Source organism: Spirosoma endbachense, assembly GCF_010233585.1.
Taxonomy (GTDB): domain Bacteria; phylum Bacteroidota; class Bacteroidia; order Cytophagales; family Spirosomataceae; genus Spirosoma; species Spirosoma endbachense.
Genome location: NZ_CP045997.1, coordinates 4,266,128 through 4,323,798, shown reverse-complemented (window position 1 = coordinate 4,323,798; position 57,671 = coordinate 4,266,128). Strand labels below are relative to the sequence as shown.

The 57,671-nt window shown below is 45.1% G+C and carries 48 protein-coding genes and 1 CRISPR repeat array (2 of these 49 running past the window's edge); of the genes, 24 read left to right on the top strand and 24 right to left on the bottom strand.

Annotated elements, in window-relative coordinates:
• Together GJR95_RS17380 and GJR95_RS17375 are read left to right on the top strand one after the other, a co-directional pair.
• Positions 1-958, top strand: partial view of a CocE/NonD family hydrolase gene (locus GJR95_RS17380; RefSeq protein WP_317167080.1) — the 3' end only. 1,214 nt of this gene lie to the left of the window's left edge; 958 of the gene's 2,172 nt are visible here — the last part of the coding sequence; its start codon lies off the left edge, out of view; its stop codon occupies positions 956-958.
• A gap of 259 nt (positions 959-1,217) precedes the next feature.
• Positions 1,218-1,631, top strand: coding sequence for a PH domain-containing protein (locus GJR95_RS17375; RefSeq protein WP_162387070.1), 414 nt, complete (start codon positions 1,218-1,220; stop codon positions 1,629-1,631).
• Positions 1,632-1,835: 204 nt separating this feature from the next.
• Here the strand turns inward: GJR95_RS17375 and GJR95_RS17370 are convergent, their stop codons facing one another.
• Complete coding sequence (locus GJR95_RS17370) at positions 1,836-2,843, bottom strand: trypsin-like peptidase domain-containing protein (RefSeq protein ID WP_162387069.1); 1,008 nt, start codon at positions 2,841-2,843, stop codon at positions 1,836-1,838.
• A gap of 567 nt (positions 2,844-3,410) precedes the next feature.
• Here GJR95_RS17370 and GJR95_RS17365 point away from each other — a divergent pair.
• Positions 3,411-3,755, top strand: coding sequence for a carboxymuconolactone decarboxylase family protein (locus GJR95_RS17365; RefSeq protein WP_162387068.1), 345 nt, complete (start codon positions 3,411-3,413; stop codon positions 3,753-3,755).
• A 131-nt stretch (positions 3,756-3,886) separates the two neighbouring features.
• On the opposite strand, the gene GJR95_RS17360 is transcribed toward GJR95_RS17365, so the two are convergent.
• From GJR95_RS17360 to GJR95_RS17290, 15 genes are all read right to left on the bottom strand, one after another.
• Complete coding sequence (locus tag GJR95_RS17360; protein WP_162387067.1) at positions 3,887-4,888, bottom strand: aldo/keto reductase; 1,002 nt, start codon at positions 4,886-4,888, stop codon at positions 3,887-3,889.
• A gap of 6 nt (positions 4,889-4,894) precedes the next feature.
• On the bottom strand, positions 4,895-5,743 hold the full coding sequence (locus GJR95_RS17355) for a carboxymuconolactone decarboxylase family protein (protein ID WP_162387066.1): 849 nt from the start codon (positions 5,741-5,743) through the stop codon (positions 4,895-4,897).
• 42 nt (positions 5,744-5,785) lie between these two features.
• Positions 5,786-6,706 carry a helix-turn-helix domain-containing protein gene (locus GJR95_RS17350; RefSeq protein ID WP_162387065.1) on the bottom strand — a complete coding sequence of 307 codons (921 nt, stop codon included), beginning with the start codon at positions 6,704-6,706 and terminating at the stop codon, positions 5,786-5,788.
• Positions 6,707-7,630: an MBL fold metallo-hydrolase gene (locus GJR95_RS17345; RefSeq protein ID WP_198424853.1), complete on the bottom strand. Its 924-nt coding sequence runs from the start codon at positions 7,628-7,630 to the stop codon at positions 6,707-6,709.
• A 401-nt stretch (positions 7,631-8,031) separates the two neighbouring features.
• Positions 8,032-8,874, bottom strand: coding sequence for an SDR family oxidoreductase (locus tag GJR95_RS17340; protein WP_162387064.1), 843 nt, complete (start codon positions 8,872-8,874; stop codon positions 8,032-8,034).
• Positions 8,875-8,892: 18 nt separating this feature from the next.
• Positions 8,893-9,771, bottom strand: a complete 879-nt coding sequence (locus GJR95_RS17335) for an aldo/keto reductase (protein ID WP_232541284.1) — start codon at positions 9,769-9,771, stop codon at positions 8,893-8,895.
• Positions 9,693-10,070 carry a hypothetical protein gene (locus GJR95_RS42155; RefSeq protein ID WP_232541226.1) on the bottom strand — a complete coding sequence of 126 codons (378 nt, stop codon included), beginning with the start codon at positions 10,068-10,070 and terminating at the stop codon, positions 9,693-9,695. Before GJR95_RS42155 ends, GJR95_RS17335 begins: the two co-directional genes overlap by 79 nt.
• 80 nt (positions 10,071-10,150) lie before the next feature.
• A complete protein-coding gene (locus GJR95_RS17330; RefSeq protein WP_162387063.1) occupies positions 10,151-11,023 on the bottom strand; it encodes a helix-turn-helix domain-containing protein in 873 nt (290 codons plus the stop codon).
• A gap of 471 nt (positions 11,024-11,494) precedes the next feature.
• Positions 11,495-14,739: direct repeats of the CRISPR family, unit length 30 nt; unit sequence ATTTCAATTCCACTCAGGTACGATTAGAAG.
• A 217-nt stretch (positions 14,740-14,956) separates the two neighbouring features.
• A complete protein-coding gene (gene cas2 / locus GJR95_RS17320) occupies positions 14,957-15,220 on the bottom strand; it encodes a CRISPR-associated endonuclease Cas2 (RefSeq protein WP_162387062.1) in 264 nt (87 codons plus the stop codon).
• A gap of 12 nt (positions 15,221-15,232) precedes the next feature.
• Positions 15,233-16,246, bottom strand: a complete 1,014-nt coding sequence (gene cas1b / locus GJR95_RS17315) for a type I-B CRISPR-associated endonuclease Cas1b (protein ID WP_162387061.1) — start codon at positions 16,244-16,246, stop codon at positions 15,233-15,235.
• A 65-nt stretch (positions 16,247-16,311) separates the two neighbouring features.
• On the bottom strand, positions 16,312-16,827 hold the full coding sequence (gene cas4 / locus GJR95_RS17310; RefSeq protein ID WP_162387060.1) for a CRISPR-associated protein Cas4: 516 nt from the start codon (positions 16,825-16,827) through the stop codon (positions 16,312-16,314).
• A gap of 182 nt (positions 16,828-17,009) precedes the next feature.
• Positions 17,010-19,802, bottom strand: a complete 2,793-nt coding sequence (gene cas3, locus GJR95_RS17305; protein WP_162387059.1) for a CRISPR-associated helicase Cas3' — start codon at positions 19,800-19,802, stop codon at positions 17,010-17,012.
• Between the two features lie 3 nt (positions 19,803-19,805).
• Entirely contained in the window at positions 19,806-20,606 is an 801-nt protein-coding gene (gene cas5b, locus GJR95_RS17300) for a type I-B CRISPR-associated protein Cas5b (protein ID WP_162387058.1), read from the bottom strand.
• Between the two features lie 7 nt (positions 20,607-20,613).
• Positions 20,614-21,564, bottom strand: a complete 951-nt coding sequence (locus GJR95_RS17295) for a type I CRISPR-associated protein Cas7 (protein WP_162387057.1) — start codon at positions 21,562-21,564, stop codon at positions 20,614-20,616.
• Between the two features lie 34 nt (positions 21,565-21,598).
• Positions 21,599-23,464 (bottom strand): hypothetical protein, encoded by a 1,866-nt coding sequence (locus GJR95_RS17290; protein WP_162387056.1) that lies wholly within the window; start codon positions 23,462-23,464, stop codon positions 21,599-21,601.
• A gap of 497 nt (positions 23,465-23,961) precedes the next feature.
• On the opposite strand from GJR95_RS17290, the gene GJR95_RS17285 reads away from it, so the two are divergent.
• Positions 23,962-24,129: a hypothetical protein gene (locus GJR95_RS17285; RefSeq protein WP_162387055.1), complete on the top strand. Its 168-nt coding sequence runs from the start codon at positions 23,962-23,964 to the stop codon at positions 24,127-24,129.
• A 147-nt stretch (positions 24,130-24,276) separates the two neighbouring features.
• On the opposite strand, the gene GJR95_RS17280 is transcribed toward GJR95_RS17285, so the two are convergent.
• Entirely contained in the window at positions 24,277-25,155 is an 879-nt protein-coding gene (locus GJR95_RS17280; protein ID WP_162387054.1) for a CRISPR-associated endoribonuclease Cas6, read from the bottom strand.
• Between the two features lie 143 nt (positions 25,156-25,298).
• Between GJR95_RS17280 and GJR95_RS17275 the strand changes: the two genes are divergently transcribed.
• Positions 25,299-26,276: a helix-turn-helix transcriptional regulator gene (locus tag GJR95_RS17275; protein WP_162387053.1), complete on the top strand. Its 978-nt coding sequence runs from the start codon at positions 25,299-25,301 to the stop codon at positions 26,274-26,276.
• Positions 26,277-26,400: 124 nt separating this feature from the next.
• Here GJR95_RS17275 and GJR95_RS17270 read toward each other — a convergent pair whose 3' ends face one another.
• Positions 26,401-28,971 (bottom strand): tetratricopeptide repeat-containing sensor histidine kinase, encoded by a 2,571-nt coding sequence (locus GJR95_RS17270; RefSeq protein ID WP_162387052.1) that lies wholly within the window; start codon positions 28,969-28,971, stop codon positions 26,401-26,403.
• A 532-nt stretch (positions 28,972-29,503) separates the two neighbouring features.
• Here GJR95_RS17270 and GJR95_RS17265 point away from each other — a divergent pair.
• On the top strand, positions 29,504-29,851 hold the full coding sequence (locus tag GJR95_RS17265; RefSeq protein WP_162387051.1) for a YciI family protein: 348 nt from the start codon (positions 29,504-29,506) through the stop codon (positions 29,849-29,851).
• Positions 29,852-29,920: 69 nt separating this feature from the next.
• Here GJR95_RS17265 and GJR95_RS17260 read toward each other — a convergent pair whose 3' ends face one another.
• Positions 29,921-32,242 (bottom strand): histidine kinase dimerization/phosphoacceptor domain -containing protein, encoded by a 2,322-nt coding sequence (locus GJR95_RS17260; protein WP_162387050.1) that lies wholly within the window; start codon positions 32,240-32,242, stop codon positions 29,921-29,923.
• 434 nt (positions 32,243-32,676) lie between these two features.
• Between GJR95_RS17260 and GJR95_RS17255 the strand changes: the two genes are divergently transcribed.
• Positions 32,677-33,261 (top strand): DsbA family protein, encoded by a 585-nt coding sequence (locus GJR95_RS17255; protein WP_162387049.1) that lies wholly within the window; start codon positions 32,677-32,679, stop codon positions 33,259-33,261.
• A 26-nt stretch (positions 33,262-33,287) separates the two neighbouring features.
• Here GJR95_RS17255 and GJR95_RS17250 read toward each other — a convergent pair whose 3' ends face one another.
• Positions 33,288-35,336 (bottom strand): sigma 54-interacting transcriptional regulator, encoded by a 2,049-nt coding sequence (locus GJR95_RS17250; protein ID WP_198424852.1) that lies wholly within the window; start codon positions 35,334-35,336, stop codon positions 33,288-33,290.
• A gap of 898 nt (positions 35,337-36,234) precedes the next feature.
• Here GJR95_RS17250 and GJR95_RS17245 point away from each other — a divergent pair.
• From GJR95_RS17245 to GJR95_RS17175, 15 genes are all read left to right on the top strand, one after another.
• Positions 36,235-37,242, top strand: a complete 1,008-nt coding sequence (locus tag GJR95_RS17245) for an alpha/beta hydrolase (protein ID WP_162387048.1) — start codon at positions 36,235-36,237, stop codon at positions 37,240-37,242.
• A gap of 115 nt (positions 37,243-37,357) precedes the next feature.
• Complete coding sequence (locus tag GJR95_RS17240; protein WP_232541225.1) at positions 37,358-38,080, top strand: alpha/beta hydrolase; 723 nt, start codon at positions 37,358-37,360, stop codon at positions 38,078-38,080.
• 217 nt (positions 38,081-38,297) lie between these two features.
• The gene (locus tag GJR95_RS17235; RefSeq protein WP_162387046.1) at positions 38,298-39,305 is read left to right on the top strand and encodes a hypothetical protein; all 1,008 of its coding nucleotides are present in this window, start codon (positions 38,298-38,300) and stop codon (positions 39,303-39,305) included.
• Positions 39,306-39,866: 561 nt separating this feature from the next.
• A complete protein-coding gene (locus tag GJR95_RS17230) occupies positions 39,867-40,073 on the top strand; it encodes a hypothetical protein (RefSeq protein ID WP_162387045.1) in 207 nt (68 codons plus the stop codon).
• Positions 40,074-40,107: 34 nt separating this feature from the next.
• Positions 40,108-41,403: an NAD(P)/FAD-dependent oxidoreductase gene (locus GJR95_RS17225; RefSeq protein ID WP_162387044.1), complete on the top strand. Its 1,296-nt coding sequence runs from the start codon at positions 40,108-40,110 to the stop codon at positions 41,401-41,403.
• A gap of 92 nt (positions 41,404-41,495) precedes the next feature.
• The gene (locus tag GJR95_RS17220; protein ID WP_162387043.1) at positions 41,496-41,687 is read left to right on the top strand and encodes a hypothetical protein; all 192 of its coding nucleotides are present in this window, start codon (positions 41,496-41,498) and stop codon (positions 41,685-41,687) included.
• A gap of 601 nt (positions 41,688-42,288) precedes the next feature.
• Positions 42,289-42,741 carry a carboxymuconolactone decarboxylase family protein gene (locus GJR95_RS17215; protein WP_162387042.1) on the top strand — a complete coding sequence of 151 codons (453 nt, stop codon included), beginning with the start codon at positions 42,289-42,291 and terminating at the stop codon, positions 42,739-42,741.
• Positions 42,742-43,335: 594 nt separating this feature from the next.
• Complete coding sequence (locus tag GJR95_RS17210; protein WP_162387041.1) at positions 43,336-44,091, top strand: SDR family oxidoreductase; 756 nt, start codon at positions 43,336-43,338, stop codon at positions 44,089-44,091.
• Positions 44,092-44,381: 290 nt separating this feature from the next.
• A complete protein-coding gene (locus GJR95_RS17205; protein WP_162387040.1) occupies positions 44,382-45,440 on the top strand; it encodes an alpha/beta fold hydrolase in 1,059 nt (352 codons plus the stop codon).
• Between the two features lie 95 nt (positions 45,441-45,535).
• Complete coding sequence (locus tag GJR95_RS17200; RefSeq protein ID WP_162387039.1) at positions 45,536-46,543, top strand: bestrophin family protein; 1,008 nt, start codon at positions 45,536-45,538, stop codon at positions 46,541-46,543.
• A 58-nt stretch (positions 46,544-46,601) separates the two neighbouring features.
• Entirely contained in the window at positions 46,602-47,609 is a 1,008-nt protein-coding gene (locus tag GJR95_RS17195; RefSeq protein ID WP_162387038.1) for a hypothetical protein, read from the top strand.
• Between the two features lie 158 nt (positions 47,610-47,767).
• Positions 47,768-48,541 carry an exodeoxyribonuclease III gene (xth, locus tag GJR95_RS17190; protein WP_162387037.1) on the top strand — a complete coding sequence of 258 codons (774 nt, stop codon included), beginning with the start codon at positions 47,768-47,770 and terminating at the stop codon, positions 48,539-48,541.
• A gap of 66 nt (positions 48,542-48,607) precedes the next feature.
• Positions 48,608-51,304: a sigma-54-dependent Fis family transcriptional regulator gene (locus GJR95_RS17185; protein WP_162387036.1), complete on the top strand. Its 2,697-nt coding sequence runs from the start codon at positions 48,608-48,610 to the stop codon at positions 51,302-51,304.
• Between the two features lie 520 nt (positions 51,305-51,824).
• Positions 51,825-52,163 carry a YciI family protein gene (locus GJR95_RS17180; RefSeq protein WP_162387035.1) on the top strand — a complete coding sequence of 113 codons (339 nt, stop codon included), beginning with the start codon at positions 51,825-51,827 and terminating at the stop codon, positions 52,161-52,163.
• A gap of 36 nt (positions 52,164-52,199) precedes the next feature.
• Entirely contained in the window at positions 52,200-52,541 is a 342-nt protein-coding gene (locus GJR95_RS17175) for a YciI family protein (RefSeq protein WP_162387034.1), read from the top strand.
• Between the two features lie 261 nt (positions 52,542-52,802).
• Here the strand turns inward: GJR95_RS17175 and GJR95_RS17170 are convergent, their stop codons facing one another.
• Both GJR95_RS17170 and GJR95_RS17165 read right to left on the bottom strand, forming a co-directional pair.
• Positions 52,803-53,618 (bottom strand): oxidoreductase, encoded by an 816-nt coding sequence (locus GJR95_RS17170; protein ID WP_162387033.1) that lies wholly within the window; start codon positions 53,616-53,618, stop codon positions 52,803-52,805.
• A gap of 79 nt (positions 53,619-53,697) precedes the next feature.
• Entirely contained in the window at positions 53,698-54,525 is an 828-nt protein-coding gene (locus GJR95_RS17165) for a helix-turn-helix domain-containing protein (RefSeq protein WP_162387032.1), read from the bottom strand.
• Positions 54,526-55,106: 581 nt separating this feature from the next.
• Between GJR95_RS17165 and GJR95_RS17160 the strand changes: the two genes are divergently transcribed.
• Positions 55,107-55,778 (top strand): succinate dehydrogenase cytochrome b subunit, encoded by a 672-nt coding sequence (locus tag GJR95_RS17160; protein ID WP_162387031.1) that lies wholly within the window; start codon positions 55,107-55,109, stop codon positions 55,776-55,778.
• A gap of 198 nt (positions 55,779-55,976) precedes the next feature.
• Here the strand turns inward: GJR95_RS17160 and GJR95_RS17155 are convergent, their stop codons facing one another.
• Complete coding sequence (locus GJR95_RS17155; RefSeq protein WP_162387030.1) at positions 55,977-56,720, bottom strand: SDR family oxidoreductase; 744 nt, start codon at positions 56,718-56,720, stop codon at positions 55,977-55,979.
• 82 nt (positions 56,721-56,802) lie between these two features.
• On the opposite strand from GJR95_RS17155, the gene GJR95_RS17150 reads away from it, so the two are divergent.
• Positions 56,803-57,177: a winged helix-turn-helix transcriptional regulator gene (locus GJR95_RS17150; RefSeq protein ID WP_162387029.1), complete on the top strand. Its 375-nt coding sequence runs from the start codon at positions 56,803-56,805 to the stop codon at positions 57,175-57,177.
• A 13-nt stretch (positions 57,178-57,190) separates the two neighbouring features.
• Here the strand turns inward: GJR95_RS17150 and GJR95_RS17145 are convergent, their stop codons facing one another.
• Positions 57,191-57,671, bottom strand: partial view of an SDR family oxidoreductase gene (locus tag GJR95_RS17145; RefSeq protein WP_162387028.1) — the 3' portion only. The gene runs 434 nt beyond the window's last position; the window shows 481 of its 915 coding nt (coding positions 435-915); its start codon lies beyond the right edge, outside the window; it ends in the stop codon at positions 57,191-57,193.

Sequence of the window (57,671 nt, the reverse complement as noted above, 5' to 3'; positions counted from 1 at the left end):
CAGCGATCCCATGAAGCCCGTTCCCCACACCGAGGATTTGACATCAACGATGAACTTTACGCCTTACAATTACATGAGCGAAGACCAACGCTTTGCAGGCCGTCGGCCCGACGTACTGACGTTTCAAACCGGTGCTTTGTCTCAGGATGTGACCCTAGGGGGGGAAATTAAAGCGTATCTGAACGTAGCTAGTACCGGTACCGATGCTGATTTCTTTGTCAAACTGATTGATGTATATCCCCTGGACGAACCCAATCATGCCTACATGCCCCATAAAAACGTCACCTTGAGTAATTACTGGCAGATGGTTCGTTCGGAAATGATGCCTGCCCGGTTTCGCAACAGCTTTGAAACGCCGCAGCCCCTGCGCGCTGGTCAGAAAACAGCCGTCCATTTTCCGTTGCAGGATGTGCTGCATACCTTTAAAAAAGGGCATCGGATCATGATCCAGGTCCAAAGTACGGCCTTCCCCTTATTCGCGCGTAACCCCCAGACATTCGTGCGCAACCCCTATAAAGCAAAGTCCTCCGATTATGCGAAGGCCACCCAAACAGTTTTCAATGACAGTTTTATGGAGGTGGATTTGCTCGAAGGGGCTATTACTGAAAATGCCCCGCCATCTGTCTGGAATTTTGAGGACTACCGACCCAGAGTGATTAGCATGGCTCCCTTCGAAAACGGGGCTCAATCGGTAAGCACGAGCACATCGGTGGTTACCCTTCGCTTTTCCCAAAAGATGGATACCCGCTATTATAGTTTTGGCAAAGGCTCTTTGGGCGTAGAAAGCATGGTGCGGGTGAAACGGTTACTAGGTTTTTCGGAGGATGCTCAATCGTTCTCCTTTGAACTTGACGTGAAACCGAATCAGCGTTACCAGTTAGTGATCGGTTCAAGTTTTCGCAATGAGAATGGCGATCGACTCAAGCCTTACCTGATTGATTTTAAGACCAAAGACTAGCGGTTAGTAGGCAGTACAGCCCCTCTGAACCGACTTGTTGTAATGTATACGTTCGGGGTGGTGTCTATTCCTAAAATGATTTAAAAAATGTAGGGCGAACAGGCGAGAGAAAAGATAAAATCTCTGTTGAGTATTACCTCACAAAACCCTCCCGAATGCGACGAATAATTAATCATATTTCATTCATAGCGGCGTTGTTATTGCCTTTTTTCCTATCTTACTACTTTGGAGCCATTCGAAACGATGAAAAGGGAAATCGATGAAAACGTATATATCTAAAGTAGGACTTGAGCTAGCTATTCCCTTAGCTGGCTTATTTGTTGGTTTAGGTAGCTTGATGGTCTACAAAGGGCTTTGGGCAGGAGTCGGTATTATCCTGGTGGTTTCACTACTGATCCTGCACCTGTTTATGACAACACGCTATAAACTGGACAAAAACACCCTTAACATTCAATCCGGCTTTTTCTTTCACAAGGAGATTCCCATTGCTTCCATCAAAAAGATCATCGAAACCCGAAACCCCATTAGCTCCCCCGCTCTCTCGCTGGATCGAATTGAATTAGTCTATAATCGATTCGATAGTGTGCTCCTCTCTCCTGAGGACAAAATGGACTTCATCGCTGATCTGCTCCATCAAAATCCCGACATTGAAGTTCGGCTAAAGAGGGTATAAGTATCAGCACTAAGGAAGAGCTTAGATTAACCTTGGCGATAGCCGTATCACAAAATGCTCCCACTTGAGACGAATGACGCTTCATGTGTCTGCTTAAATAAATGGGCCTTTACCGTGACAATAAACTTGTAAGAGTTTAGCGGACAAAGTGGCAGGTGAAGTCGTGAATATCACAATTTATTAGTGACTACGCTCACCTATATACTATATTTCGCCCCCTATAAAGGGGAGTAGTTTGCGCTTGTCTGATTCCGACATCCTATGATAAAATTCGATCATTTTTGAGTGAATATGAGACACTTTCACTACCCGGATTATTGGGGGGGCATTGGCCTGATCGCTAGCCCTAACCATAATACCTAATAAGTGCCCTGCTGAATTAAATACCCCGCCTCCACTCATACCAACTAGCGCTTGGGCTTCTAAAAAAAACTCGACATTCGAATCATACGCAATATCGCCTTCAACATCGCCCGCAGCTTTCAATTGGGGGATAATAGCCGTTGCTTCGATATCGGATAGTATTTTGCCATAAGCGACGGCCCCATTGGGATAGTTGGCTTTATCCTGGGGATACCCAACCGCGATGGCTTTTTCGCCGGCATTGGGAGCAGCCCAGGTTTGGACTACTTTTGTCCGGTTAGCTGGATCATACATCCGCAAAGGCACCGTGGTTTGAACCAGACCAGGGTGTTGAGCCAGAGGGCCTTGTTTAATTCGCTGGTTATCGATGATGCCTAAATAAAAATCCTCTGCTGGTAAGATGGCGGTATTGGTGGTGCCGGGAGATATGTCAAAATGCATCAACGGAAAGTCAGCAATTAGCGTATCACCTAAAGCTATATTTCCACTAGTAGGCGGGATTTGTGAGGTTTCAAAGATGCCCAGGTTTTCTGCCGACAAATCGAATAACTGGGCACTTCGAGAAGACCACCCCGATAGATTATAGACATGATTGGCGCTTATATACAGCCCTAAGCCATAGTCATTTTTCCGGCTCCATATGGTTTTTGACGCGGGCCCTCTTCTACCAACACTCCCCCTTACTTTATTCAGTAGGTCGGTCAGATTTTGGTCGTTGCTGTTTACTACTTCCTCTAGTGTTAAAACGCTTAAATCAGGTGCAGCAACAATTGGACTCTTGTTGCTGCACGATTGAAATACAACTCCAAAGGCTATTAATAAAATGAATAGTTCTAGGTTCGCTTTCATAGTTTAATTGCTAAGGATTTGAGAAACACTTTTTTACGACAGCTTACAAGCACCCCTTCCAAGTGATTGATACTGCCACCGATTGCATTGAAAACTGGAATTTCCCCCTACCTATTGGGCTAGTCAATGACTAAGTGACTCCAAAGCGAGGCCATTCGTTGTAACCTCGAGAAAGATCAATTAGCCGCTGACTTTAAAGCGAACCCACCTGATGCGTAGGTTCATCATTCAGGTCGTGAGGAATGATGGATATGACGGTTTTCTGACTTGCCTCTGTTAACCAATCATTCCTTAGATGCAGTAGCTCATCTAATCGATTCCAAAACTCAACTGCTTCTTAGCCAAGCATTTAAAGGCAGATTCGGAATACTGCCACGTGAAGTCAAAAGGAATAATTTGTGCTAGACACGACCTGATCTGACTTTTGATTGCTTGAAAAACAGATTGCGCCCACCGGTTTATACATTCTCTAAATAGCCTCCTTAAGTCAGTCATTTGTAGAGTAACAAAAGCTCTCATTTCCCTTATGTCAGGGTACTGACTATCTAAACCGTTTTAGCAACCCTAATGACTGAATATCAAACACCCAAAGACCGTGCTTATACGAACACACTACTAAATGCAGCCCCCAAAGAGGCCGCTGCCTTCATGAACCTGAAGCATACCGCCGAGCGAACCGATGGCGTCATTCCGATTAAGTATCGGGAACTCATGTCGGTGGCCGTTGCTCTGACCACTCAATGCGCCTACTGCATCGAATCGCATATTAACAACGCTGTACAGGCGGGCGCTAGCCGCGAGGAAATTGCCGAAACGGTCTTTATCGCAGCCGCGTTACGAGCCGGTGGAGCAGTGGGCACAGGCTTGATGGCGATGCGTCTTTTTAAAGAGGCCAGCTCGGCCAGCAAATAAGTGTACTAGTCACGACTTCACTAGACACTTGATTACTTTTAACCACAGATTTTATCTTCTCAAAATACGCTCCCAGTTGAGACGAGATCGTGTCAATTATTCGGGCGTTTACTGCGACGGACATTGCGCAATTATAGACCGCTTTTCTTCTCCATCTCAGCCGGATAACGAGCCCCCTGAATCGTGATGGCTGAAGCCGCTTTTTCAATTTGGCCAAGATCATCCTGAGTCAGGTTTAGTGCTACTGCTGCCAGATTCTCCTCCAGACGGTTTAACTTCGTCGTACCCGGAATGGGAACAATCCAAGGCTTTTGGGCCAGCAACCAGGCCAGCGCAATCTGACCGGGTGTGGCATTCTTCTGCTGGGCTATCTGACCCAGCAGATCGACCAGGGCTTGATTAGCTTTCCGGTTTTCTTCCGAAAAGCGTGGCACGGTGCTGCGGAAATCGGTCGCATCAAACTGGGTGTTCTCGGTTATCGCACCGGTCAGGAAGCCTTTACCCAGCGGACTAAAGGGGACAAAGCCGATGCCCAGCTCTTCCAGTGTGGGCAAAATTTCAGTTTCCGGCTCCCGATACCAAAGCGAATACTCACTTTGCAGGGCCGTCACCGGTTGAACCGCGTGCGCTCGCCGAATGGTAGCCGCGCCCGCTTCCGACAGGCCAAAGTGTTTCACCTTACCGGCCTGGATCAACTCCTTAACGACTCCTGCTACGTCTTCGATGGGCACGGCCGGGTCAACACGGTGTTGGTAGTACAGATCGATGACCTCCACCCGCAGCCGTTTCAAGGACCCTTCAACCACCTGCTTAATGTGCTCCGGTCGGCTATTGAGGGCATTCCACCGTCCGGTTGCTTCACGTTCCGAAGCAGGTGCCCAGCCGAACTTGGTGGCAATCACCACCTGCCCGCGAAACGGCGCTAGGGCTTCGCCCAGCAGTTCTTCGTTCTGGTAGGGGCCATACACTTCGGCCGTATCAAAGAAGGTAACGCCCCGCTCGACGGCGGCTCGCAGCAAGGCAATCATCTCGGTTTTGTCTTTGGGCGGGCCATAAGACCAACTCATCCCCATACAGCCCAGGCCGAGGGCAGATACCTCCGGGCCACCGTTTCCTATTCGTCTTGTTGGCATGATCACTTAGTCAATTTTGGCGTCTTTAATGAGGGTAATGGCGTTGGAGATTCGGGGAAAACCGATGTAGGGATAGAGCTGCACCATCGCTGCCAGTAGCGTTTCTTTGCTGTTGCCTGCTTTTAGATTGCCGACCGCATGGGAAGCCATCTGCCGTTCGGTGCCGCCTAACGTGGCCAGACCACAGAAAATCATCAGTTCGCGGGTTTTCAAGTCCAGGCCCTGGCGGGTATAAAAATCCCCGAAGGCTGATTCGGTTAGCATTCTGGGAATGGCTTCGGCAAATTCGCCGGGCAGCGTTTTCAGGTTCTGTTTCATGGCGTCACCATAAAGCGGAGCCTGCTGTTGGCGTCCCCGCTCAAAGCGCTCACCTTCCTTCACGGTTGCCTTGGCTTCCAGTGGCAGCTTAATGCCTCGGCTTTCAAACACCTTGTTGATGGTTTCTACGGCGTTGAGCACTTTAGGGAAACCGATAAACGGGGCGCATTGGTAGACCACTTCCCGAATCTGAATCGGCGTTACGCCGATGTTGAGGGCGGCCTGGGTGTGCGCGGTTAGTTGGGGGAGGGTCTGGTTGGTCGTGAGCGCGGTGATGGTAATCAATTCCCGCGTTTTGTCGTCCAGGTTTCCAATGTAAAACACCTCACCGAAAATGAACCGTTGCAGGATGGTCATTAGTTCGGGGTCGGTTTTGCTGGCCGTGATGGGCTGCCCGAACAGTTCTTCGTATTTTTTCCGGGCTCGTTCGATTCGGTTATCCATTGAGGCTTTCTGGGATGGTTTGTTTGAATTCTGCCCGAACACGGACCCTGATAAAAGCAAAGTCAGTGTGAGCGGTAACAGCATGTGTTTCATGGGTAGGCTTGATTTAGGTGATCGATACGAAGCCACAAGCGGCTAATTCAACGAACGGTACTCGTTGTTAAGCGAACGGTATTGGTTGGGTGACTGCCCCACCCGTTGCTTAAAGTGCCGGGTAAAATGCTGGGGGTATTTGAAACCCATTTCGTAGGCGATTTCACTGATCGACTTACTCAGATCAAACACGCGTTCTTTGGCCAGCTCGATGACCTTGGCCTGGATATAGTCCTGAGCCGACAGGCCCGTTTCTTTCTTAATGAGGTCCCCGAAATAGTTGGCGGACAAATGGAGTTGTTCGGCACAATATCCCACGGTAGGCAGCCCTATTGTTTGGGGCTTATCGGTCTGAAAGTAAGCATCCAGCAGCGCTTCAAACCGGGCCAACGCATCTTTGTGAACGTGGTCACGGGTGATAAACTGCCGGTCGTAGAAGCGTATGCAGTAATTCAACAATAGCTCAATGTTACTCACGATCAGTCGCTTGCTGTGCTTATCAATGGGGTGGTTCAACTCATCGCCAATCTTGCGAAAGCCTTCCAGCACTAGCGCCCGTTCCCGCTCGGACAGATGCAGCGCTTCGTTCACGTCGTACCCGAAAAAGCTGTAGTCTTTGATGTGCTGGCCCAGGGCCGTACCACGAATCAGATCGGGGTGAAAGGCCAGTGCCCAACCGGTAGGCTGCACCCGTTCGTCCTCACTTTCTTCCAGGCCAAACACCTGCCCCGGCGCGATAAACAGCATCGTTCCTTCGTCATAATCGTACTGCTGACGGCCATAGACCAATGGCGCACAACGGGCTTGTTTAAGAAACACGATGTACAACTCCGACAGCCACCGACCCGTCTGAACGGACGTGGATTGGGACTGATCCAGTACACTCACTAAGGGGTGCAGCACCGATTGTCCGCGCTCGGCATTAAACTGAGCTACACTTTGGAGCTTTCGTATTTTGTCCATCTACTTACTTTTCTTTAGCGGTTTGAGCATAAACGGCTCACCGGGTGCCAGCACCTTGATCCGACCCGGATTGACAATCGCTTTCGCCAATCGGGCTGGGTCACCGTTGAACGGGTTAAAGTCTGGTGCATCCACCGAACCCCAATGGCATAACAACAGCGGGGTGTTGGGATAGGCATTGGCGACTTTCACCGCGCCCTCAAAGGTGAAGTGCCATTCACTATCCGAAAAATCAAAGAAGATAGCATCTGGCGTGGGCATACTCAGGTGGCCAGGTGTCAGGCGGGAATCACCGGGTGCCCAGATAGTGCCATCGGGCGTTTGAATCCAGAAGCCACAGGCATCTTCATTTTTGAAACGGCGCTTGCTCATACCCGGATAGGCGTTCTGATAAGCGTGGTCGGCCGGAGTCAGTTTAACTCGTACAGGACCAACCTGGAAACTATCCCCGATGGTATGCCCAAAGGCTGGTAATCCCAGGTTTTGCATCAGCGAGTCGACATAGATTGTCGAGTGATACGCGTTGGTAACCCCTTTCAAATTTTGATTAGTCGGTACGCTAAAGTGGTCATTGTCGGCGTGGGTTACCAGGACGGCATCCAGCTTGGGGACGGCTTTGGGCGCAATTGGGAAATCAATCAGCACCGGCATGTCGAACCCTTCCAGCACCGGGTCGATCATAAACGTTGTCCCACGAGAATTGACAAAAAAGCCGGCGAAACCCAGCCACCGGATCGTGGTTTGCTTGGAAGGCCCAAAAGCGACAACTCCCAATGGCTGCGTTTTCGGTGCTTTCGCCTGATATTTCTTTTCAACAGGTTTGGCTGCTCTATTCTGAGTGGTATCCGCCGTTGTTTGGGAGTAACCAGAATGGGTTAATGGGCCAATCAGGGCCATGCCTACGAGTAATATTTGTATCTTCATGTTCCTATAAACCAGCTTAATAAGCGCTCATTTAGTAGGAACAAAGGTCAGACGATTCCGTTAACCGGCCTGTATACCGATTACAGGTTTACTTACCATAATTACTGATTGTACTCAAACCTATAAGCATCAACGAAGGAACAGATAGTGAAGACTTTAGGGTAACCTTGTTCACCTCAACGTCTGTTCACTGGTTAACCCGAGAAAGAGCAATCCACCCTTCTATGCAATGGTAGTTTATATAATCTCAGAAAAACGCTCCCACTTGAGACGAAGAGCGATTTGCGTATCAATTATTCGGGCTTTAGTTGAGACATTTCTTCAAATGAAACTAGCCGCCTGCAATCGATAGATATCGACAGGCGGCTAATTTTCATCGTTTTACTCATTGATGGCTTCGGCTAAGCCTCATCGTGGGCTAAGGAGATTGACAACGCTCTATACGCGTTAATCTGCTGCTGGAGTGTTGCAGCAACTTGTTCTGCTGTGGCGACTGCATCAGCACCTGCAAGGAAACGTAAAGGTGGCTTTTCTTCAGCCGCAATTGTTACCAATGCTTTTGCCAATTTTGACGGGTCCCCTGACTGTTGACCATTTGCACCTTTCCAAAATTTCACTAATTGTTCTCTTTTTTCAGTATAATCTGGTATTGGGTTGGCAGCATACTTTGTTGACTGATCGGTAAGCAACTCTGTTCTAAAGAATCCTGGGTTAACAATGGTGGTGTTTATACCAAATGGTGCAACTTCTGTTTGTAGTGCCTGCATAAAGCCTTCCAATCCAAATTTAGATGCAGAGTATGCACTACAGAACTCTAAGCTGGTAAGTCCAGCCGTGGAAGAGATGGCAATGATATGACCTGAGAGTTGTTTACGCATTATGGGGAGAACAGCACGGGTTACAATCATAGGACCGTATAAACTTGTCTGTAATTGCTGTCCAATTTGCTCCTGGGTTAACTCTTCAAAAAAGCCTGCCATGAAGTTGGCGGCATTGTTCACCAACACATCAATACGACCAAACTTTTCAACAGCCGCTTTCACCGCAGCTTCGGCGTCAGTTTGCTTCGTAACATCCAGTTTAACAATGAAAAGGTTTTCATCCTCACCCAATTCCTTTGCAACGTTTTCTATAGTACGACCTGTTGCCACTACTTTATGACCTACCGCTAAAGCTGCTTTTGCAATATCTACACCCATGCCACGACCTGCACCGGTAATGAACCAAACTTTATGACTCGTCATTTCTTTTATTTCGTTGAATTAAATAGTGTAATCAATTGAACTCATATGGGCTTCTCCCATACGGTCGCCATACACAGGAAATTTTGATAACGATGTTTCGATTTCCTGCACATCTACTTTTGTTAATTGAACGTTTATAGCGTCAAGGTTTTCCAACAAATGGGCTTCACTACGAGTGCCGGGTATTGGAACAATATGCTGGCTCTTTGCCAGTAACCAGGCTAAAGCTAGCTGCGACGGTGTCGCCCCTTTCTTAGCCGCATACCTTTTAAGCCATTCTAAGATGGGCATATTTAAGGGCAGAAATTGGTTTGAAAAGCGTGGAAAGCCGGAACGAAAGTCCGTTTTCTCATCAAACTTTGTTTTTGTATCAATCGTACCCGTAAAAAACCCGGCTCCTATTGGTGACCATGGGACAAAGCCGACACCCAACTCCTCACAGGTTTGAAGAACGCCATTCAGTTCCACGTTACGTGTCCACAAAGAATATTCGGATTGTACAGCACTTACCGGCTGAACGGCATGAGCCCGTCGAATTGTTTTTGAACTGGCTTCAGAAAGACCAAAGTGCACTACTTTTCCTTCTTTGATTAAGTCTTTGATTGTACCGGCCACGTCTTCAATTGGCACATTCGGGTCAACACGGTGTTGATAATACAAATCAATGTAGTCTGTTCTAAGCCGTTTTAAGGATGCTTCTATAACCTTTTTTATTTTTTCAGGTCGACTATTTAAACCACCTTTTGGGTCTTCCAATTCAAAACCAAACTTGGTAGCAATTTTTACTTTCTCCCTGAATGGTTGGAGCGCTTCTCCCACTAAATCTTCATTTGTATAGGGTCCGTAGACTTCGGCGGTGTCAAAGAACGTAACTCCATTTTCATACGCTGTGCGAATTGTTTTGATGCCCAGTGCTCTGTCTGCTGGCGGACCGCACTGATACTCATACAGCCTGCGCCTAATGCAGCGACTTCCAAGGTGCCAAGATTTCTTTTCTTCATGGTAATGTCTTTTTCATGGAGCTTGTTAGCGCCCTGATTGTTATTATTCTTTGGCTGGTCAGCACTTGCAGATAACAACAAAGGGGATAGCATTAAACCTGTACCAGCCATGGCGGTATTGCTTAAAAAGCTACGACGGCTTATGCTGGTTGCTTCCTGTTTATCCAGTTGTTTTATGTGCTCTTTCCTAGTCATAGTTTTTTAATTACTAGGCTACAAAGGTCACAACCCGCCGGAAGCAGAACTAATGAAAAACAAAGCGAAACGTATAAAAATCAAAGGGAGGCAGCCCGTATTGATTTGGGGATATGGCCCGTTTTCTTTTTAAAGAAGTTGTTGAAATAGGTCGGATAGTCAAAGCCAAGAGCATACGCGATGTCGGCGATGTTCCAGTCGGTATGTTGCAACAGTGCTTTGGCTTCGCTGATAATGCGGTCAGCAATATGAGCCGTTGTGGGTTTGCCCGTCACCTCCTTAACTGAACTGTTTAAGTGGTTGACGTGAACCGCTAATTGGTTGGCAAAATCCTTAGCTGTTTTTAGCTCAAGGGGCCGATTGGGATCTTCGACGGGAAACTGTCGCTCCAGCAACTCCAGAAATACAGCTGTGATTCGCACGGCCGCATTTTTGTGTTCGGGGTAGTTTTCAGAAGGCTGCATTTTCAACGCCTCATGAATAATCTGGCCGATGTAGTTGCGGATCAACTCATCCTTATAGGCATAGTCCGAATCCTGCTCAGCCATCATCTTCTGATAAATCGTGGCAATCGACGCTTTTTGCTCAGGATTTAACTGTAAGATGGGCGTACCACCCAGTTTAAACAAAGGTGACTGGAGCAGGCTCTCGGAGCGTTCGCTCAATTGCAGAAAGTCTTCCGTGAAGAGACAGGCGTAACCGTCTGTTTGTGAGATAACCTCACAGGAGTAGGGAATTCGGGGATTGCCAAAAAACAAAATAGTTTCTTGGGTTTCAAAACTGCGGTCAGCATAATGAAAAATATATGACCCGGTGTTCAGACTGATTTTGTAAAAGTCTTTGCGATTATAGCTGTGACCACCCGACTTGACGTCTACTTGGTAGGCTTTGAAGCCTTTTAATTTGAGTTCAGAATTAAAATCTGACGGATGAGTTCCTAAGGACTTATTCATGGCCCAAAGTTAAGGAAATCAACGTGTGACGCCCTACATTTCCTGTGGTGTGAATAATACGCCGGGTGAATAGGCTTAAACAGTTGCAAGGGCATTTAGTGGGCCTATGTTCTTACTCGATCAACGAGCCAGTACATGAAATAAACCGACATTTGCTTCGCCTAGTGACTACGTGTATTGAGTGATTAGATTATTCCCCGACTGGCAGCATGAAGCGGGTAATCCCGCCGATATACCTCAAAGGGAATTTGGTTGTCTAACCCTTGATGAGGACGACGGTGATTGTATGTGCCATCAAGGTCTGGCTAGAAAAACACCTGCTGAGGTGTACTGTACTCCTTTGCAAGTCGACGTAGAATCGGAAAACCTCAATTAAAAAAAGCAAAAACTGGTCCTAAATATAGGGAGCACTATACACTCAGGTACGATTAGAAGTATGTTGTTTAGTCCACACAGAAATGGCTTAAGCTAATTTCAATTCCACTCAGGTACGATTAGAAGCAAAACGATTCCCTGATTACCAAGTCTAGTTTCTGATTTCAATTCCACTCAGGTACGATTAGAAGCGCCAGAGCCGCGTTGATGGTGGTTTGCTGTAACGTATTTCAATTCCACTCAGGTACGATTAGAAGTCTCGCTAAGCGGGTAACCGGCGTATTTTCCGAATGATTTCAATTCCACTCAGGTACGATTAGAAGTTTCGAGGTTTTTTATTTTCCACCGCTTAACTGACATTTCAATTCCACTCAGGTACGATTAGAAGGGTTATACACCAGCCTCTCTTTTCAGTGTGTACTTATTTCAATTCCACTCAGGTACGATTAGAAGTTTGCCTTCAATGGCGGGCGTTTTCTCGCCCCGATATTTCAATTCCACTCAGGTACGATTAGAAGATCAACAGCCGAACGATCGATACCGAACTGGCGATATTTCAATTCCACTCAGGTACGATTAGAAGAGTTGCCTGACCGTAAAGCTTCCAGCCACTGCTGTTATTTCAATTCCACTCAGGTACGATTAGAAGATAACCTGCGTATCGCATCAAGACTCTCTAACTCCATTTCAATTCCACTCAGGTACGATTAGAAGACTAGGCTTTTATGAATCAAAGAATTATTACGAAAGATTTCAATTCCACTCAGGTACGATTAGAAGTTCGCCCGGCAAACGGGCTACGTCGGACGGACGAAATTTCAATTCCACTCAGGTACGATTAGAAGACAGATTTCTCCTGCTCAATAATCCCCCTTTTGTTAATTTCAATTCCACTCAGGTACGATTAGAAGAATGCGCCAAGCACACCGGGTAAATGCTCTTCGATCATTTCAATTCCACTCAGGTACGATTAGAAGAAACTCTCAAACTATAGTACTCCCCCAAATTAGGACCACTCAGGTACGATTAGAAGGTAGTAGCTTCTTCGAGTCAGGGGAAGGTAAAAACCATTTCAATTCCACTCAGGTACGATTAGAAGTAAGCAATATGTACTTGTCACATAAAGACTTTCTTTATTTCAATTCCACTCAGGTACGATTAGAAGCAGAGAACAATGCACATCCTGCATGGATACAATCATATTTCAATTCCACTCAGGTACGATTAGAAGTGCGTTAAGTCAGTGACGAGCGATAAAAACGCACTCATTTCAATTCCACTCAGGTACGATTAGAAGGGAACCGGCGAAGGGGATAGTTTGAAGGTTTTCATGATTTCAATTCCACTCAGGTACGATTAGAAGGGCAAGGGACGCCCAACGTCCTACGATCCCTCATTATTTCAATTCCACTCAGGTACGATTAGAAGCAGCTTTGCGAATGGATCAATCTAAGTATTCACTTATTTCAATTCCACTCAGGTACGATTAGAAGATGCCGCAACCGGACAGGCTATATCAGTCGCCTACGAATTTCAATTCCACTCAGGTACGATTAGAAGCTAAAGCCCCTTCGACTGTTGATATTTCGTTCTCTTATTTCAATTCCACTCAGGTACGATTAGAAGATGAAATCCCGGTCTTGCATTGGCCAATTGACTGATATTTCAATTCCACTCAGGTACGATTAGAAGACTCTCGTTTCGGCAACTTTCGCTCTTCGGCCCTTAATTTCAATTCCACTCAGGTACGATTAGAAGTGAGAAGACTCGCGACCGCATATTAGCTACACTCACATTTCAATTCCACTCAGGTACGATTAGAAGAAGAAACCCCCGATCGTTTTTATGATCTGGCGATCGTATTTCAATTCCACTCAGGTACGATTAGAAGACCGTGACCTGCAGGTAATACCCCCGCAGCAGTGTTATTTCAATTCCACTCAGGTACGATTAGAAGTAAGCAAAAGAGCGGCCTTTCCTTTATTCTAGAATAATTTCAATTCCACTCAGGTACGATTAGAAGGCTGTTATCCAGCCCACCTTCCCGCTGCCCATTTTATTTCAATTCCACTCAGGTACGATTAGAAGGTCCGATCGGGCACAAAAGAGCCATTGGGTAGTTGCATTTCAATTCCACTCAGGTACGATTAGAAGCCGGTAGAGGCGCGTCGGGATTGGGAATAATGTCGCATTTCAATTCCACTCAGGTACGATTAGAAGCGCCAGCCCCACACAGACTATCGACAATAATTAACTATTTCAATTCCACTCAGGTACGATTAGAAGAGTTGCCTGACCGTAAAGCTTCCAGCCATTGTTGTTATTTCAATTCCACTCAGGTACGATTAGAAGACCAAGATCACCCGGCAGCACACCCAGGAAATCGTATTTCAATTCCACTCAGGTACGATTAGAAGACTCACCCAGTTTTTTGCCTGACCCATCGGGGTATTATTTCAATTCCACTCAGGTACGATTAGAAGATTGATACCATCAAAAAGCTGGTGGCCGGAACGGAATTTCAATTCCACTCAGGTACGATTAGAAGGTATGGTCGTTGGCCAGCGCTTCTCCAGATTGCATCATTTCAATTCCACTCAGGTACGATTAGAAGGAATCAGCCTGGCTCTGGGTGAAGTAGCGACTATCAATTTCAATTCCACTCAGGTACGATTAGAAGGAAGCCTGTTTACGATAGTTCGGTCTGGCTTCAACTATTTCAATTCCACTCAGGTACGATTAGAAGTGGAACTACATGCTCTCCATTGGGCGTACAACTCCAATTTCAATTCCACTCAGGTACGATTAGAAGTAAAAGCCCGATTGATTCATTTAAGCCTGGATTACTATTTCAATTCCACTCAGGTACGATTAGAAGTCGTAATCCGATGCGCTCCTTACGGCGTCGAAGCATATTTCAATTCCACTCAGGTACGATTAGAAGTTCAACCGAAGCACAACTCTGGCTATTGTTTCTCTAATTTCAATTCCACTCAGGTACGATTAGAAGTGGTTTCCTTGTTGCTGGTTGCCTTGACACCATCATATTTCAATTCCACTCAGGTACGATTAGAAGTCTTGCTCGCTCAGCTGGCTTATGGTCAGATTGCCAGATTTCAATTCCACTCAGGTACGATTAGAAGAGGTGTGGGGAGCGCCCCGGCTGTGGCTTAACATCGGATTTCAATTCCACTCAGGTACGATTAGAAGGGTCTATTACTACGATGCCAGTGCCGCGTATGCACATTTCAATTCCACTCAGGTACGATTAGAAGGCTTGATTCGAAGATCATGGGGGGCGGCACCAACGGATTTCAATTCCACTCAGGTACGATTAGAAGCCGACAATTTAAACCTAAAAATGGGCGTATACAACGCCTAAACCTATTCTTCCTGATACAATATAAGATCGAAAAGTCGTCGGTCGGTAATTGTACGAAAAACCCCGCCGACCGACGACGCCCTGTCGTACAACCAGTTAAGTCGATTTGATCCCATTTATTGCCCTGATTTCAAGAAGTCAAAGAACAACTTTGGCCTGATCGACGATTTAATCCCCTACAAAAAGTTGTCTGTCGATTGCCGCTCTACCCCTATAATCTGTTTATCGAGCCACTTCTGATCCCGGTTTTTAAATAAAATCAGACTGTCTTCATCTTCATCCATAATACGCCTGGCTTCGTGCAATAATTCGCGCAGTTGCACCTCCGTCATTTCGCCCTCGAACACCGAATTCTGAATCCAGTTCATATACCGCCGACAGAGTTTCAGCATCTTCCCGACACGCTTCTGCCCCATGTCATACACCAAAATCACATACATAGTCCTCCTTATTTACCACCATGCCTTAAAAGGCCGATATTCTTCTAACCCCAGGAGATGCTTTTGTAATTTGTAGCACTCCAGCTTCACCAGGTGCCGATAACTGACACTTCGCCCCAACGCCCGGTGTTTGATTGTTTCTTTCAACTGCTCGTCGAAACCCTGCACGAAGCGCTTTCTGGCCGCATCTTTCAGAACACAGCCGCCTACTTCCGATCGAAAATCAGACGGCTGCAACTGCCGTTTATTGATCATCCGAAAAATTAGTCGATCCACTAATATTGGCTTGAACACCTCGGATAAATCCAACGCCAGCGAATACCGGCGTGCACCCGGTTCGTGTAGAAAACTAATTGTTGGGTTCAACTGTGTGTGGTAGATCGTACTCAGGCAGGCCGTATAACAGAGCATATTGCCGAACGAAATCAGGGCGTTCAATTCGTTTTGGGGTGGTCGTTTGCTACGCCCATCCATGCAAAACGTTTGGCCCACAATGGCGTCGAAGGCTCCGTAATAGGTCTGGCGAATATTCCCCTCAATCCCCATTAACATCGGCACATCGACTGCCATTGGTACACTGGCCAATAAACGTTCAATAAGGCAGATGGCCTCGGTCAAATCTTTAGCTTTATCTCGGTTGTCGTAGTATTTCAGTACCCGCAGAATATTATTTGCCGCACCTTCCACAAATCGTCGGGCAATCTCGATGCGCTTTTTAGCGGCCATATAATGCTTCGTCTGGTCGACCTGCATTTTACCGGCCAACAGATATTCGCGAGGCATGAACGAACCGGTGTAGTGCTCATAGTAGTTAAAGAAATGGACGGCAATACCTTCCTGTCCCAAAAAATTGTATAAGGCACTATTCGCATCCAAACTGCCAAAAACATACAGATCACCAACCTGCTCAATGGGCAGATAGCGCGGTTGGCCTTCGATACCTGCCTCATCGACAGGTGTAAACTTCAGGGTATTATCTTTGCGGCTCATCCGGCCAGCATTGAACAGGTATTTGGGTTGTTTCATAAACCAAAGAGCGAAAGGGTGAAAGAATGATTGGCTAGTATTTACTCATGCACGGTTTCGCTCTTTCACTCATTAATTTCTTCTACATAGCAGAAATCAAAGTAGCTGCATGACCGGCATTTCGATTTGGCGATACGACCAGGGCATTGCTCACGGTCGACAATCCGCTTGATGTCCCGTATCCAGCCTTCTACCACGGGTACATCATCGTTTGTCAGTTGAACGGTCTGCGTTTGGCGAAGTTTAGGGTATTCGAGCAGGCCAGTGGCTCCTTCCACCCCGTTTTTGCGTAATAGATACAGGTAAAACTGCACTTGTGCGACGTGCGAATGTTCCATTTTATCCGACTTTTTCATCTCATGAACGACCTTATCATAAGGATCGTAAAAGTCAATTTTAGAGCCATCGAGAATGATTTCACGATATCGTTCGGCGCGTTGCGGATAGGCGTGTTCGTGCAGTTGTTTACCTTCGGCTACCAATTCTGAATTGTGCTCCATGCGAATGTGATTGGCATGAAGCCAGAGTTCACGCTTGCAGATATGGTACATGCCGATGAGCGAGCCGGTGACAGTTTGCATATGGTTGATCTATGAATCTCGCCATACTGGTGCGAGATTTAGGTGTAGACTACATAAGTGATCTTACTGGGCATATAACTTCTGCAACCGGTGGTTGCAGAAATAGCACGGCGATGAATTTCAGGCAAAGCAATTCTGTACAAATTCAGGAAAATGATATAATAAAAAGTAATACATAGATTTTAAAGAAAAGAATTTGCAGAATCATCGAATGCATCTTCCATCAATCCTGTGTCAGTCTTATAAACCTTATCATGGTGAGACAAATACCAGTAGCCATATGTTGTATCGGCATTTAGGCAAAAGCTTTTCATTTTATCTATGGTATTTGAATGAGTCATAAGCGAAAAAGTAAACTTCCCTAAAATGCTTTGTAGCGTTTTGAAATTAATTCGATCATTTAAATCAAACCCTTTTCCTACTTTTCGATTTGCAATGTCTTGCCAAATAAATCGCTCATAACACTTCCAAACCGATTCTCCATTAATAAACTCATCTCCGACTCTATAGGCACCAAAATGAATTAAGAATGCAAGGTCGTCCTCAGAAAACATCGCTTCAGATTTACTTTCTTCTGAAGATTCGACCCAGGCGGGAATATCAATGGGTACAAAAACGGATTCGTTCTGCTGGTCAATTAGTCTAAAATTCCTATCGATTTGAGTGAAATTCAACCGATTTAGGTGATCCAGAATTTCCCCAGAAAAATTATCAGCGTAAGCACCTTTGTTAAAACCATCAATCTTGCTAAAAACCTCTTGATATAGTTTATCAAACCGCTTTTCTGAAAGTATTTCCTGAGCTGTCTCCTTAGAAATTTTACCTTCCTGAATCACCTTGTATCTATAATCAGATCCATACAAAATTCTCGAATCATCTAACCTAAACAAATAAACCTCACACAGACCTTTACTCGCATTGCGATTAACGCGCCCCGCTAGTTGTTCATCGCTATCTAGAAGAGAGATATTCTTGAATCCTAAATCCATATCGATATCTACACCCGCTTCTACAACCTGCGTTGTAATGAGTAAAATATTTTTTCTTCGATAAGCCGGATTCTTTAACTGATTGATAATCTGGCGACGTCTGAATTCTAAAATGGTGCCTGACAAAACAAATATTTCATCAAACAGGCAATCTGAATCTCCAATTACCTGCTTAAACGTAGAGGCTGATTTTTTGTAAATAAACTCAATGATCGTGTGAACGCTACCATGTAGGGTGTTTTGCTCAGCAAACTGCTTTGACTTATCAATCACGGTCTTGGCTAATTCGCTCCAATCATTTTCATCTTTATCGTTAAGCTGACGGTCGTATAACTCAAAGTTAAAGCGTACACGCTCTGCGAAATTTGGATTTTGAAGGTATTTCCGGGCATTTGGCAGAAGCTCCTGAAATACGGGCAATGGCCTAAGTTTCAAATCCAGTTTATCCAGTTTAGGCAACGTAGCCGACATGAGAATAAACCGGATATTGAAAGTCTCCGCATACTGACTAATGAAATACAACATCTTATCCCAGATTTTGGGATTGTACGATTGTATTTCATCAATAATCACTACGGAATTGGCCAGTCGGTGCAACAGGTAGTTCGCTTCTTTGGAATTGGTTTTCAGAATATCAAAGAACCGAACGTGCGAAAGCAACGTAATAGGATAGAGTGCAAACAAATTGTCGATATAATCTTTCTTGTCTCGGCCATACACATCATCTTCTTTCTTTGCTTCGCTTTTACTTTGAAAACCTGCCTTTGAGTGAAGCTCAACTAATTCCAGGTTAGTCAATTGTAGTGTTGCCTGCACAGCTTTGTATGTCTGTGTAATCAGCGTTGTGAACGGAAAAACATAGAATACTTTTCGCAGCTCCGGATTCTTGTCTAATAACTCTGTCAGGGCAATCATCGACAGGTTCGTTTTCCCCCCACCTGTCGGGGCCTCAATGAAGTAAAGTCGCTTATCCGAAAACTTCCGAATAGTTTGAAGCAACTCGATTGCCATTTCTCGACGTAACTTGTTCAAATTCGCTTTAGACTTTTCCTGAAGAGCTTTCTCCTGAAACACATAACCAGATTTCAATTGCTCAAACGTGTCTTTATTATGCTCGAATTGGCGAAGATTTTGGATAATTGTCTCAATACGATTTCGGTCATTCAAAACTCCCAGGTCATGAGTCACATCTCCACTCATGTACTCATGCGTTGCCAGATAATCTGATGCTGTAAGCAGAGAGAAGTTGAGTTTCAAAAGTGCAAAAAGAGCAAATGAAGAACCGGAGCGTCTTTCAAACTCAGTCCAAAAAGACTCGAAGTCGTCAAAGACAAACGCCGAGAGACTTTGCTCAAACGAGAATTTATAAAGTTGTAGATAATACTGAACCTGAGCATAGAAGCGTCCAAAATCAGCTTTATGTACATCTGCTTTAACCTCATCCAAAAAAGGGCTATGGTGTTTTATAATCGCATAAGAAAATTGCCAGATAAGAACCGTCAAATATTGTAATTCACTTTCGTCTAATTCTTTGTCCTGCTCAATTCGAGTAAGGAAATAACCCACATATATATACGCACCTAACCAGGAGTGGCCATGTGCTGGTGTAAACGGACTCTGCGGATTTGGCTTAAATATCAGATTCCGCATTCGGGAAGCCTGAAAATCTTCGTTTACTTTCCCAAAGTCATGAAAAGCTATGGTATTAACGAAAAGTTGTTTAATCCAATCGTTAATCTTACTTTCCTTTTTGAAAGAATTAATCGTGAGGTTCAGGATGAGCCGGTCAATAACTGGCTCTAATCCATGAACATCACAAAGTTTTTCAAAATACTCATTCACTAAATCACAGTGTTCAAACAGTTTTTCAGGCTGTTTGAAATCTTCTTCACCCTTAGCAGGTAAATGTGCCCAGTACTGTTCATTTAATTGGAGCAAGGCGGCAATTGCGGCTCGTTCTTTGTATAAGGTGTGGATAGAAATCATACGTCAGAAAAGTTGGACGACAGTTTTAGTACCCTGCTCATCTTCAATCTGAAAGAGATTGGTAATGGTGGATTCCTGCGAGAGTGTAAAATCGGTGTAAGCGAAATCATAAAGCTGGTATTGAACCAACGTTTCATGGAAATGCACTGGCAGTCGCTCGAAGTAAGAGAAAGTAGCTTTGTTTGATACGGTTCTGTTCCTGAACGAAATCTTGACCGTTACTTGCTCGTCTTTCAAAGGCTTGCTTTTAATGAATAGTGTGTTTAGTAGAAAATCCTGTCCAGGCAAAAAAGACTCATGGGTATACTCTATTAGCGATACACGTCCATCATCCTCCATCAACCACCACGCTTGAAATTCATTTTTGCCCAGATAGGGGATGTATTCCGCCTGACCATTTTTCAGATATTCATACAGTTTACTATGGTCGGGATTTTCTAGATCCAGCAACAGATAGCAACGGTAGGCCGGTTGAATCAGCATCATTTCCTCTATCAGCAAATTACCATCATCGTTAGCGTAGCCAACCGTATTGGTATATTTAACACTGGTTTTCTGGAAATTACCCTTTTCATGATCCAGCGGTTGAATACCAATGGGCAGATCTTTGAGTCGCAAATAATACTCAGGAAACTCCCCCTTTTTACTGTATCCTTTCAGGCCAATAATAGCCCCCAGGATTCCTAGTAAAGCCGGTTTATGGAGAATATTATACGACAACAATAGGCCATCGTTATAATCTGGTTTCTTGAAAAACCCAAAGTCAGCCCGCAAGTCGAACGAAATCAGTTTTTGGTTCGCCATTGCCGAATTAATTTAGTTCCAGAACCTCAGCGCCTTCGGGCGCATTCAGTACGGTCGTTACAGCTTGATCATAGTAAAGCTCAATTTTCTCAATCTGACTTTTGATGTGCTCCCGGCCAAGAATGGCACTCACTTTAGTCAAGTCGATTTCCCGGCTTTCATTTTCACCAACAGTCACACTTACCAACTCAACAAACGATGGTAAGACTAGTTTAGAGTCAGCCTTAAGTTGTACCCAGAGCAATAGCTCGTTTTCAGTACCGGCTTTGGCAGCTGAATCATAGAGCGTAACCCCCGAACGTAGCGCCTGCTTCAACTTGGCAATATCCTCATCTGTGACGCCATCACTACTAACCAATGTGGCCATATCTTCCAGATTCCGGGGATTGACAGACAGATGGTGAACATAGTGGCCTTCGCGTAATTTAAATTGAGTGCCTAGGGTCGTCTGCATCGAATCTGCGCTTTTGTCGTTGGAATTACGAAATGGCGACGAAATTTGCTCCGAGTAAATAATTCCCTCTGGGAAGCGATTAACACCATGCGTAAACTGCACCGTACCATGCAATGAAAGATTAGCCCCCGAGCTGGCAAACGTGCCGCCAAACAGCCGAATATCAATGCATTTCAATAAATTCTCAAGAATCTGCATACGAGCTTTTACGGCTGCATCTTTGCCTTTCTCTACGGTTGGGAAAGCGGTAAAATGCTTAATGTATGTCTGGTCAAGATCGCGCGGTTGCATTTCATCGCTCAGACTTTTGAAATAAAATACGCGCTCCTCCTCTAAATGCTTAACCAGATAATTGCGAATAGAATATTTTAATGCTTTGTCTGTAGCATACACTGTACCGTCAGGAAGGGTGCGGGGCTGGTGCGTAAAATCCGCGTTATAATTTGAATTGATTGATTTAATAATGGCACAGCCAAAAACGCGGTTCTTAAAGGATTGACTCATGATATTTGTTTAATTGGGTGGTTAAAGGTTGATTTTATTCTTCTATCGGGGTTGGCTCCGTTTCAGCTTCCTCTTTTGTCTCCTTGTCGCTGAATAGCGCATTTTGGGAGAAAATTCCCGCTAGTGTAGTCGGCATTAGGTCACGAATACTGGCTTTTGTCTCGTATGCCATAACTTCAGCAAATGGCGTACGAAAGTTGGACGAGAATGTTTCGTGCTTATACGTATCGAATAAGCGGGCGATGGCCTTATTCAATTCCTTGGCATGAACCTGCTGCAGAAAGGGTTCCAGTCGTTTGTAACTGGTATCGCTGGTTTTACTTTTGGTAAGTAAGTAATAAATGACCTGACCAACCGTAAAAGCATATTGCTCATCGGTCTCGATGGTAGCTTCGTTTTTCGTAAGCTGATGAATGAATTTTCGGTGTGCCTGTAACTTGTTGGCCATAGTTTCAATGGGTTTATGTTTACGCTCAAAGTTTTCAGTAAGGCTGAACCAGATATTCAGCTTCTGGCGAATCGAATATTCTTGTGTATGACGATTATTTTTGATTTCGTCCAGCCGTAGGTCATCAAGAATGCTGGTCTGTAGAATATCATCGAACATCTGTTGTGTAACGGCCTGTCTTTTTGACTTATAGATGAAATCATAAAAGGCTTTACGGTATTTCATTACCAACAGATATGTATTGTCTGATTTGCAATACTTCGCATCGATATCATCGAAGAATTTGTATTGAAATCCACCAGCTTTCGTTTTGACAACCAATGAATTGTTGAGAATCGACACCAGAATAGAATACTGGAAGTCAAAAACATTGCTGACAGTCGGCTGGTAATTAATAGAGAACCAGTCAGTCACTTTCCATGGCTTATCTGCTTCGTCATTCAGGGAGTACTCAAACTTGGAAACAAAATCGAAGTCTTTGATTTCACCAGCCAGATAGAAAAGGAGATAGTAGTTTCCTATGTCGTCTTTATGCCTTGGGTTTTCATTCAGCGTTTCTATAATTTCTTTATAGCCAATTCGCTCGCCGTCTTCAGCGCCTTTTTTAAACAGCGCAATAGCGTCTTTCTTTAACTCATCTCGATCAACGAAAATGGGCAACGGTCTCGGCAGAATACCTCGCCCCATGATGTCTTGGAATTCAAACAAAGCACGAGCTTCGACAGAAGAAATACGTCCGGCTATATCGAACGAAGCGGTCTGGTGTGATAGATAGGCTTTCTTAGCTGGGAACCCATTGAAAAAATCGCTGGTTCCGTACACCATCTCATCAACTGATAGATTGAATTGATTCGTATTGAACAGTTTGTCTGCTAAATATTTCGTATTTGCTTTTTGGTAAGCTTCAAGCGGCTCACTCAGGTAAAAGACAATGTAGTTCGCATCTTTTAGCGACTCATATTCTGGAATCTGATTTAAAATAGCATCCAGTTTTTCTTCGCTGTTTAAGGCATATTTGAAGACTTCGATACGTTGCATTTCGGATTCATCGTCCAACAAGTCAATGGCTTTGGCGAAATAAGCGTTTATTCGCTCCGGCAGTTTCGTCTTGGCATCTGTGTATTTAGCGCCACCTTTCAAAGATTCCCGTTTGAAAGCCAGGCAATACGGAGAGCACGAGTGAATTCCTTTGGCTGGCAAGTCGAAGCACTTGTTGGTATTGACCATCCAGGCCGCTTGTGCCCAGGCTGCACATCGTTGCAGTTGCTCGCTAGGTGTCTTATCTTTCTTTGAGTATACGTAAGGTTCGAAACTGCCTGGTGGCCAGTATACTTGATTATCTTCCTTTCTTAGAGTTAGAACAACATGTAATCCCTCCTTGGGAACTACACCGATAGTATTCATCTCCTGTTCTTTCAGGCTCTGAGTGAATTGGACAAGTTCTTTAAGCATAGGACAGTTATTTTCTCAATAGTAAGTAGAGATAAAGTTGTAACTTTATCTCTGTTTTATTTTACAAAACTCTTGGATTTGACCGATCTTTCCAAATACCTTTGTAAATCCGATTTGAACGGTAATAATATAGGTCTTGGTGATGACGGGAATTGAAATATAGTCCGTAGGGATAAGTTGCACCTTGCCAATCGCACCAAACTGCGCCTAGGCCTATTTTAACACTCATATGACAGAAGATTATGACCTCCCTGAACCGGTTGATGACTTTAGTCTTCTGACTATTGATGAGCTTCGGGCGATAAAAACTAACCACATAGAACTCAAAAGTATCCGCCATAGTACAATGGCAGTTTGGATACCCATTCCGGGTTATCCAGCGTCTGACTGCTTTTATTATGTGATCGGCCAGAGTAGCAATTTTCGGTTTTTGCTTGTAGCTTTGAATTACGACTCCGAAAGAGGTCGATACTTCTATCATCAAGTAAAACTGGCCGATGAACAAGAAATCAAAAGACTTTGGTGCGGTTAAAAATTCCATTACAGGTAAGACTATTCGTGAAATGACTTGGGAGGAAATTCTTAGCCTTCCAGTTGAACGTATATCACCTGATGAAGCGATGAAACGTATCAAAGAGGCCCAAATGGCTAAAAAAGGGGAGTAATTCACAGACTGTTGCCTAGTATTCCAGAACACAAACGTCCTCCTCATCACCCGCTAAGTCGCAAATTTGACACTGCTGAAGAAAGTTCTCAGGCTAAAGCTGAGTATGCAATGAATACATTTCTGAAAGGTTTTGACTGGAATATCTTCATGGCGAAGAAGGAAAATCAGGCTTCCCAAAAATAGGTTTGGCTTCAACAATCCCCACTGCTCCAAACCCTTCTGCATTATACCTCCCCACCCCTGCCAGCACCGCCAGTTCCAATAATTCCGTTGTGCCGCTTAGCTCGAAGTTGAAGCCATAATACCCTTTAATCCGGGTTTCTTCCCGCGATCCCTCTTTTATCGTCAGTAACCTTGATTTAGGCTGGGCGGCATCCCGCTGGGCGGCATTACGTCCCGGATTGGGCAGCAATTGGTACGTTAGAGAAGTAGTAGCCAGGCCATCGTCAGGTAGTACGCCTACGGGTATTACGGGCTGTACGCTGGCATACTTCGCCAGTAGGTTCGAGACCAGTAAGGGGCCGAACTGCTCGTCGGCGGGGTGTAAATACTGGTCCATACCCCGCTTGTCTTTCTCGGCAATCACTACTGGAGATAGTGTTTTGAGCTGTACCGTTTGGCTCCTGATCTCCATTGGTACGGATTCTACACGCTCGACAATAAACTCCGCCCGGTGACGGGGCGACGCAATCACGCAACGTTGATTCTGAAACAAACCCATAATAAAACGCTGGGCTGCCTGATCAACGTAGAAACTAACCACCCACTCAATGTAAGGCGAGTTGACCCACATGCCGCCCGCTCGTACGTCTACACGCACATTGGGCATGATTAAATCCGAAAACGTGAACAGCTTGAAGCGCCGGGTGCTCGAATATTCATACCCCTGTTCATGCAGAAAATCCGCGTATTGTTTATCAGCGTCGGCCAGCACCGAATAAATAAAGCCACTCAGCCGGTAGGCGTAATTGAAGGGAACCAACGTCTGGCGATTGACGGGGCGTAGGGTAAGTCGAAACTGCATATAAATAGATAGGAATTCGTGTGGAAAGGTGAATGTGATTTTAAAAAAAAATTTAGTTACTTGGGTTGACTCTACAAAGGTGTTTCCGTATCGTGCATACTCCATGCACGATACCTGTATCTGATCAATTATTTTTTGACTTTATGCCCGTTTCACAATCGCAACGTTTTCAGCGCATCAATGAGCTGCTAAAACGTGGAGCCGCTATTCCTACCGCCGAACTGATGCGCATCTGCGGGGTAGCTGAGCGTACCCTTAAAGATGACCTGACTCAAATGCGCGATCGTTACCGGGCACCAATAAAATACAGTCGCCGATTAGGAGGGTATCACTATTATGAATCATTTGAACTGAAGACGGTCGAAATTGACCTGACCAGCCAGGATGTGGCAGCGCTCAAAAACGCCGTAGCAACCCTGAATCAGTTTCGGGATTTAGCCGTATTTGCCGACTTGCGGGGAGCCGTGGAAAAGATCGAGCAGGCTGTTCGGTTTCGAATTAGCCAGCCAACTACCTCGCAGGCGTATATTGCTTTTGAATCCGTATCGCCCGGACGAGGAAACGAATTGCTGGACACGTTGCTGGTTGCTTGTATGAACAGGCAGGTAATTCAATTTGACTACCAGAAATACGATGATCCTGCACCTCGCCTACGTACGGTGTTTCCACATCTGATGAAAGAACACCGTAACCGATGGTATATCATTGGGTATGAACTTGATCCGCCCCAACTTCGGGTATTTGGGTTAGACCGCGTGCTTGCCGACTCAGTTAAGGCCACCACCCTATCCTTTGACCCACCTCTGTTTGATGCAGACGCTTATTTTCGTCCAACGTTGGGTGTAGCCGTATATGATGACCCAGCTGAAGATGTAATTCTATCCTTTACCCGGAAAGAAGGCCTTCATTTTCGGGCACAACCCTTTTATCCCTTTCGGGAAGAGGATATTCTAGTTGATACTGAAGACGAATTTCGGGTAAGATTATGCATTATAATTAACCAGGAGCTCGTGTTCGAACTGGCTCGATTGGGCAATTCGGTTCGAGTTATAGCCCCTCATTCATTAGTCCAGAAACTCACCGACTTTCTTCAGGATACCTTACATCAGTACCAATTATAATTGGTGTATTTTTATCTACTTATAAATCCAGGATTATACGTTAAAGATGATCAATGTACTATTGTCCAGATGCTTATCAGTAGGCATAGATACAACTCTGGAAGCTAAACCGTATCGGCAGAACTCATTCTTCAGCGTTAAATACCAAACTAATTCTTAATCCATCTTTATTATGAATCACTAACTTCCCATCCAGTTGCTGGCTAAAGCCCATGATCAGTGTCATACCCAGCGAACGGCTGCGTGAGGCATCATACTCCGGCGGTAAGCCAACGCCATTATCGGCGATAGTAAGCTCACAGGTAGTCGGCGATAATCGGTGTAGAGTGAGCGTAATGGTTCCGAAGTGTCCTTTCGGAAAGGCATACTTCAGTGCATTCGTGATGGCTTCATTTATGATTAATCCTAATGGGACCGCCTGAGTAACATCTAACTCAATAGGCTCCACCCTTAACTCGAAGCGATTCTGCTGAGGCAGGTTATAAGAATCCCGGAGATACACGACCACCTCCTGGATGTATGACCCCATATCGATGCGGGCCATCCCCTCCGATTGATAAAGCTTCTGATGGATCATGGCCATAGTCTGAACCCGGTGCTGGCTTTCCCGGATGGCTAACAGGGCGGCATCATCCAGCAGGTATCTGGCCTGGGAGTTCAACAGGCTCATGATCACCTGGAGGTTATTTTTGACCCGATGGTGAATTTCTTTAAGGAGCCATTCTTTCTCATTAAGTAAGAGTTGAAGGCTCTCATTCTTTTGATTGATCTCTTCCTGACTGGCCTGCAGTTCATGGTGTTGGGCCTGTAGCTTTTGCTGCTGAGCGACCAGTTGCCGGTTACTCCGCTGCTTCAATCGGTATCGGTTGTAACTCAATCCTAAGAGGGCCAGCAGTAGGGCTGTTCCTCCAATCAGGGCATTGCGCTGGGTTTGATGGGCTTTATTCTGTTCAGTGAGTAGGGCAATATTCTTTTCCCGTAGCGTCAGGGCCTGTTCTTTCTTCTGGGTTTCATATTCAATACTCAACTGGGTGATCTGTTTGCTTTTTTTCTCATTGAAAATCGAGTCAGTCAGGGATTTATACAGTTGATAGTGTTTAATCGCTGACGGATAATTACCCTGTGCTGAATCCACTTTGAAGCGCATCAGGTGAATTTCTAATTGTTGGCTCGGTATTATTTTCTTTTGATTCGTTGACAGCAACCGCTTTAAATACGGATCTGCTTTCGCATATTGGCTATTCGCAATGTAAAACTGGCTGATGCGCTGCCAGGCAGTATATTGAAACTGAACAGCCACTTGTTTACTCCATATAACACTCTCCAGGTAATACTTTTCCGCCTGTTTGTATTGGTTCAGAGCATTATAGCACTCGCCAAAACTCTGGGCAATAAGTAATTTATCCTCGTAGGTAAATGGAAGGTTTTCTCCGGCAATGTCTTGCAACAACTGTAATGCCTGGGGGGCTTTCCCCTGTTTTAACAAGGTCACGACCATTCGGCTAATCAGCCCCACCTGGATAAATAGTCTCCCTTTTTGGTGACTGATAGCCAACGACTTTTTGTAATACTCCAAACTTTTGTCAAATTGATTTAACCCGTAATAGGCGTTCCCCAACCTAAAATAGGCATAATCCAGCTCATCAATTAGCCCGCTACTCTCGGCACTTTTGACAACCGTTAAGACATAAAATAATTTTTGATTTAAATCGCCTTTAGCCTGACTTAGATCAGACATAAAATAATAGGCGTTGGATAAATAGCCATATTCGCCGGGCATATTATAAACACTTTCCTCTGCCAGCGCATGGTAAGCCTGATTAAGGGCTCTGGAACCAATGGCTTTTTGAATAGCCAGGGCCTGTTGTGCCTTCTGTTCAGCCTGTCTGGTATCTCCCCCATCCAATTGAAAATGTTCGTAGCCCATTTCCATCAAAATCAGCATCTCCTGAGACTGATCACCGATCTGGCGGGAAAGGGCTAGTGCTTTTTCCAAAGCGCTCATATTTTCCCTACAGTCATCACAAAATGTAGTCGTTGCCATTCGGAGCCAGACTTTAATTTCTCCGGCTTTGTCGCCAGCCCGTTGACGGGCCTGGATAACGTTCATAAAGTAGGCTTTACCTCGCGGCCAATCTTTGTTCAGCAGATAGCTGATTCCCAGCAAACACTGGCTTTCTTCCAGCCATTTTTGATTGCCAGTCTCCTTGCTGATCAATTCCGCCTGACGAAAAAATACGTTTGCACTGTCCCGATTAGCCAATTGCGTGTCGGTTGGCCGAAGCTTATTCTTTCCCAGTTCCAGCAAGAGCCGGACCCGATTAGAATCGCTCAAACTTGTTGACATACGCAACACAGAGCTGATATTCTGTTTTTTAATCTGAATTTTTCCCCGCAGAAAAAGGGCATTATCCAGGCCCCTGGCGAAACCGATCCGGCGGCTTATCGTTTCGGTCTGCTCAATCAGAACAAGCGCACTATCCAAACTTGTCTTTGGGTTCAGGGTCTTATTGATATGGAAATCGCTCAAGTTGAGCAGCGCATTTATCTGATTGGTATCCAGTGTATTGCGTTGAACTGACTTCAGTAGCTTATTGGCTTCGGCGATCGAAACGGGCTGTGCCTGGACAAGACAAGCTAGCAAGCTTAGCCAGAGTAGCCACAACAAGAGACGAATTGATCTATGAGCGTGCATAGAATAGGTAATACGAAAAAGCCAATTTATGGATAACAAGTGGGTAACCAGCTAAGCCGAACTTGTTCAATTAAAGCCAACGTAAACTACTTTAGCAAGAATCAAGCCTGAACGATTAATGGGATAACTTTCTGAAATGTACAGAGTTCATATTTGACTGTAGGACTTTTGCACAGAACTGTGCCACCGCACGGTGGCCCGTAGTTTGTCATGATGCGCTTAATAACCATAACACGGACCTGTGCAAAAGTCAGATTGACAAATAAGTCGGTGTATCTGGTTGCATCCAATTTTTTGGATTTCCCCAGCGAGCTGGATTTATACGGCTCGGATTTGCACTTGAGCTTAGACCAGATATGGCCTTCCAAATGCATTGTTTGCCCTTTTATGCTGTTTGTTTAACCCTGGCATGCGCTTTGATCCCGCCCTTACGAACGTTGGAGAATTTCATAGACAATGTGTCAAAGGCTTATAGAAGTCCAGGCTACTGAACAAGTTGCAAATCAACAGATTTCCATTCTAAAACCGTCAGATGAACGAATTCTTACTAGTGATCCACCGGGATTTGACCAGCCAGGACGCCAGACCATCACAGGAGCAAATACAAGCCTCAGTCAAACCCTTTCAGAACTGGATCAATGGATTGGCAGCCAAAAATATTCTGGTCAAGCCACCTCAGCGCTGGGATGTAGGAGGTCGTGTTATTAGAAAAGACAATGTTGTTACGACTGGGCCTTATGCTGAAGTAAATAAATCGATCGGCGGGATACTCATGATCAGAGCCATTGATTATGAAGAAGCAATTGACATTGCCAAAGGCTGTCCACTCATTCAATGGGGTGCTGTGGTAGAAGTTCGAATGGCAATGCCGACTATGTAGCTCTTTCACCGCCTACAACAGGCTTGTTCGTGCCGAATCGCTGCTTTTTAGAAAACCATACAAACACGTTCAGGCAGGGACACGCGCATTTTTTTCTTCAACAAAAGTCAGGCTAATCCGCACACCATTATGCTGTCTGATGTCCAGAATACCTTCGATCTGTTCACTTAATCCACGTATCAAACTCATGCCAAGGGTTCGACTACGGCTCGGATTTAAATCGGCAGGAAACCCAACCCCATCATCACCAATAACAAGCCGGTAGGTTTTATTTTTATCTTCGATCAAATCAACGCAAAGTGTGCCAGCCCGACCATCCGGGAAAGCATACTTTAACGAGTTGGTTACTGCTTCATTGAGAATCAGCCCTAACGGAACAGCATACGTAACGTCGAGGTCGATTGGAGCAACGGTAATCTGTTTACGAACCGTATCAACCCGATTAAATGAGTTGATTAAATAATCGACAATTTCCTGAACGTAACTGACCATTGGAATGCTGGAAAGCCGGTCTGTTTGATAAAGTTTCTGGTGAATCAATGCCATCGCATGCACCCGGTTCTGGCTTTCCCGAATCGCGGATAATGCTTCCTTATCTTTGAGAAAGGACCCCTGTGAGTGAAGCAGGCTGGTGATGATCTGCAAGTTGTTCTTAACCCGGTGATGCATTTCCTTCAACATCCATTCTCGTTCTTCCAACAAATGGTCCTTATCGATCAGCAGTTGTTCTTTATCGATTAGCAGATTGTCCTTTTCCTGCACAATCCGTTCCAGATCATGATTTTTACGATTTATTTCGATCTGTTTAGTTTCCAGCAATTGGTTACTGTGCTGCTTGAGCAGGTAACGGTTGAATCCAAGACCCAGCAACAGGATTAACAATATGGTGCCAGCAATAATACCATTCCGTATGGTATTTGCCTGTTGCAATTGATTTTGCTGAAGCTGGCTCTGTTTGGTTAATAGTTGAATGGCTTGCTGCTTAAGTTTTATATTCTGGTCTTTTTTCTGCGATTCATATTGTATTTCCAGCTGAGCGATCTGCTGGCTTTTTGTGGCATTCAATAAGGAATCCTGTAAAGCTTCATAACGCTGGTAGTGCTGGATAGCTGCCTGATAATTGGCCTGGGATGAATCCAGTTTAAACCATAACAAATGATTTCTGGACAGGTCCTTTGTCGAGCCATTTTTCTGGCATTGCATCGCATTCAATTGAAGGTAGTAATGCGCCCGGCTAAATTGTTTGCTGGTGATCAGAAACCGGATGGCTGACTCATAAATTGGGGCACGCCCTACGCTCCCATCTCCTTTTTTTGCCAGCAGATCAAGTACCTGATCGCAATACGAGTGCGCCAGCTTAAACTGGTTCAATTCCGCGTAAATATCCAGAAATAGAGGAGCAACAATGAGCTTACTTTCTGCCGTTGTTGGCGGATATTGCTCAATCTGGCTTTTCAGAAATCGAAGCGCTTGCTGGGGCTTATTCTGGTGAAGCAGTAATTTGGCAATATTACTGGTTAAAGCGAGTACGTAGGGGGTTTCATGGAAGTGTCGGGCAATTCTCAGCGACTTTCGATAATAGTTGTTTGCCTGTTTAAACTGTCCAAGCGCGTAATAAGTAAGACCCAGTCGATTGTAAATGGTACAAAGCTGTATTGTACTGTCTTTTCGCTCCTCAGCAAGTTTAACAGCCAATAATCCATACGCTAACCCTTCCTTATAGTCACCTAATTTGGTCGAAACAAACCCCATAAGATCATAGATTCTTTCCAGATCAGTTCGCCCGAGCTGCTGGGATAAGGTAAGCGCATTCTGTAATTCAGCCAGGGCCACCGCATAATTTTCCTGTACCTGGTGGTGATCAGCCAGTTCCTTATACATATCGATCTGTTTGGCTTTATCCCCCGACCGCTGGAAAGCCAAAAGTGCTTTCTGGTAGCAGTCAATTTTATACGGAAGTTCATCCAGATCAAGCGTATATAAACGCGTCATTTCCAGATACAGAGCGCCAAGTAGCTGCCAGTAACCATACCTGGTAAACCGATCGATAGCCCGCTGAGCATACAGAATAGCGTGCCGATGATCTCCCTTTTCAAGCCAGGCCAGATAGGAACAAAAGTCCGCATTGGCCATCCCTTTTTGATAGGACAGCGACTGGCTCAGAGCACGGCTTTGCTGAATCATTAACAAGGCCGTATCCAGATCATGACTATGTTCGGCTGGTTTAAAAATATAATAGCGACTTAGGTTTAATAACGAATTTACCTGAATGGTATCGACCGTGTTCCGGCTCAGTATCTTTCGAATCGTACTTACCGGAGGGGATGAGGATTGTGATTCGGCAGATATGGCTGACAGGCACAAGACTACCAGAAAAATGAACTGCTTCATAGAAATCGTTTAGCAATGAATCAAGTTCATGGATTCTATCTTCTGGAAGAGCTTCTTCTTTTGAAGCGGGCAGGTTCAATACTGCAAACCAGATATTGATGCATGTAATCCATAGGTTACAGCGACTCTAAGAAACTGGAGATTCTCTATTTATTTGTCCTATTTTGGAGATAGACAATTCTTTATCAGCTGCTTAACACACCATTGACATAAATATATCTCTCTTTTTGGCCCGTAAAGCATTGTTTTTAGTAAACGAGTCGAATTCTTCCTGGTTGGCATGTCTGTTGACTGTATACGTTCAGCATTTCTTTCGTTCACCCAGCCTGCCCTCTCTGTTCATCAATTGATGGACTGCCATTGGTCTATGGGATCAGCTAAATGGATTCATTCCTAAATCCATTTAACCCGTTTATCCGAAAACTTTGACCCCTATGAATTCTACTCAAAATACCGCTTTCCCGATGATTGGATCATACTCAAAATCGGTAGAAATAATTGAGTTTGGTGATTTCACCTGCCCTCAGAGCAGGTCTATTAGAAAGCTGATCGATACGGTTTTAAGCCTGTTCACGAATCAGCTTAGCTATTCCTACCATCATTTTCCCATTCGCCAGGGAGATCAATCCCTGCTGGCTGCTGTTGCCGCCGAAGCCGCCCGGCGTCAGGGAAAATTTGTGCTAATGTCGCAGGGCTTATTTTCATTGACGTCAATCACCTGTTCCACCCTTTCGACCTTAGCCCTTCAGATAGGACTGGATCAGCAGCAGTTTTTTGACGACTTACTGGATGATCGACTATATGACCTGATTAAAGTCGACTGGAAGGCAGGAGTCAGTCTAGGCGTCAATGCTACTCCAACGGTGTTCGTGGGAGGTCAACAATTCCACGGCAAGCTGACCGTGGCTCGATTAGTGCCTATCATTCGTTCTCATTTACAGCAAATTGGAAAGCCAGCCTTAAGCTCGGTTGATAAAAATCAGGGTATTATTTACTGGAGTAACAACGAATTTGGCTAAGTTTCCTGTTCGCAATGCGTACTTAGTCAGGAGTCTGGCGGCTGAACTGTCAGTATTTTTCGGATACCCATTTTTTCCATTCGATATTCCAGCGTGGTCGGTTTTAAATTCAATAACTCGGCTGCGCCACCACTTCCCCGAATACGACCATTTGTCTGATTTAGAATGGCCAGAATGTATTCCCGTTCGGTTGCCTGTTGCATCTGTTTCATTTCTGACAGATCTCTGGGCAAGCTAACTGTCAGATTTTCAGGAAGTCTATTGCTTTTAGGCTGGCTAAGTGGAGGATTTGGCGCAAATAAACGCTTTTCCAATGGTCTCCCTAATACCAACGGTGTCTGCCCATTATTGAGAATAATGGCTTGTTCAATGACATTTTCTAACTCTCGAATATTACCCGGCCATGCGTAACTGGTTAACTCAGAAAGTGCCATGTCGCTGAATCCAAGAAATGACTTTCTTTGCTTTTGGGCCAATTTACGGGCAAAATAATGAGCGAGCAGTACGATATCACCCGGTCGTTCCCGTAAAGGGGGCAACGTAATGGGGAACGTGGCCAGTCGAAAAAAGAGATCCATGCGAAAACGACCTTCTGTTACCTCTACTTCCAGGTTCCGGTTTGTTGCCGCAATGACACGAACATCGGTTTTTATTGGTGCCTTACCCCCTATTCGCTCAATTTCTTTTTCCTGCAATACCCGCAGCAATTTTGCCTGTAATTCCAGGGGCAATTCACCAATCTCATCCAGAAATATGGTTCCTCCCTGAGCCAGTTCAAACTTGCCAATTCGCTTTTCAAAGGCTCCGGTAAATGACCCTTTCTCATGGCCAAATAATTCCGATTCGATCAGATTAGCGGGGAGTGTAGCGCAATTAACTTTGACCAATATCTTCTCTTTCCGAGACGATTGGTTATGAATGGCGCGCGCAATCAATTCTTTTCCAGTACCACTTTCTCCCATCACCAGCACGGTGGTATCGGTTGGCGCTACCTGGGTAACCAAATTAAAGACATGCAACAGGCTTTCACTTTTCCCAATAATCTCCTCAAAATTCACTAATGTTTTTACCTCTTCCTGTAAATAGGAATTCTCCTGTTTTAACTTATTGCTGAGTCGGGCAATCTCTTCATAAGCCATTACCCGTTCCAGGGTTAGTACTATTGGCTGTTCCAGACGCTCCAGCAACGCCTGATGCCGGGCTAGATAGGGTTCGGAATTTCGACTCAAAAAACCAATTATAAACAGCTCCCCATTGACCAGACGAAACGGCATCATCAGGACCGATTCGAACCGAAATGTTTTTACCAGGAGTTGAATAAATGGGTCTTGCTGGCATAAAGTACTTAATCCTTCCTGGTTGTAACGAACAGGTCCGTTTACTAACTGCTTACCCGGCGGCAGTAACTGGAAATCAACTTTAGCGTTAGTCATCTGCTGAATAGCCTGTAGGCTTAGCAGTTGATATTCCTCAAATCCAACCCTGTAATAATTATAACTATGCGTTGTACCCAGTCGCTGGTGGCGAATTGTTAAAAAGTCGAAAGGAATGTGTTGCTGCAGCAATTGGGTTATGGTCAATAGCCGTTTCTCCCACTCTGCTGTATCAGACAAAGCATTGGTAATGGCGATCTGGAGCGCTTTTTCTTCCCGCAGTTTTAGCTCGACACTGTGCGAATGCCGGTATCGCCCGATTTCGAGTGCGGTCAGGACATCCTTTTCCCGAAACGGTTTGACAATGTAACCGCTGGGCTGTGTTGCCTTCACCGCTTCCAGCACGCTCTGGTTGTCGTTGGCGGATATATAAATAAAAGGAATATTGATTTCTTCGAGTTGTTTTGCCAGATCGATACCGGTTTCCTTTCCTTTCAGGTAAATATCAAGCAGTACCATGTCGGGCACCTGCTGCGCCATCAGGGCCAGCGCTTTAGCTACCGAGTTAGCAATCCCGATCACCGGATATCCAGCATCCTGTAGAATGATGCTCAAATCATTGGCAATGATGTATTCATCCTCAACAATTAAAATCTTACAGGCCGATGTCGAGTTGATCGAAAGATTGGATGACGATTGCATAGTCTAAAACAGGTAGAGTTCTCCGAAAAACAGACTAATTTCTAGGACTTTCGCTTCGAGCCGTGCCACGGTTATTAGAAGTAGAATTAATAACCGTGGCACGGCTCGAAGCGAAAGTCCTAATTTCATAAACATGACAAGAACTATACCTCATCCTGTCCAGATTATAATAGACTAACTAACAAATCAGTAAAGTGCATAAGTCTAACCTTCTCACTCAATTAAAGGCTAATTTACTGTATTATGCGGTTGAAAATTAACGAAAACTGGTCCATTCCTCAACCGTTATTTCATTGGTCGTAATGAATTTAATGGGCAAGTTGCCTACGGACAACTGTGGGAAATCCAGTTTTTTGGAGATCTCCAGAATTAGAAATCGCGGTCATCCTTCCCATAAACAACGAAATTAAGTTGGTCAGGCAACATGACGGTGCCATCTTCCGGGACCCTATTCAGGCTTATTCCGAGTTCGATTCTGTAAAAAAACTGCATCGGCAAACGCCCTACCAGTTCAGCAGGCAACTAAACTTTGTTTTTTTGTTTGGGTTGACGTTCTAAAGGAATTCGTACTGATCCAATGAGTTTTCAGGAGCATATACGGCTTTATGAGCAAATGCTTCGGCACAATTACCTCTGTACTTTAGCCCGCCCGCATGAAGCCATTTTGAGCTTAAAAAATCACCATCAAGCAGGATCGGTTTAAGGAATTTGCATCGTCCAATTTTTTGGAGTTGCTCTCCGATTTGGAGTTATACAACCCTTTTCTTCGCAGGCTTTTAAGCAAAAACGGCCTTTAAACGCAATACTGACCCTTTTTGGTAACGCTATTGTCATGGCACGCGCTTTGAAAAGCTTTTATCATCCCTCATCGGGTCAATTTAAAACTAGCCAAAAAATTATGGATACAAACACTATCTCTCAACCAGTCAGTCCGGTTAACTATGCCGATGATTCCAATCTTGACCGGGGCACCAAAGCGTTTTTAAAAATTCTGAATTCCAGTGGTGGTCCACCGCTGGAGACTCTATCGCCCCAGGAAGCGCAGTTGGGCCTTGTTGAGGCTCAGGCATCCGTAGAAGTGGATATCTCAGGGATCCATGTTGTCCAAAAAACCATTACCAGTGACGGTTACTCCATCGACCTGCATATTGTTCGTCCGGCAGGAGTCACGGAAACACTACCCGTGTTTATGTTCATTCATGGTGGCGGATGGGTATTAGGCGACTTTCCAACCCACCAGCGGCTGGTGCGGGATCTGGTGGTACTCTCTGGCTTTGCCGCCGTTTTTGTGAACTATACCCGAACTTCAGAGGCACCCTTTCCACAAGCCATCAACGAAATCTACGCAGCGACCAGGTGGGTTGCCGAAAACGGCGCAGAAATCAACGTAGACGGCAGCCGATTGGCAGTGGTCGGTAACAGTGTCGGGGGTAATATGACTACCGTTACCACCCTGATGGCGAAGGAAAAAGGGGGGCCTGCCATTAAACTTCAGATTATGATGTGGCCCATTGTCGACGCAGATTTTGAAACGGATTCCTATCATCGCTTTGGTAAGGATCGTTTTTTAACAACTTCCCTGATGAAGTGGATGTATGATTTATACATCGCTGACCCTGAGCAACGCAAGGACATTCATGCTTCTCCGCTGCAAGCGTCGATTGAGCAACTGCGCGGTCTTCCACCCGCCCTGATTCAGGTAGCGGAGAATGATATTTTACGGGACGAAGGGGAAGCGTATGGCCGGAAGCTGGACGAAGCTGGCGTTGCCGTTACGACGGTTCGCTACAATGGCATGATCCATGACTTTGGGCTCCTGAACGGCTTGGCTACCCTACCCGCTGTTCGCTCGTTGGTTCTTCAGGCCGCTGCCGAACTCAAAAAGTACCTCGGCGACGGTCAATAATAGCACCTGTTCGTTTTCAAAAAACCGTCAAATTCAACCAATCATGTTAAAGCTAAATAATACGTTAATCGGAGCCCTTCTGGGCCTATTTTTCACTCTTATCTCAATTACTCAAGTGGAAGCACAAACCAAAAGTGTAAAGAATATCGTGTTGGTACACGGGGCCTTCGCCGACGGCTCTAGCTGGGCGAAAGTCATCCCCCTGTTACTAGCCAAAGGACTGAACGTCACGGCAGTACAAAATCCCCTCACCTCCTTGCAGGACGATGTGGCCGCTACCAAACGAGCCATTGCCCTCATGGATGGACCCGTGTTGCTGGTTGGGCATTCCTGGGCGGGTGTGGTCATTTCAGAAGCAGGCAATGACCCAAAAGTAGCTGGTCTTCTCTATGTGGCCGCTTTCGCCCCCGACAATGGGCAATCGTTAAGCGATGTGGCTAAAACATTTCCTCCCGGACCTGGTAATGATGAAGTCAGGCCCGATGCCGCTGGTTTTCTGTCGTTAACGCCCAAAGGTATTCATGAGGATTTTGCTCAGGATCTGCCCGAGTCGGAACGACGGGTCATTTTAGCCACTCAGGGCCAGTGGGCGGCAGTGGCACCGGGTGAGAAAATTGCCAAAGCTGCCTGGCGACAAAAGCCCGCCTGGTACATTGTTGCCAAAAGAGATCGAATGATCAATCCGGATCTGGAACGGGCTATGGCCAAAACTATAAAAGCAACGGCTATTGAGCTCGATGCCTGCCACATCCCGATGGTGTCTCAACCGAAGAAAGTGGCTTCATTTATTATCGAGGCCGCCAGCAATGTGAGCCGCAAGGAACTCGTCTCCAACTAGTTATTTAATTACCAAAGAAGTCAATAGACCATCTTTTCAACGTAGTGTAAGCTGGCCTATTGACTTCACTTACGAGTTTCGGGTTGTTTTTTGGCGGGAGTCTGTTGAACATGGTTCGGTAACGGTTTAGCCAACAAACTCCTCAACAACTCTAACAGGCCAGACTGTATAAGGGAATAATCGGGAGATCTCTTTGAATTTTTAACTGATTTGAATTATGGAACCACTAAACCTGGAAATGATCGATGCAGGCCCCATTCTGACAGATCTACGGTCAAGTATACAAACTTTCCATGTTTCAGGAACCGTATACCTGAGCCCTTTAAGCGCTGATACTGCTGGAAATCCGTCAGCAACGACGCTTGGTATGGAAGCCTTCGGTATTGGTGAATTTATTCTTCCTGAGCTGTTGCAGATTTTAGGTATTCGTAGTTTGACCTTAAGCCGTCAGCACGACCTGACTCCGCTGGCTAACCTTCCTTTTGACATGTCAAATGTTGCCAGTGAACGTTTCCTGTGGCATTATCTGCGGAACGATGCCGTGATCGGTGAACTTCGCGCGTTATTTCGGCATTGCCGTACGATTGCATTTGATAACTGGTCAAGCCTGATTGGCGCTTCAGACCTATGGAACGGATTGCTGATCGATGTCATCAAACCGATTGAAAAAAAAGACTTTGAGTTCATTTTCTATCTGGGTGATCCGCTCACGAAGCTTTCCTTTCAGGTCGACGAAGCGCTCGATATCATCAGCGACTTTTCGCTGTACGGCCAGGTCACTTTTGCCCTGGATGAAGAAGAGGCTGGTAAGCTCTGGATGGTCCTGAACGGAGTACGTGCCGACACGCCGGTTGCGCATCAAACAGCGCCTGATTTAAATCGAAAATATTTGTCTATTTTCAGAACCATGAAGGTCACGCGTTTGCTGATTTATTCTGCGACAAACGCAGTTCTGTTTGCGAAACAACAGCAATTTGTACTGGCCAGAAGGAAGGTTGCTCAAACGACAGAGATGGCAATGAATGCTCGTCAGAATTTTATTGCCGGTTTCAGTATAGGCTTACTGCTTCAACTTGACATGGCGCACTGTCTGGCGCTTGGTCTTGTCGTCTTTGAAATTTTAGGCGAGCAGAAAGTCTTCCTGAATAAGGAGAACCTGCTTGAATACATCGGTCAATGGATCAATGATCTGCAAAAACCTGAAACGATATACCTCTATCAGTGACTCGTCCTGAGATTACCTGATCCAGTAAACGAGCCAATACGTCACGTTCAGGTAGAACGAGTAACGGAACCGATTCACCAGCGAATGTGGCTTAGGTCAGCCGGTTCTTCTCGGGCTACTTTACGAAAAGAATTGCTTTTTTATTAACGTATAATACCTAGCGTTAGAGATTCATGAATAGGATTGCTTTCATTAAAACTCACGACAACAAGGCAGGATATTCCAGATGGATTTACTTGAATCTACGTAAGCTGAATCTTCATTGACTGATCCAGTTTTCCACATGCTATATGCTCTGGCAACGCTTTACTTTATTTCGTTAAAGTATCCGCCACTTGGCGAAATAAAGTGGATGCAGAAACGATAAAACTATATCAACTCTATGATATTCAGACAATTATCTAATTGGCATAGTGATTGCAACTCACTAAATAGCCTGAAGAAAAACCGAACTGAACGTTCTCATTCAGAAACAGTTTAGCCCTGGCAGTAATCAGCAAAAAACAGATGACTCTTGTTTTTCATGAATAACCAGAGGGCTCAACCTAAAACACTAATCCGATGAACACTTTATTTGATTTATTTAAATCGATCGTGGCTGGCAAACCCGTTAGCGAACCGGAAAATGATTCTTTAGCCTTTGCACTACCTAACCACCAGGAAGATGCAAGCCAGGGAGGTGAATTTTTAGACGATACAGTTTGGGAAAAAGATGAATCCCTGGATGCAGGGAACCAACCGGATTTTAGTCCAAATCTGGATCAATAAAGCAGAGCCGGCCTTGCTCAAAACACAAAATGAAATGAAAAGCGCTGGTACAGTCAAAAAACGGGTTGTTATTGTTGGCGGTGGATTTGCAGGGCTTAGTTTATGCCAGCAATTAGTCAACAATCCATTTTATGAGATTACATTGATCGATAAGAATAATTATAATTATTTCACTCCGCTGCTTTACCAGGTTGCAACCAGTTTTCTGGAACCATCCAGCATCAGTTATCCATTCCGAAAACTTTTTAGAGGGAAAAATCTAAACTTCAGAATGGCTACGCTCCTGAAGGTAAATACGGAGGCAAACACCTTGACTTTAACGGATGGCAGTGAAATGGGTTATGATATACTGATTTTTGCGGCCGGTTCCAAAACAAATTTCTTTGGCAGTGAAGGTTTTCGGCGGAATGCTTTTTCGCTAAAAGGCATTGATGATGCCCTGTACATGCGGAATGAGTTAATTAAAACACTTGAAGCTGCTTCGCTGGAAAATGATCCGCTTGTAAAGAAGCAGTTACTGACAATTGTTATCGCCGGAGGTGGGCCAACGGGTGTAGAAGTAGCAGGAATGCTCGCCGAAATGAAAGAGTATATTCTCAATAATGACTATCCGGGAATACAAAAGGATCTGGCCGAAATCTACGTTATCGATGCTTCTCCACATCTTTTGGCGCCGATGAGTGAAAAAACACACAAGGCGGCTTACAAAACCCTTGCTCATATGGGCGTTCACGTACTCCTGAACACCCGCGTAATGCTGTATGAAAATGATAAAGTGTATTTGTCTACTGGTGCGATAATCGAAGCCAAAACACTGCTTTGGGCTGCCGGGGTTATTGCGAATACGTTCGAAGGGATAGCAGAAAGCAGCATTGGGAAAGGACATAGACTGATCACCGACCAATACAATCGAATCCTTGGCTACGATAACCTGTATGCAATCGGCGATAACAGTATCCAGTTTACAGATCATGCATATCCGGAAGGGCACCCGCAACTCGCGCAACCGGCTATTCAGCAGGGTAAAGCGCTGGCCAGGAACTTGTTGTTGCTGGCAAAAGGAAAGCCCTTGAAACCTTTCAGCTACTTCGACAAAGGTGAAATGGCGATAATAGGCAGGAAACATGCCTATGCTGATCTGTTCAAGCATAAATTTCATTTAGGTGGGTTACTTGGCCTGACGAGCTGGTTGTTCATTCACTTAATTTCCCTGGTCAACTATACGAATATCATAAAAACCCTTTATAACTGGACCGTTGCTTACTTAACAAGAGACCAGGCTTTGCGGATGATTTTCCGCTCAGAAAACAGGGAAAACCGGGTGTCATGATGGGTCAAACAGGTTGTAGCCTGACGCTTGTTTCATTCGTTAAAAACCGTCTTCCACAGCATCTTTTAAAAACATTAAAACTTTTTTGAACAATGAAAACATTCCTGCTTAGCATCTTCTCTGAAAACAACTCAGATGAGGTTATGCGTATTCTCAACAATCTGAAAGAACGAAGGCTGATAACGCTTTCTGTACCAGCTTATGTCCCTGTAGCTTATAACATCAAACAATCGTTTGAAATCGATGATGAATCTGAGCTAAATCCACTACTGGTGCGGGATTAACTTCGTCAAATTGCTGAGTTGGCATTTTGGGCGTGAGGTCAAGTTCTTAAACCTGATCTCTGCGGGTTGGGGTACCTAACGGCGAGGTTTTTAGAATCGCCACGGCGAACCGTCGCATCGGCGAACCGTCGCATCGGCGAACCGTCCGCCCTGTGTCGGTTTTAAGAAACCCACACCTCATCATCCTACATCGTAAACAAACCTACACTACATCGATCTGCTTTACTGACGAATTCATAGATCAAGAGGTTTTAAACGGGTCGTCTTGGGTGACGTTTATAAAGTACAGTTAGCAACCAAAAGAATTATCGAAATGTCTTGGAAATGCCTGGCAACTGGGCAATTGCTCCACCTCCATAAGTGTTTCAAGCCTTAATAAGCGTTGGGTCGCTTTAAAGGAAATTGCTGCCCGTGTTATTGGATCAAATGGCAACCGATCACAGAATCTCCCATTTAGACTAGCGAATACAACAGATAACCAGCGCATTCAGAGTATGCTCATTCGTGGGTAATGTCTCGGATTTGTCTGTAATCAACCGCCATTTGGCAAAACTCAATTCTTAATTTTTAACTGTTGAACATCAATTAATTAGTGCTTAAAATGGAAAAACGACTGAATGTTTTCGAGAAGGGTCAAAGTGCCCTAAAATCACTTTTCGGCACCGGTGGCTACTTAAAAAAGTCACCGGTAGAAACCCAACTTCAGGAGCTGGTAGATGTCCGGGTTTCGCAGATAAACGGCTGTGCTTACTGCCTTGACATGCATTATAAGGAAGCCCGAGCAAAAGGTGAAACAGAACAACGTTTGTATGGATTGAGCACCTGGCGCGAAACGCCCTATTATTCTGAGCGGGAAAGAGCGGCCCTAGAGTGGGCTGAGGCCGTAACAAAATGTGATGTGCCCGATGCTGTTTATAGCCAGGCAAAAGCCCAGTTTTCTGATGAAGAGTTGATTGACCTGACGCTGGCTATAACAAATATTAACACCTGGAATCGAATTAATCTTGCTTTCCCCAATACACCAGGCAGTTATACGGTCGGGCAGTTTGGCTAAGAACATTGTGAACAATCGATTGTAGCAGAAGACAGCAAGAATGGTAGGCAAACCAGGCAGGGCGCATTGATGGCTCCCTTGTCTGGTTTGCCTTGTTTCCGTACTATGCCATCTAGGAAAGTACGATAAATTGTCGTGAGGTCAGGTCCTTAAACCTGACCTTTGCGATTTATAGAAACTGCATCCGATATATTTTGAGAATCGCCACAGCGAACCGTCGCATCAGCGAACCGTCGCATCGGCGAACCGTCCGCCCTGTGTCGGTTTTAAGAAACCCACACCACATCGACTGCTTTACTGGCTAATTCGCGGATCGATAAGGAAGCTCTAAAGTTGACTGTATTTCGTGTCTCTCCAGTTATTTGGCGAAATACAGTGGATAAATTTAGTCTACTTTCAGCATTATTCACTGATATACAGTCATTTACCTATATGGCACGCTGATTGTCTATTTATCAGTACATCTGAGGTTGAAATCAATTAAAATAAACTACCCCTCCGGCCTCAGATTGAAAAACTCAGCTGAAGTATAAGCATTGATTTTTGCTGTAAACGTAAAACAATCTTCCAAACTATTTTTAAACAAGTTAAATTATGAAAATCGTTGTAATTGGAGGTAGTGGACTCATTGGTTCGAAACTGGTAGACAGACTTCGCCGACTTGGGCATGAAACAATTGCCGCATCACCCGCATCGGGTGTCAATACGATTACCGGCGAAGGACTGGCTGAAGTGCTTAAAGACACGCAGGTCGTTGTAGATGTAGCAAATTCCCCTTCATTTGAAGACAAGGCGGTGCTGGAATTCTTCGAGACATCGGGGCGCAATCTGCTTGCCGCCGAAGAAGCTGCCGGTGTTAAACACCATGTTGCCCTGTCGGTTGTAGGAACGGAGCGCTTGTCAGAAAGTGGTTATTTCCGCGGAAAAATCGCTCAGGAGAAGTTGATAAGAGGATCTAAAATTCCTTATACAATTGTCCATTCAACGCAGTTTTTCGAGTTCCTGAGTGGCATTGCCCAATCGGGTACGATCGGGCAAACGGTCTTCCTTTCGCCTGCTTTTGTGCAGCCGATAGCCGCCGAAGATGTAGCGGCCGCCATGACTGACTTCACAGTGGGAGCCCCACTCAACGCTACCGTTGAAATCGCCGGGCCCGAACGGTTCCGTCTTTCCGATTTGGTACAGCAATATCTTAAGCTGGTCAATGATCCACGAACGGTATCACCCGACGTTCATGCCCGTTACTTTGGCGCTGAATTAACGAACCTGATGCTTATTCCCGGCGATAATCCACGGCTTGGTTCAATTGATTTCAAGAAATGGTTAAGTAAGCAGCTACAAAACGTATAGACCCATACGTTCACAACAAAATATTTCCAGTTGGTTTCTGTCCATCGTGACGAAGATGACGGGTGTCAGTTCGTCGAGGATGCTGTAAGGGGCGTGCACTTTCCACCCGTTCGTGCACGGGACAACCCACGTCGGCGCGGTGTCCCCGCGAAATCCGATCAGCAACACGATGATACAATGGACAGAAACTTTCTTAAACAGGTTTAACTGTTTTCCCCGCTTGTTAAAAGCAAAACTTTTCTAAACGCTGAATGCAAGCCACAGCTACTGGAAACTAATGCAAATGAACTATGTCGGAACAACTCAACTATGAACGTCGTCGCCTTTTGACGACTGCGGCTATCACTATTGCGGTCGGACCTTTCCTTATGGCTGGATCTGCGGATGTACGTTCCGGCAAGGTAAATCAGGCCGCTTCATCCACCTTCAGGCAGGAGCCAAACAGTTCATTCGGTATCCTGAAGCAGATTGATGCGGGTGTCCTAACGATTGGCTACGCTGAGTTAGGCCCCAGCGACGGTATTCCGGTACTTCTTTTGCATGGCTGGCCTTATGATATTCATAGCTTTGTTGATGTAGCGCCTATGCTGGCGGCCCGTGGCTGCCGTGTCATTGTGCCTTACTTACGCGGTCATGGATCGACCCGCTTCCTGCGTTCAGAAACGCCCAGATCCGGGCAACAGGCCTCCCTCGGCGCTGACGTCATTGCCCTGATGGACGCACTGAACATATCTCGTGCCGTGCTGGCAGGCTATGACTGGGGTGGCCGTGCAGCCTGCGTCGTTGCTGCACTTTGGCCGGAGCGATGTATGGGATTGGTATCGGTCAACAGCTACCTGATCCAGGATATTGCCAAAGCAACACTACCGCTCCCTGCACCAATTGAAGCCGGTTTCTGGTACCAGTATTATTTTCTGACCGAGCGTGGCAAGGCCGGATTAACCGCAAATAGGCGTGACATTGCGCAGTTAATGTGGACGCGTAACTCACCAAACTGGCGGTTTACCGATGCTGAATTTGACCGCAGTGCAACCGCTTTCGATAACCCGGATTATGTCGACGTGGTCATCCATTCCTACCGTCATCGCCTGGGTTTTGCCGATGGCTACTTAATGTACCAGGATATGGAGAAGCAACTCGCCCTGCAACCCGTAATTACGGTTCCGACGATCACATTAGATGGCGATGCCGATGGGGTTGTTCCGGCAACCGATGGCAAGGCAACGGCCGGAAAGTTTTCCGGCTGGCGTCAGCATCGTATTATTCCGGAAGCTGGCCATAATCTTCCCCAGGAAAATCCGGCCGCATTTAATGCTGCAGTCTGGGAGCTTGCGTCGAAACAACAATGAGTCGGGTACGCCGGTATCAGCGAGTTGTCCCAATTTCAGCCAGGCAGCCGATACACACAAAGTTTAGGTAAACGCTAATTAAAAAATTCAATAGTATGCACATCGGCAAATCCTATCGATTATCTGAATTCCTGATCTGGACGAGACGCAAAACGTATGCCCTTTTTATACTTGGGCTTCTGCCAGTGCTCCTCTATGAGGTTTTTGGGCTGAAATGGCTGACCGTTCCCTGGCCCGTTGTGGCTCTGCTCGGAACGGCCACAGCATTCACGGTTGGGTTTAAAAATACGCAGACCTACAACCGGGCCGCTGAAGGTCAGAAAGTCTGGACGGATCTATTGAGTCTGAGCCGATACTGGGGAATAATCAGTCTGGACTTTTTTAATAACCCCCCAAAAAGCAAAGAATTGATTTACCGCCACATTGCCTGGTTGACCGCTATGCGGTATTATTTACGGGAAGATCGGGTATGGGAAAGCACCAGCAAAAAGCATAATACTGAATATCAGCAGTTTTATTCAATTCCCGAACGGGAGGCATCGTTGGACAGCGAGCTGGCCAGATACTTACCCGATCATGAATTAGAACTGATTTTACCAATCAAAAATAAAGCGACTCAACTTCTGGCTTTTCAAAGCAGGACCGTTAAAGCCTTGTATGAAAATGGGGAAATCGTTGTATTACAACTGGTGGAAATGGAGCGGGTCATCAAGGACTTCTTCCTTCAGCAGGGGAAAAGCGAGCAACTGAAAGACTCGCCTTATCCGCGCCAATACGCCATTATCAATACCTTTTTCGTATGGCTCTTTTGCTTTCTGCTGCCTTTCGGAATACTTCGGGATTTTGACCAGCTCAACCACATAGTTGCTGGTCCGCTAAGGGGGCATATGGTGTGGCTGGTTATACCCTTCAGCATGCTTATTTCCTGGATGTATACCTCGCTGGAGCAGGTAGGAGAAAGTACGGAAAACCCATTTGAAGGCAGCGCCAACGATGTACCGATTTCGCAAATGGGCCGACAACTTGAGATTGAGCTTCGGCAGATGCTGGGGGAAGTTGATCTACCCGCCGAGCTACAACCCCAACACGATATCATTCTATAAAATTGCTTTTTGGTGCCTATAAGTCAGGTAGCCTCAATAACCATTAAATGAATTAATCATGGAAGCATTTAATCTGGAAATCCTGAATCCAGGCCCCGTTCTGATGGACCTGAAGTCGCAGCTACAAGCCTTTACTGTTTTGCCTAACCTTTACCTGAGCCGTTCACAGAAGAATAACCAGCCTGATCCATCGACAGCAAACCAGGAAGTGAATGCACTGGGTATCCATACGGCTGTTTTGCCCGAGATTCTACAGTTAATGGGTATCCGCAGTCTGACCTTAAACGCGATGCCAGACCTGTCCCCACTGGTCAGACTCAGTGGAGACATCCCCAGTGCAGGGAGCGTACGAGACCAATGGCGGTTCTTAACGGGTAATGCGGTGACTCAGGAGTTACAGGTCTTCTTTCGGAACTGCCGGACAATTGCGTTTAATGACTGGTCGAGCCTGGCCGGTGCGTCTGATTTGTGGAACAGCCTGCTGACCGATGTCATTAAACCCATTGGGAAAAAAGACCTGGAGTTTATTTTTTATCTGGGTGATCCGCTCACGAAGCTTTCCTTTCAGGTCGATGAAGCGCTGGATATCATCAGCGACTTTTCACTCTATGGCCAGGTTACGTTTGCGCTGGATGAAGGCGAAGCGATTAACCTCTGGAGAGTACTCAACGGCGTTCAGCGGGATACCCCGGTAAGTAATCACAACTTTCTCGACCTGAAACGAAAGTATATTTCCATTTTCAGAACCATGAACATCGCCCGGCTGCTGATCTATTCGACTACTGACGCCATTCTGTTTACCAAACAGGAGCAATTTATCCTGGCCCGTAAGAAGGTAGCACCTTCCATTGAGATAGCCGCCGATGCCCGGCAACATTTCATTGAAGGATTTAGTCTGGGCTTGTTGCTCCAACTTGATATGGCCCATTGCCTGGCGCTTGGTCTTATCGTTTTTGGCAGTCATGGTGAACTCAGAGTCCATCCGGACCAGAACGACCTGATCGCCTACATAAACCGATGGGCTGACGAACTTCAAAAACCGGAAACGATGTATCTTTATCAGTAATAAATCGATCTGGTCAAACGGCCCCATAATTGTCTGGCCAATAGCTCGAAAAAGTCTGGACTTTTTATTGATCAGCGACTACATGTTGACAAAATTTACCTGGCCAATGCGTAATTGAGTTTACATTTATGGACTGAGTTGCTAAACAGGCTTTACGTATGAGAATTGCCACGTATAATGTAAATGGAATCAACGCTCGCTTACCAGTACTGTTGCAGTGGTTATCCGAAACTACTCCGGATGTTGTCTGTTTGCAGGAATTAAAAGCACCTCAGGATAAATTTCCGGAACAGGCGATCCTTGAAGCTGGATACAGAGCCATCTGGAAAGGGCAGAAAAGCTGGAACGGAGTAGCCATCCTGTCGCGGGGTGATGAGCTACAGGAAAGTAGAAGGGTTCTTCCGGGTGATGATCAGGATGACCAAAGCCGATACATCGAGGCCACGTATAGGGATATACGGATTGGCTGCCTGTATCTGCCCAATGGAAATCCGTTCCCCGGCCCAAAATTTGACTATAAGTTGCGCTGGTTCGACCGGTTTATAACCCACGCGGCCAATCTTCTGGAAACAAACACACCCACAATTTTAGCGGGTGATTTCAATGTCATTCCGACCGATCTGGACGCGTATAATCCTGAGCGCTGGATCGATGATGCGTTGTTTCGTCCGGAAACAAGGGCTGCCTATGCAAGTCTCCTGGAAATGGGCTGGTTAGATTCGATTCGGAAACTAGCTCCTGCTCAACGGATTTATACTTATTGGGATTACTTCCGGAATGCGTATAATCGAAATGCAGGTCTGCGTATCGATCATATATTGTTGAGTCCACCACTTTCTGGGCGGTTGGTTTCGGGTGGAGTTGACCGACAGGTGAGAGGCTGGGAGAAATCCAGTGATCATGCCCCCACCTGGATTGAGTTATCATCGTAGTTTCTAAAACGAAAAAACGTTGTTTCGCTCCCAACAGACCGGAAAACAATCAGTAATCCCAACTGTATGAAAAAGTCAAAAACGCTTGACCCTGTTGATGAAAATCCACCCCGAACCAGGCCAGACGAAGTTGCGGTAGAATCATTGCAAACCCAAATCGACCTGCTTGAGCGGGATCGGGATATTCTGCTGGACTTAGGGAATGACATCACGAAGGTTCGAGAAAAAAACGACCTGCTAATCCTGTTTTCATCCAGAATTAAAGGGCTGTTTTATTTTACCCATGCCATTGTTACCCTGATTGATCCTCAACAGGAAACGTACTCTGCTTTTCTCCTCGATCCGGCTTCGTCGCCAATTAAAAACCACAAAGAGTATGGTTCGTTAATTAATAAGCATTTTACGCTCAATGAGCCGTTTATTCGGCAAGTGATCAGCTCCGGTGAACCTTCGTCCTTTTTGCTGGAAGAAATAATACATGCTCCTGAAAGTCCTTCATTTCTGCGGGCAAATTATGACGTTGGCATTCGGGAAATTCTGATGACGCCCCTGAAGAGTAAGATGCAAACCATGGGTTTCTTACATATTTATTCGGACAGGACAGACAGCTTTACGCCTGAATTTAAGCGTATTATAAAAGGGATAGCACCACAGATTTCCAGCGCGGTCTCTAATATTATCAAGTACGAAGAAATCGGGCATAAAGAGTGGATCAATGAAGTCTTACTTTCGCTAAGTAACGATATGGTAATGGTTCGTGATCGGAAGGATTTATTAAATGTCATCAACCATAGCCTCAAGAAGTTAATCAATTTCACGCATAGTGTCATGACGATTTTGGATGAAACCGACCAAACGTACATGGCGTTTCTGACAGATTCTGAATCACGATATACAGAATATTCAAATTATACTGAAGCGATCACCACGCCTAACCAAGTTCAGGATGGAATCTATGATGTAGCCCTGCTTTCCGAAAAGCCGCTGGTCCTCGATATGAAATCGTTTGACATCAACGCGGCACCACTTTGGTTTAAGCTCAATTACACGGCCGGTGCGAGGGAAATGCTGATTAAAATCCTCCCTGGTGACCATCCGCATAAGCACAGTTTAATTCTATTTTCGGATCAGCCCGGCACGTTCGACCAGTCTGCCATTCAAATTATAGAGCGAATATCCAGTCAGTTGTCTACAGCCGCAAGTAATATTTCAGCTAATGAGGAGCTGCTTAATAAGGAAAGTGAAAAATCGTTCTTGCTGGATTTTAGTCAGGACATAGCGGGTGTCCGAACAAAAGCGGATTTAGAAGTGGCCATTTCCAGTGTTTTACAGCGAGTCCTGAATATAAGGCTGGCCATGATACGTATCCTCGACGATGATGGAATAACGCTGACTCCTTATATGTATGACAAAGCAATGTTTTCCGGCATAGAAGAGAACTTTAATCAACTCGCTTCTAAAAATATAACTATTCACGAATACCTATCTGCCCAGGTGCTTACCAGCAGTGAACCCGTTATTTTTAATATAAAGGCAGAGGAAAAAAAAGGGAATAGTGCTCAATACGTTCAATTATGGAAAAAAGTAGGCTTTAAGAATGCATACGGGGCCGCTCTTCGCGTCGGGCATGTTGATCAGGGAACACTCTGGCTTTTAACCGACGACATTAATCTGAGCCTTCTGAAAGGAATCTGCGCTCAAATATCAATAGCCATATCGAATATCAGGGCGAATGAAAAAGTGCTGACTTACAAACAATTGCTGGAAGTCGAAAATGATCACCTGAAAGAACAGATAAAAACCCTTTACAATTTTTCGGACATCATCGGCAGTGGACCCGAAATGCAGAAAGTGTACCATCTGATATCACTGGTGGCTGAATCGTCGTCGAGCGTGTTATTGTTGGGCGAAACTGGCACCGGCAAAGAATTGATTGCGCGGGCCATCCATAATGCATCCTCCCGGAAAAATAAGCTAATGATCAAGGTGAATTGTGCGGCCTTACCAGCCAATCTAATTGAGAGCGAGCTATTTGGCCATGAGCGGGGAGCCTTTACGGGTGCCCTGGATAAACGGATTGGCAAGTTTGAACTGGCCAATAACAGCACGTTATTTCTGGATGAGATTGGGGAGATGCCTCTGGAATCGCAGGTTAAATTGTTACGGGTTCTCCAGGAGAAAGAGTTGGAGCGGGTCGGTGGAAAGAGCACGATTAAAATAGATGTTCGCATTATTGCGGCCACCAACCGGAATCTGGAAGAGGAAGTCAAAGCAGGCAGGTTCCGATCTGATCTATATTACCGACTCAATGTATTTCCGATTCAGCTACCACCTTTACGGAATAGAGTCGAGGACATAGCGCCATTGGCCAGTTTCTTCATTAATCGGTACAGCAAGAACGCCGGACGAAAAGTAAATGCGATTTCCCCCAAAGTGATTCAGGAACTAAAAGTGTATTCGTGGCCGGGAAATATCAGAGAGCTTGAACACCTGATCGAACGAAGTGTGCTGTTAACCAGTGGAACGGTGCTACAGGAAATTCATTTACCCAAAAATCGAAATGAACGTGAAGAAACGGTGGACCTTTCAAATCGAACACTTCATGAAGTTGAACGTTCGTATATCATTGAGGTTCTCAAGCGGTTTAACGGAAAGATTTCAGGCACTGGCGGAGCCGCTGAGTTTCTAGCGATTCCAGCTACAACACTGCATTCCAAGATCAAAAAACTGTCTATTGTAAAGTCTGACTATTTCACGAAATAGATGGAAAGCGTTGGCTTTCTGTAGTTATTGACTATCTATAATCACATACCGGTGGATGATTAACTCCATACAGTTGCTGAGATGGCAACCCGCTTTGACACCGGTTAGGGGAGAGTTGAGTGAGAAGTGTGAGGTCAGGTTCTTCAACCTGACCCTGCACGAGTTGAGAAACTGAATCCGGCCTACGAGGTTTTTAGAATCGCATCGGCGAACCGTCGCATCGGCGAACCGTCCGCCCTGTGTCGGTTTTAAGAAACCGCCATCACATCATTAACAAACCCACACCAAAGTCTCAAGAAACCCACATCGTATCGACGTTGCGGAGAAAACCGCTGAGGGAGAGCCCAATCATGGGTAACTGAATTTAGTGAATATGGTCGTCAATTAGCTAAATATCGCGCAAAAAAGCGCACATTAAAAGCTATAGTGCACTATCAATCAGTCACTTGACTATCTGGCATGGGTATTGTAAACACATAGTATGCATGGTATCAAAACGGTAATCAGCCACCTAAAAAAAATGAACGAGTTTGTATTGATATTTCGAAGGGATTATACAACAACGGAAGTACAACCGGCAGGGGAAGCGCAGTCAAAGCATCGTAAACACTGGCAGGATTGGTTTCTAAGCCTAGCTGCCCTCAACAAACTGGCAAGGCCAGTTCAACGCTGGGATATGCAGGGACTGGTACTAAATCAGGACGAGAAAGTGACAGACGGGCCTTATCTGGAAAGCAATAGTTCTGTGATCGGCTTAATTTTTATCAGCGCCCATGATTACTATGAAGCCGAAGAAATTGCCAAAAATGCCCCCATCCTGGAAGTAGACGGAACCGTCGAAATACGCATGCTAACTTGAGCCAGTCAGGCAATTCCGAAACCAACTAAATTGAATATGATGACTGATTTTCTTTTGCTTTTCCGAAGTGATTACAAAACAAAAGAAGTACAAACTTCTCCGGAGGTGATGCATGTATACCTTACGCATTGGCAGGAATGGTATAATAACCTGGCTGGCCAAGGCTTATTGGCCTGGCCAGTTCAACGGCTGGACCCGCAGGGTAAGGTGATCCGGCAGGGGAATGCCGACTTCGATGGCTCTTATACTGAGTTGAACGAATCGATTGTTGGGTTAACCATTATAAAAGCCAGTGATTACGAAGCGGCTATTCATCTGGCAAGAAATTGCCCAATCTTTGAACTAGGAGGTACTGTAGAGATCCGCCATGGAAATTGACTCAATGTAGCCACTGAAGTGGTTTATTTTGCTGGCCCTGGCCTATATCAAGCATTTAAATTCCGACTAGTGTTCTTCCAATTTCTAGTTTATAGGTCCTAGTCATAAATGTGCTTGATGACAAACCTATAAGGTTTCAAAAACCTTATAGGTTTAAGCACTAGTTTACTTTGACAGCGTTGGACCAGGCCCTGTCAACTTCCCATCGGAAGATTGACAGGTTGATTTCATTCGATTCAACTGACCTGGTTTAGCATCTACTTAGTTCATCTGGCTCAACATTAACTGGTCAAATTGCTTATCTGAAAGTATTTTTTTTAGAAATAAAACCATTCCGGCCATATAACCCCCATAGTATCTTGTTTTGGGATTTTGAGCGGTTATGGCTTTGAGGATCAACGTAGCAATTACGTCAGGTTCAGCACTTTTTGATTTGACTTTATCGGCAAGGTTACTAATTTTTTCAGCGGTTTGGCTGTACGCTTTTCCGGCAGATACATCGTGCAAATTCTTCATGGCAATATCGTTCCATTCAGATTTCACACCACCCGGCTCAATAACGATGACATCGATACCAAATGGCTTGACTTCCATTCGCAAACTGTCGCTCAATGCTTCGACCGCAAATTTACTGGCGTGATACCACCCTCCCAGCGGGCTAGCCAGCTTTCCCCCCGTTGAGGTAATATTGACAATTTTACCGGACCCCTGTTTTCTCATATACGGCAAAACCAGTTGGATTAACCGAGCCAGGCCAAATACATTGACATCCATTTGATATTTAGCCTCGGCCATCGGCACATCTTCCAGTGCACCAAACGAACCAAAACCGGCATTATTGATCAGAATGTCAATGCGTCCGTCATTTTTAATGATCTCCTCAACACCCTGTTGCATGGAGCGGTCATCGGTAACGTCCATTTGCAAAATTTTCGCCCCTAGCTGCTTTAAGTTCTTCATCATTTCGATTCTTCTGGCTGCTCCATAAACGATGTAACCGTTTTCAATCAAAAGCTTAGCAGTTGCGTTTCCCATGCCTGAAGAAGCGCCCGTAATCAATACTACTTTATCAGCCATTTCCTTGTAAATCAAGTTTTAACGATAGGACAAAAGTAGATTAGTGCATTCTTCCCTATTGTGTTCACAGGCTCAACATTTATTTGTTGACCGGCTCAGAAATTGAGGAAGGTGTGTAGCCAAATAGTTGCCTGAAGGCGTAGGTGAAGTGCGAAAAGTTTTCAAAACCGGCTTCGATATAGGCTTGTGATGGCTTTTGCTGTTTTTCTGCAATCAGGAAATGTGCGTATTCCAGGCGTTTTTCTGTCAGCCATTTTTGGGGTGTATTGCCAAATATTTTTTGAAAATCCCGCTTGAAGGTAGCCAGACTTCTGCCAGTCAGATAGGCAAATCTTGGTATCGAAATAGTAAACATAAAATTCTTATTCATAAAATCGGCCAGGTCAATTTTGTGCGGTTCAGAAAAATCGGAAAGCAGATTATTCGCGCTCTGATTCAGCATCCTAATTAGGGTAATAGCCTCATTTACTTTGAGCAACGCCAACTCATCTGGAATAGCTTCCTTAGTCAGACTTGCATATAGTGCGATAGATTCGAACAGATTTTCCAGCAGCGGGTGTGGCGCGATGGGCACAATCGAAGGATGGGTTGCTGATCGTTTCGGTAGCGGTAGAGTTGTGAAAAACTGTTGTAAAAAAGGTTGGGTAAAAAACAAGGTTACGGCCGTATAGGGGCTATCGCCTTCTGGTAATTTCGTGAATTTAACCAGCTGATTTCGGGCAAATAAGGCGGTTTGTCCGGCGGAAAGCGAAAATGTTTTATCCGCTGTTGTTACGGAAACTCTTCCTGCATACACATGTGTCAGCATATGTTCGGGTACAAGCTCTTCGAAAACCGCTTCGTTCGTTCCATTACAGGCAAAAAACAGGCCGGTTTGCGTTATCTGCATATCAGTATTTATTCTCATAAAAATTCTCTACAGGTAGTTTATGATGAGATGTCAAGGCAGTTTCTGTTTAGTGATATATAATGTAACAGAGGGCAGATTGATTGCATGGCTGAATCTGTTAGCATTTCTATCCAGCAATGAAACTGACTATTTACATGCCAGGAAACAATTCAGTTGCTAAAACATGGTAATACACCGTAAAAAGTGCGGTTCTGAAGCTTTCGGATCAGTGTCGAAACAAGCAGGATACCGTTAATAGTTTGGAGTTATTCAAAAAGACAACACTTATCCAATTACAGGAAGCCAATTTCTACGAATCCTTTTTACAGTAATATTCGTTTTCGCTCGTTTGAAGGCCATTTGCCATCCTGGCATGTGCTTTGTAATTAGCGTTAATGTCCTTTGGCGCTCTACTTTATTTCGTAAAAGCGCTAGTCAATTAGCGAAATAAAGTGGAAGCAGAAGTAAAAACAAACAACCTAATCCTTTAATTGTCAGCAGATTACCCAATCGGCATGACAATTGCAAACGTATAAATACCCTGATAAAAAATCGAGCTGACAGCAATCAGCAAAAAAACAGATCTCCCCGAAAATACGATGAGCTGGGTCAATGAATTAGTAACAAGTTCCATTGGCAAAAAAATGACAATGGCACTGACTGGGTTATTTCTTATCAGTTTCCTGATTGTTCACTGCGCCATCAATGCGATGATTTTTTATAATGATGGCGGTAAAACATTCACTCACTGGGCCCATTTTATGGCCACGAATCCGATTATTCGTACGATTGAGATCGTCTTGGTCATTGGCTTTTTAGTGCACATCATTCAGGGTTTAATACTCTGGAAACAAAACCGGGATGCACGCCCAGTTCGCTATTTTTCAAGGCAACAGTCGGCAAGTAGCACCTGGTATAGCCGGAGTATGGCCTTGTTAGGAACACTGATTTTGCTGTTTCTTGTGATTCATACGTCTAATTTCTGGATTCCTAATCGTACGAACCAATTTATACATGGGGAGGAGTTACCCCTTTATGAAATGATGCTTGAAAAATTTCAAAATCCGATCGAAGTCATTATATACTTAGCGGGCTGTTTTTCTCTTTTCTGGCATTTGCTACACGGATTCAGAAGTTCTTTTCAATCGTTGGGTTTGAATCACCTGAAATACAATTCCTGGATAGCCTTCTCAGGAACTGCCTTCTCAATAATCGTATCGTTTATACTGGCCTTAATGCCTGTGTCTATTTACTTTCACTGGATACGATAAGGTCATATTCGACGCTTTGCGTCTGACTGTATAACGACGAGCTAAGCGCGCTCAGTTTGAGCGAACAAGGGGCTGGTACAGGTAGCGATTCTGGCCAAGTCGAACCAAACAGTTGCCCTTCGTAAATCTGTCCAAAAACAAAACCGGAGCTGATTCAAGATCTCGCTCCGGTTTGTTTTAACCCACTGAGTGAACTTATTACGTTAAGCTCATGCCACCATCCATAATAAGTTCAGCACCCGTAATGAAGCTTGCAGCATCACCACTGAAATAAGCAACCAGTTTCCCAACATCTTCGGCTTTGCCAATTTTCTTAAGCGGTATGCGATCAATCATCCATTCATTCAACTGCAATAACTGTTCATTACTATAGCCCAGCTTGTTGAGAATCTCTGTCTGGATTGGGCCCGGACTTACACTGTTTACCCGGATCTTTCGGGGGGCCAGTTCGACCGCAGCTATCCGCATGACCGCATTCAGTGCAGCCTTGCTAGAGGAATAAATGGACGAGTTCGCTCCATTCATGCTGGCTGTATTTGACGAAAGAAATACGACAGAGCCTCCGTCATTTAACAACGGTATAAATTTACTCAGGGTGAAATAAGCCCCTTTGAAATTGACACCGATCACATTATCAAACGCTTTTTCGGTCGCTTGTTCAATGCTTTCACCCTCCAGTACGCCCGCATTGATAAAGAGGATGTCAATTTTATGATAACTGTCCTTCACAAAAGCCGCCAGTTCTTCGATGGCAGCAACCTGCCCCTGATCGGCCACAAAGCCCACAACACCTAATTCGGCGGCAGCCTTGTCTATCGCTTCTTTTCTTCGGCCCGTAATGATTACCTGAGCACCCTGCTGTTTTAATTCTCTGGCCGCAGCATAACCAATTCCGCTATTCCCGCCCGTAACCAGCGCTATTTTTCCTGTTAAATGGTCCATAAACATAAAAATGGTTTAATGGCTGCAAAACTATGCATCAATTGGTATAACTTTGTTACCAGTATAATCAAGTATACCAACTATGCAGGAAGAAAAGCGACTTGAATTGGTCAACGAAGTTTTGTCCAATCCGCGCAATCAGCGTCAGGAAGTACAGGCCTTACAGGATACGATTTATGTGATTGGCGGCAAATGGAAACTGCCGATCATCAATTCGATTTGTAATGGGAATAAACGGTTCCGGGATATTGAACGAAGTATTCCAGGAATCACGACCCGAATGCTGTCCCGCGAACTGAAGGAGATGGAAGCTAATCAGCTGATTCGCCGAACGGTAACGCCAACAACGCCAGTATTGGTGGAATATACGGCAACTGATTATTGCTGGTCATTCGGAGACATAATTCTGGAGATGATTAAATGGGGTAAACAGCATAGGGAGCGACTGAAAACGTAGGTAGTATCCTAACTCATCGATACCCGGTAGCATCTGCTGGTAGACCGGCATCCTGTACTTCTACCACGTAACGCCAGGCATCGGGTTGGGAACCATCGACATCCGTAAAATTATACTCCTTAGCCAGTTGACCACTGGACGTAGATAAACCATTCCAACGATGTCGGTCTGGGTCTGTGGCTAAGGCTACAACTGCCCGGCCAACAAAATACGGCGTCTCAGAAATCACAAAGTGCGGTTCTTTAACTAAGGCGTCCTGCCAATTCTCTTCGCTTACTCCGAATAGATCAAGCATAATCTCGGAACGTAACCAGCCAGGTGTCAAGGCAATAGCTGTACCGCCAAAGGACTCCAGCTCTTTGGCCTGAGCCCAGGCTAAGCGAATCACCGATGATTTCGCTAAATCATAAAATAGCGATATGCGGTAGTTAATCCGGTTATAATCGGCGGTTCCGTCCGTTAGTTCGAGGACCAAACCACCTGGTTTACGAATC

Coding starts and splice junctions, on each gene's coding strand:
- GJR95_RS17215 (WP_162387042.1), top strand. CDS start 42,289: ATGGAAAAACGACTGAATGTTTTCGAGAAGGGTCAAAGTGCCCTAAAA.
- GJR95_RS17195 (WP_162387038.1), top strand. CDS start 46,602: ATGGAAGCATTTAATCTGGAAATCCTGAATCCAGGCCCCGTTCTGATG.
- GJR95_RS17220 (WP_162387043.1), top strand. CDS start 41,496: ATGAAAACATTCCTGCTTAGCATCTTCTCTGAAAACAACTCAGATGAG.
- GJR95_RS17350 (WP_162387065.1), bottom strand. CDS start 6,706: ATGGACAAAATACGAAAGCTCCAAAGTGTAGCTCAGTTTAATGCCGAG.
- GJR95_RS17340 (WP_162387064.1), bottom strand. CDS start 8,874: ATGACGAGTCATAAAGTTTGGTTCATTACCGGTGCAGGTCGTGGCATG.
- GJR95_RS17330 (WP_162387063.1), bottom strand. CDS start 11,023: ATGAATAAGTCCTTAGGAACTCATCCGTCAGATTTTAATTCTGAACTC.
- cas4 (WP_162387060.1), bottom strand. CDS start 16,827: ATGCAAACTGTCACCGGCTCGCTCATCGGCATGTACCATATCTGCAAG.
- GJR95_RS17205 (WP_162387040.1), top strand. CDS start 44,382: ATGTCGGAACAACTCAACTATGAACGTCGTCGCCTTTTGACGACTGCG.
- GJR95_RS17210 (WP_162387041.1), top strand. CDS start 43,336: ATGAAAATCGTTGTAATTGGAGGTAGTGGACTCATTGGTTCGAAACTG.
- GJR95_RS17200 (WP_162387039.1), top strand. CDS start 45,536: ATGCACATCGGCAAATCCTATCGATTATCTGAATTCCTGATCTGGACG.
- GJR95_RS17265 (WP_162387051.1), top strand. CDS start 29,504: ATGAACGAATTCTTACTAGTGATCCACCGGGATTTGACCAGCCAGGAC.
- GJR95_RS17295 (WP_162387057.1), bottom strand. CDS start 21,564: ATGAGTCAATCCTTTAAGAACCGCGTTTTTGGCTGTGCCATTATTAAA.
- GJR95_RS17290 (WP_162387056.1), bottom strand. CDS start 23,464: ATGCTTAAAGAACTTGTCCAATTCACTCAGAGCCTGAAAGAACAGGAG.
- GJR95_RS17170 (WP_162387033.1), bottom strand. CDS start 53,618: ATGGCTGATAAAGTAGTATTGATTACGGGCGCTTCTTCAGGCATGGGA.
- GJR95_RS17260 (WP_162387050.1), bottom strand. CDS start 32,242: ATGAAGCAGTTCATTTTTCTGGTAGTCTTGTGCCTGTCAGCCATATCT.
- GJR95_RS17235 (WP_162387046.1), top strand. CDS start 38,298: ATGGAACCACTAAACCTGGAAATGATCGATGCAGGCCCCATTCTGACA.
- GJR95_RS17250 (WP_198424852.1), bottom strand. CDS start 35,336: ATGCAATCGTCATCCAATCTTTCGATCAACTCGACATCGGCCTGTAAG.
- GJR95_RS17360 (WP_162387067.1), bottom strand. CDS start 4,888: ATGCCAACAAGACGAATAGGAAACGGTGGCCCGGAGGTATCTGCCCTC.
- GJR95_RS17285 (WP_162387055.1), top strand. CDS start 23,962: ATGAACAAGAAATCAAAAGACTTTGGTGCGGTTAAAAATTCCATTACA.
- GJR95_RS17255 (WP_162387049.1), top strand. CDS start 32,677: ATGAATTCTACTCAAAATACCGCTTTCCCGATGATTGGATCATACTCA.
- GJR95_RS17155 (WP_162387030.1), bottom strand. CDS start 56,720: ATGGACCATTTAACAGGAAAAATAGCGCTGGTTACGGGCGGGAATAGC.
- GJR95_RS17175 (WP_162387034.1), top strand. CDS start 52,200: ATGATGACTGATTTTCTTTTGCTTTTCCGAAGTGATTACAAAACAAAA.
- cas2 (WP_162387062.1), bottom strand. CDS start 15,220: ATGTATGTGATTTTGGTGTATGACATGGGGCAGAAGCGTGTCGGGAAG.
- GJR95_RS17270 (WP_162387052.1), bottom strand. CDS start 28,971: ATGCACGCTCATAGATCAATTCGTCTCTTGTTGTGGCTACTCTGGCTA.
- cas5b (WP_162387058.1), bottom strand. CDS start 20,606: ATGGCGAACCAAAAACTGATTTCGTTCGACTTGCGGGCTGACTTTGGG.
- xth (WP_162387037.1), top strand. CDS start 47,768: ATGAGAATTGCCACGTATAATGTAAATGGAATCAACGCTCGCTTACCA.
- GJR95_RS17345 (WP_198424853.1), bottom strand. CDS start 7,630: ATGAAGATACAAATATTACTCGTAGGCATGGCCCTGATTGGCCCATTA.
- GJR95_RS17150 (WP_162387029.1), top strand. CDS start 56,803: ATGCAGGAAGAAAAGCGACTTGAATTGGTCAACGAAGTTTTGTCCAAT.
- cas3 (WP_162387059.1), bottom strand. CDS start 19,802: ATGATTTCTATCCACACCTTATACAAAGAACGAGCCGCAATTGCCGCC.
- GJR95_RS17280 (WP_162387054.1), bottom strand. CDS start 25,155: ATGCAGTTTCGACTTACCCTACGCCCCGTCAATCGCCAGACGTTGGTT.
- GJR95_RS17180 (WP_162387035.1), top strand. CDS start 51,825: ATGAACGAGTTTGTATTGATATTTCGAAGGGATTATACAACAACGGAA.
- cas1b (WP_162387061.1), bottom strand. CDS start 16,246: ATGAAACAACCCAAATACCTGTTCAATGCTGGCCGGATGAGCCGCAAA.
- GJR95_RS17370 (WP_162387069.1), bottom strand. CDS start 2,843: ATGAAAGCGAACCTAGAACTATTCATTTTATTAATAGCCTTTGGAGTT.
- GJR95_RS17355 (WP_162387066.1), bottom strand. CDS start 5,743: ATGAAACACATGCTGTTACCGCTCACACTGACTTTGCTTTTATCAGGG.
- GJR95_RS17245 (WP_162387048.1), top strand. CDS start 36,235: ATGGATACAAACACTATCTCTCAACCAGTCAGTCCGGTTAACTATGCC.
- GJR95_RS17165 (WP_162387032.1), bottom strand. CDS start 54,525: ATGAGAATAAATACTGATATGCAGATAACGCAAACCGGCCTGTTTTTT.
- GJR95_RS42155 (WP_232541226.1), bottom strand. CDS start 10,070: ATGACTAGGAAAGAGCACATAAAACAACTGGATAAACAGGAAGCAACC.
- GJR95_RS17160 (WP_162387031.1), top strand. CDS start 55,107: ATGAGCTGGGTCAATGAATTAGTAACAAGTTCCATTGGCAAAAAAATG.
- GJR95_RS17275 (WP_162387053.1), top strand. CDS start 25,299: ATGCCCGTTTCACAATCGCAACGTTTTCAGCGCATCAATGAGCTGCTA.
- GJR95_RS17185 (WP_162387036.1), top strand. CDS start 48,608: ATGAAAAAGTCAAAAACGCTTGACCCTGTTGATGAAAATCCACCCCGA.
- GJR95_RS17365 (WP_162387068.1), top strand. CDS start 3,411: ATGACTGAATATCAAACACCCAAAGACCGTGCTTATACGAACACACTA.
- GJR95_RS17230 (WP_162387045.1), top strand. CDS start 39,867: ATGAACACTTTATTTGATTTATTTAAATCGATCGTGGCTGGCAAACCC.
- GJR95_RS17225 (WP_162387044.1), top strand. CDS start 40,108: ATGAAAAGCGCTGGTACAGTCAAAAAACGGGTTGTTATTGTTGGCGGT.
- GJR95_RS17375 (WP_162387070.1), top strand. CDS start 1,218: ATGAAAACGTATATATCTAAAGTAGGACTTGAGCTAGCTATTCCCTTA.